The sequence below is a fragment of the Streptomyces sp. NBC_00316 genome (genome assembly GCF_036158715.1).
GTDB lineage: Bacteria > Actinomycetota > Actinomycetes > Streptomycetales > Streptomycetaceae > Streptomyces.
On record NZ_CP108023.1, the window covers coordinates 5,103,912 to 5,159,918 of the forward strand.

Consider the following 56,007-nt stretch of genomic DNA (forward strand, 5'->3'; position numbering starts at 1 on the left):
GGGGGAATTGAGGAACTATGTCGTACATGGAGGTAGCGGGGGCCAAGGTCCCCATCCGCATGTGGGCCGATCCGGCTTCGGTCGAGGGCGGTGCCATGCAGCAGCTGCAGAACGTGGCCACCCTGCCCTGGATCAAGGGGCTGGCCGTCATGCCCGATGTGCACTACGGCAAGGGCGCGACCGTCGGCTCGGTGATCGCGATGCACGGTGCGGTCTGCCCGGCGGCGGTGGGGGTGGACATCGGCTGCGGTATGTCGGCGGTGAAGACCTCCCTGACGGCCAACGACCTGCCCGGAGACCTGTCGCGGCTGCGGTCGAAGATCGAACAGGCCATTCCGGTGGGCCGCGGGATGCACGACGACGTCGTGGACCCGGGCCGGCTGCACGGCATCCCGGCGACGGGCTGGGACGACTTCTGGGGCCGGTTCGACGGGGTGGCCGACGCGGTCAAATTCCGTCAGGAGCGGGCCACCAAGCAGATGGGGACACTGGGGTCCGGGAATCACTTCATCGAGTTCTGCCTCGATGAGTCGGGTTCGGTCTGGCTGATGCTGCACTCCGGATCCCGGAACATCGGCAAGGAGCTCGCCGAGCACCACATCGGGGTGGCGCAGAAGCTGGCGCACAACCAGGGCCTGGTCGACCGTGATCTGGCGGTCTTCATCGCGGACACTCCGCAGATGGCGGCGTATCGGAACGACCTGTTCTGGGCCCAGGAGTATGCGAAGCGCAACCGCGCGATCATGATGGGGCTCTTCCAGGACGTGGTCCGCAAGGAGTTCAAGAAGGCCCGGGTGACCTTCGAGCCGGTCATCTCCTGCCACCACAACTACGTGGCGGAGGAGCGGTACGACGGCATGGACCTGCTGGTCACCCGCAAGGGTGCGATCCGTGCCGGTTCGGGGGACCTCGGCATCATCCCGGGCTCGATGGGCACCGGCTCGTACATCGTGAAGGGTCTGGGGAACGCGGAGTCGTTCAACTCGGCCTCGCACGGCGCCGGCCGGAAGATGAGCCGCAACGCGGCCAAGCGGCGCTTCTCGACGCGGGACCTGGAGGAGCAGACGCGGGGCGTGGAGTGCCGTAAGGACTCCGGCGTCGTGGACGAGATCCCGGCTGCGTACAAGCCGATCGAGCAGGTCATGGAACAGCAGCGTGACCTGGTGGAGGTCGTCGCGAAGCTCAAGCAGGTGGTGTGCGTGAAGGGCTGAGCGCCCTTGCGCCGATGAACGGAGGAGCCCCGGACCCTGTGGTGGTGGTCCGGGGCTCCTCTGCGCGCGTCGGCACGGTCAAAGGGTGCGGTGGACCTTGGAGTTGGAGGCCTGGGCGCGTGGGCGGACCACCAGGAGGTCGATGTTGACGTGGCTGGGGCGGGTGACCGCCCAGGTGATCGTGTCGGCCACGTCGTCGGCGGTGAGCGGGGCGTCGACGCCCGCGTAGACCTTGGCGGCCTTCTCCTTGTCGCCGCGGAAGCGGGTGGTGGCGAACTCCTCCGTCTTGACCATGCCGGGGGCGACCTCGATCACCCGGACCGGGGTGCCGACGATCTCCAGGCGGAGCGTCTCGGCCAGGACGTGTTCGCCGTGCTTGGCGGCCACGTAGCCACCGCCGCCCTCGTACGCGGAGAGGGCCGCCGTCGAGGAGAGGACCACGATGGTGCCGTCGCCGCTCGCGGTGAGGGCGGGGAGCAGGGCCTGGGTGACGTTCAGAGTGCCGATGACGTTCGTCTCGTACATCTGGCGCCAGTCGGCCGGGTCGCCGGTGGCGACGGGGTCGGCGCCGAGGGCGCCGCCTGCGTTGTTGACGAGGACGGCGAGGGTGCGGAAGGCGGTGGCGAACGCGTCGACCGCCTCGCGGTCCGTGACGTCCAGGGCGTACGCCGTGGCCTCGTGGCCCGCTTCGCTGATCTCGGCGGCGAGCGCCTCGATGCGGTCCTTGCGGCGGGCGGTCAGGACGACGCGATAGCCGGCAGCGGCCAGCTGCCGGGCGGTGGCGGCGCCGATGCCGCTGCTCGCTCCGGTGATGACGGCAATGGGGGTGGCGGCCATGCGGACTCGACTCCTCGGACAGCTGATCGGTACGGGGCCAGGATAGGCAGGCGGGAGGGGTGGGCGTTCGGCGGCCGTCCGTGAGCGGCGAATGGGCGGCCGGTGTGCCCGGTGCGGCAGGTGCGGTCAGTGGTTGCGGGGGGCGTACATGATCACGGCCATGCCGGCCAGGCAGATCAGTGCGCCGATCACGTCCCAGCGGTCCGGGCGGTAGCCGTCGGCGACCATGCCCCAGGCGATCGAACCCGCGACGAAGACCCCGCCGTACGCGGCGAGGATGCGGCCGAACTCGGCGTCGGGCTGGAGCGTGGCGACGAAGCCGTACGCGCCGAGGGCGATGACTCCGGCGCCGATCCAGATCCAGCCCCGGTGTTCGCGCACGCCCTGCCAGACGAGCCAGGCGCCGCCGATCTCGAAGAGCGCGGCGACGACGAAGAGTGCGGCTGAGCGGGCGACGACCATGGGAACAGCGTTTCACGCGGGTGTCTGGCGGGAGGGCGAGTGGGCCTGTGAGGCAGGCGGGTGGAGTTGGCGCGTCGAGTCAGTGTGTAAATACGAATGATTCGGGCTGATCGTTATCTTCAGGACATGGTAGTGATGCGTAAGGCTCGGCTGATGCTGTCCGCCGCGGCGGCGACTGTGGTGTGGGGGTTCGGACAGGCGGCCGTGGCGGCCCCGGTGCCCGTACCGGTGGCCGCGGCCGTGCCGGTCCCGGTGTACCGGTCGGTGGCACCGGAGGCGGACGTCTCCCATCACGGGCACGTCTCGCTGTGGGGCGGGGGGCTCGGTGTGTGGCTGTTCAGTGAGAACCACGGCCCGTCGAGCCTCGCCGCCGCTACCGTGCGGCTGCGCTTCTCGGTGAACCTCGTCGGCCGGCAGGAGATGCCGGATGCCTGTCTGCAGGCCGGCGCCCGCACCGTGCTGTGCCGGACGGGTCCGCTGCCTGCGGACGGGTCGGCGGGGCGGCAGCTCGCGCTCGAACTGCAGCTCACAGGGCGGCCGAACGAGGTGGTCGTCCGCATCGACACGCTGTGGAACGGCGGCGCGACCGACCGGAACCCGCAGAACAACGAGCACGAGGTGCTGGCGCCCGCCACCGGGGACGAGTACGTCTTCTGACCGCCGGCCGCGGCGCGGGCGCGCGGCGGTCATCGCGTGAGTGCGGCCCGCACGGCCGCCGGGTCGGGCCGTTCGCCCGCCCAGGCGACATAGCCGTCGGGGCGGACGAGCAGCACGGTGGTGCGGTCGCCCGTCCAGTGCGCGTGCACCAGTGGGGTCGGCGATACCGGCGTGGGCATGTCGGCGGGGGTCACGAGGACGAACTCGCCGTCGCGCAGCATCTCCTGGAGGCGGCCCTCCACCAGTCCCAGGTCGGGGGCGCGCTTTCCGGTGAGGGGATGCGCACCGCGCGGCGCGGCGTAGGCGATGGCGATGCCGGAGATCATGCCCATCGCCTTGTCGGCGGCCGGCTGCACCAGGGACAGGAAGCGGGCGGCGGCCGTGCGGATCGCCCGTTGCCACGGGGTGCGGGCCATGGCGAGGCGGACCAGTGCGCCGCTGCTGCGCAGCACGGCGGCGCCGACCGGGTGCCGTTCGGCGTGGTAGCTGTCGAGGAGCGCTTCCGGATCCGCCGCGTCCCCCCGCAGGACGGCCGCGAGCTTCCAGGAGAGGTTGGCCGCGTCCTGGAGTCCGGTGTTCATGCCCTGCCCGCCCGCGGGGGAGTGGACATGGGCGGCGTCCCCGGCGAGGAAGACCCTGCCGGTGCGGTAGGCGGGCACCTGGCGTTCATCGCTGTGGAAGCGGGAGATCCAGCGCGCGTCATGCATGCCGTGGTCGCTGCCCAGGGCGAGGCGGGTGATCTCGCGGAGCTCGTCGAGCTCGACGGGGTCGGTGTCGTCGGCCTGGTGGTTGCGGTTCCATCCCATGGCCCGGTACCAGCCGTCACCGAACGGGGCGATGAAGGCGAACGCCTCGCCCACGCCGTTGGCCGTGAGGAGGTCCGCGGGTTCTTCGGCGAGCCGGACGTCGGCCAGGATGATCGACCGGATCACCGACTTGCCGGGGAAGGGGAGTCCGAGCGCCTCACGGACGGTGCTGCGCACTCCGTCGGTGCCGACGGCGTAGCGGGCGGAGAGGGTGTCCGGCGTGCCGTCGGTGTCCTGCACCTCGGCGGTGACCGTGTCGGTGGACTGGTGCAGGCCGGTCAGCTTCGTGCCGTAACGGAAATGCACACCCGCGGACAGTGCCCGGCGCTCCAGCAGGCGCTCGACCTCGTACTGCGGGGTGATCAGCAGGAAGGGGAAGCGGGACCGGAGTCCGGACAGGTCGAGCGAGAGGCCGCCGAAGAGTCGCAGACCGGTGAGGCGGGAGCCCGTCTTGAGCAGCTCGTCGGCGAGGCCGCGGGCGTCGAGCACCTCGAGGGTGCGGGCATGGACCGCGAAGGCGCGCGTCATGTTGCTCGTCCGGTGCGGGCGGCGCTCGACGACGGTGACCGAGAGGCCGCGGGCGGCGAGATCGCCTGCGAGCAGCAGTCCGGTGGGTCCCGCTCCCACCACGAGGACGTCGACGGCTTCGTGGGTGTCGCCGGCCTGGTGCAGGGGTTCGGCGTGTGCGCGAGTGCTGGGCTTGCCGGTCATGGCGGCCTCCTGGAGCCGGTTGCCGACGAATGTGGGTCAACAGCTGTAGGTCAACGCTTGTTGGCAAATATAGATCCGGCGGATCTGGCATGTCAACACCTGTTGGCCTACAGTTGTTGGCGTGATGACGCAGACCCCCGGCGCCCCCCGCCGCTCGGACGCCACCAAGGCCGCGATTCTCGAAGCCGCCCGTGAGCGGTTCGCCGCCGACGGCTATGAGCGCGCCACCATCCGGGCCATCGCCCGCGACGCGAACATCGACCCGTCGATGGTGATGCGCTACTACGGCAACAAGGAGGGGCTGTTCGCCGCCGCGTCCGTGATCGATCTGCGCATGCCCGAGCTCGGCGCGCTGCCCGGAAAGCACATCGGGGCCGTACTCGTCACACACTTCCTGGACCGCTGGGAGCAGGACGACGTGCTGACGGGGCTGCTCAGGGTCGGTGTCACCAATGACGCGGGGGCCGAGCGCATCCGGGCCGTCTTCGCCGAGCAGATCGGTCCGATAGCCGCTGCGGTCTGCCCCGACCCGGCCGATGCCCCGCGCCGCGCCGCGCTCGTTGCCTCCCAGATCCTGGGGATGGCGCTCGCGCGGTACGTGCTGTGCCTCGCACCCGCCGTCTCCATGCCGCGCGAGGAAGTGATCGCCTGGCTCGCTCCCACCGTGCAGCGCTATCTGACCGCCGAGCAGCCGTAGCGCACGCGGCGGCCCCGGCGAGGAGTGCCGGCCTGCGGCCCGGCCCCGTGCGCGCCGTGCAGGCCGCAGAAGGCGCGCCTAGTGCTGTGACCGGAAGGGTTTGCGAGCCGGTGAACCTTTCCGGTCACAGCACTAGCGGGGCGGGGCGGCCTGATCGGAGGCGTCGCCGAACTCGTGCACCGCGTTGGCGACGATCTTCTCGAGGTGAGCGTGATGGGCGCCACGCCAGTACACCCGCCCGCACTCCGTGCACTGCGCGAAGACGTCGTACGACCGCTGCGTACCGTGCTCCAGTTGTCCGCTGACGGACTGCTTGTCGGCCTCGGTCAGCTGCCCGTTGCAGGCCGTGCACCGGGTCCACGGGGCCAGCACCGGTGCGAACCGCTCCAGCACGTCCCGCAGCTGGTCGTCCGGCCGGTCGCTGTAGATGTACGCCCCGGCCCAGATCTCCCGCCGCCGCAGCAGCCCCCGGTCGCGGGAGAGCAGCACCCGCTGCTCCGTCGCCGACAGCGTGGCCAGCGCCGGATCCCCGATGTCCTCGCTCCGGTACGCGGCGTCGACCCCCAGCAGCCGCAGCCGCCGGGCGAGCGTGCCGAGGTGGACGTCGAGGAGGAAGCGCAGCGGCGCGCCCTCGATGCGCTGCGGGCGCACCACCGCGCGGACCTCCACGAGCTCGCCCGCGCCCGGGATGTGCGAAACCGGAACGGGCCGGCCGTCGACGAGCAGCTGACCGGCCTCGGTGAGCGGGACTCCGAGCGACTCCACGACATGGCCGAGAGTCGAGGAACCGTCGGTGGTCACGGCCGTACGCCCGTTACGGCGCTCGTGGGCGACGAAGAGCCGCAGTTCGGGGTCGACTACGAGATGGATCTCCGGTCCGTTCACGCCGCCAGGATGCCATTGGGCGGTCCGCGTCAGCCAGGGGATTCGAGGGGGGCGGCACCCCGGGCGCGGAACGCGGCGGCGACGGCCCGCCCGGCACAGGCCTCCGGGGCTCAGGTGGCCCGTCCTACAGTTCCCGCATGAAGATTCTCGATCTTGAACCCGGCGACGCCCGGCTCACCGCCGACCTGCTCCCCGTCCTGCGCGAGCTCCGTCCGCATCTGACGGAGGACCTCTTCCGCGAGGTCTACGAGCGGGGGTACGCGCAGGGGCTCCGCTTCACCGCCGCCTACGACGACGGCGGCGCATGCGTGGGCGCGGCCGGGTGGCGGATCGTCGACAACACCAGCCAGATCCGCAAGCTGTACGTCGACGACCTGGTCACCGCCGGGCACGCCCGCTCCACCGGCGCCGGCCGGCGGCTTCTCGGGCATCTGGAGCAGCGCGCCCGGGAGGCGGGCTGCCGGGCGTTCGCCCTGGACTCGGGGACGCACCGCACGCGGGCCCACCGCTTCTATCTGCGGGAGCGGCTGGACATCGTCGCCTTCCACTTCAGCAAGCGGCTGGTCCCGGAAGCGGACTGAGGCAGGCGTGGGCCGCGGGCCCGACCACGGGCCGGGGCTACGGGACGGGCGCCGGGCCGAGGTCCAGCCGCCAGTCGTTCGTCAGCAGCACACGGCCGGGCGGGTACTCGAAGTCGCACTTGCCGAGCAGGGTGAAGCCCGCCTTGCGGCACACCGCGTTCGACGCGGCGTTGTCGACGGACGGGTACGCGTGCAGATGGCGGTGCCTGCGCTCCGCCCGGGCCTGCTCGGCGACGGCCACGGCCGCGGCAGCCGCGATGCCGCGCCCCTGGTACCCGGTGAGGACGGCCCACCCCGTCTCGTACACCTGCCGGCCCTCCCAGCTCCGCTCCCAGAACCCGATCGTGCCGACGGCCTCGTCCCCGCCGACGTCGGCCAGGGCGATCCGGAACATCCTGCCCCGGCCCGTGCGGTCCGCGCTCAGCTCCACATAGCGGTCATGGCGCGCCATGAGCTGCTCCTCGGACTCGGGGCCGCCCAGATGGTCCATCAGCTCGGGTGCATTGGCGCGGCGGAGCAGCTCCAGGTCGTCGTCCGACCAGGGCACGATCCGTACGACGGGCGCCGGTGATGACGAGGTGCGTTCCATACCAAGACAGTAGGCCGCACCACCGACAACCACCGGTACCGACCGTCAACGGGTGGCGAGTGCCGTCGGCGGGGCGCCGATCGTCGATGTGAAGTCCCTGGTCAGGTGGGCCTGGTCGCTGTACCCGAGGTCCGCGGCCAGCTCCGCCCAGTCCACCTCGGGGTCCGACTCGGCGCGTTCCAGCGCCTCGTGGATGCGGTAGCGGAGGATCACCCACTTGGGACTGACGCCCACGTACGCGGCGAAGAGCCGCTGCAGCGAGCGTGCCGACAGCCCTTCGACGCGGGCGAGTTCGTCGACCCGGCGCATCGTGCGGTCGGTGCGGACGCGCTCGACCAGAGCCATGGCGCGCTCGGCCTGCGGGTCCGGTTCCGGGGCGAGCGCCAGCAGGTACGCGTCCAGCGCCGCGACCCGTGCGTCCTCCTCGGCCGGGTCCAGCACGGCCGCCACCGGAGCGGGTACGGCGAGGACCTCGTGCGCCAGGAGCCGCCGGCCCGTCCACTCCGACACCGGGCGGCCCGGCGCGAACGGCCGGAAGCCGCCCGGCCGGAACTTCACCCCGCACACCCGTCCCCTGCCCTCCAGCTTCTGGGCGAACAGCCCGAGATCGATGCCCGCGACCTCCGCGAAGGCGGCCTCGCCACTGCTCTCGTGGCGCTGGAAGACCAGGTTCACCGAAGGGTGCGGGACCACGTGCGAGGTGTACGGCTCCGGCAGGTCCCAGTCGATCAGCCAGTAGGAGTCCACCTGTGTCCGCAGTCCGGGAGCGGGCTCGCGGCGGCGGAAGTGCACATGCGAGAAGAGTTCGCGGGCGTCGACGATGCCCCGGGTGTCGCGTCGAGGAGCAGACATGGCGCCGATCCTATGGTGAACGTGAGTTCGAATCGATGGTGTCGCGTTTGTTCAAGACACGGGCCGCCGCCGGGCGGACGGTCACAGCATGAAGAAAATCAGTGAACTGCTGAGTGCGGCCGCCGACAGTGCTGCTCCCGTCGTACGCGGGATCGAGGACAGCCGGCTGGGCGACCCCACACCGTGCACGGAGTACGACGTGCGGGCCCTGGTCGACCATCTCTTCCAGGTGGTCGTCAACTTCCAGGCCCTGGCGGCCCGGGAGGAGGCGGACTTCGGCGCGAGGCCGACCGCGGTGGCCGGGGACTGGCGGGGCCGCTTCGACGAGGAGACGGCCAAGCTGGTGGCGGCGTGGGGTGCGCCGGGCGCGGACGAGGGGACCGCGGGTTCCATGGGGTTCCCCGCCCGAACCGTCGCGCGGATGGTGCTGGGCGATCTGACCGTGCATGCGTGGGACCTGGCACGGGCAACCGGACAGGAGTACGTCCCGGACGAGGCCGTGGTGAGCGAACTCGGGCCCGGGCTCGCCGAGATGGCTCCGAATGCGCGGAAGGCGAAGGTGTTCGGTGAGCCCTTCCCCGTGGCGGACGGTGCTAGCCCCTTCGAGCGGATGCTGGCTGTGACCGGCCGTGACCCGGACTGGCAACCGCCCCGGGCGTAAGCCCCGGGGCGGTTGGGGCGCTGGTGGCTCCCATGGCCGGAATGGCGCCTTCCGAGGTGCCGTAGAGCCCCTCCAGCGTCGCGTACGCCCCGACGACGATCTCCTCGGCGGCCGCGACCGTCTCGTGCCCGGCGAGGCGTGCCGCCTGATGGGTGTACGGGGACGGCGGCGCCGGCATCCGGCGCCGCCACCAGGTCTCGCACCCTGCGTGGATCCCGGCGGCGAAGACCAGTACGGGGATGGACAGGGCCAGCAGAGTGTCGCCCATGAGCAGACCTCCTCGACGTCGATGCCTTGCACGCCGACTGACTCCACCGGCTGCGTCACCTGCATCGGCCGCTCCGGCGATATCGGCTGTACGGGGTGCATCGGCAGAGTCGGCAGGTCGGCTGAAGATCCTTCTTCGGCCAATGAATGGCCGAATGCCGTCGTGGGCCGTCCTACGCGTCCAAGGTCCACAGATGCAGGACGTCCCCGGACCCGGACACCGTGTACCAGGTGCCGTCGCCGAGGGCCGTGGGCGTGCCGGAGACCGGGAACGGGTACGCGACCTGCCCGACCGGCCGCATCCCCGCCGTCTCCAGCAGCCAGTGGCGGACCGGCCCGCACTCCTCCTCCACGTCCGTGCTGGAGATGGCCGTGTCCTTGTCCACGAACCCGCACTCGTAGTCCCACATGACCTCGTCGGCGTCGAAGTCGTCCGGATCCGCGCCGGGGTGACGGGGAACGGCGTCCCCGGCCTCCAGTTCGGCCACCACCGCACCGTCCGCGACCCGGTGCAGCGCCAGCGAGTCGAGATCGTGAGCCACCGTCAGGAAGTGCTCACCCGTGGGGCTCACCGAGGTCAGGATCCGCTCCTCCTCGCCGAAGTGCTCCACGGACAGCTCCACCCCGTCCCACCGTCCCCACAGCAGCGGCGCCCCGTCCTGGCCCTCCCCGACGCTCAGCCCCATCTGTGCCGGATCGGGATGCGGTACGTGCTCCGAGCCCGCCGCCACGGTCTGCGCGTCCGCCCGCCCCAGCACCCGCCCGTCGGCCGCATCGATGACCAGCCACTCGTCGAGCGCTTCGGGGTCCGGGGCCGCCGCGGCCACGGGGCCGCGGACATGGGCCCACACGAGCGACCCGTCCGCCGAGAACACCACAGAGCCGCTGTCGGCGTACAGATGCGCCCTGCTGTCCGCGTACTCCTCGAACGACTCGTGCAGGACGCGGCAGCCCCCGTCCCAGCAACCGTGCCGCACCTCCCAGAGCACCGTGCCCGCCGGGTCCACCGCGCGCACCGCGTGCACCCCTGCGAAGACCGCGAGATCCCCGTCCGGCGCCACCGTGAACGTACCGAAACGACGCGGCCAGGGAGCGGGAAAGCGGGTCTGCGGGGCGGACTCGGCGTCCAGATCGACGGCGACCGCCTCGAAGTCGCCGCGCTGTATCAGCAGCCGGCGATCCGGCCACCGCAGGACGGACGGCGCGTACGCGGCGTCGCGTTCGCGGGCCAGGGGCGCAGTGAGCGTGGCGACAAGACGAGCGGATACGGCGCTGGTGGTCATGGGTCCCCTCCCGGACGTGCAGCGTGCACGAGAACAGGGGAGAACCGTAGAGCCCCGGGGTGACAGCCTCGCCACGGGGTGGTGCCGGGACCCGCTCGGGGCCGGTTCGGGGCTGCCTCAGGGCCACACCAGGCAGTACGCCTGGTGCCCCGCGTCATGCAGGCGGTGCGAGAAGTCCTGCCACTCGTGGAGTAGCTGGTAGACGTTGAACGCGTCGCGCGGGCCGCCGCGGTCCGGGACCGTGGACCAGATGAACGCCGCGGCGCCGACCGACTCCTCGCCCACGTCGCGCAGCGGGTCGACGACCGTCATCGGGAGCTTGACCACCGCGTAGTCGGGGTGCAGGACGACCAGTTCCAGCGGGGGGACCTTGTGCAGGGGTATGCCCTGGATGCCGGTGAGGACCATGGCCGCGACGGTCTCGGGCTTGATCTTGGTGAACATGCCGCCCATGCCCAGCTCGTCGCCGCCGAGCTCCTCGGGGCGCATCGAAATGGGCACACGTGCGGCAGTGGCGCCGTCCGGGGCCCCGAAATATTTGTAGGTCACCCCCACCCGGCCACCACTCCCGCTTCCGGCCCGGGCACTGTCGGCCCGTATGCCCTGCTTGCGCTCAGCCTCACGCCGGTGCCGACCGCGCCGGGCAGGCTCGGGCCCCAGGTCGTCGGTCCCTTCGCCCACTTCGCCACCGCGATGCATATCTCATCCACCCGACTACTACTTAGGAGACACAGCCCCCGCCGCGCAACCCGATCATCGTGTCAGTGACCTCCCCCACGGGCGTGGTGTGAAACACCTGTCCGCAAGACCGCCGGTGGCTCTGACACCATGGCTTGTGTGAGCTTTCCCTATGACGCCCCAGTTTCGCAGACGCTTTTCGACCGCGCTTCCCTCGTGACGCCCGGCGGCGTGAACTCTCCCGTCCGTGCCTTCCGGGCCGTGGGCGGTACGCCCCGCTTCATGGTGTCCGGTACCGGTCCGTATCTCACCGATGCCGACGGCCGTGAATACGTCGACCTCGTGTGCTCGTGGGGGCCGATGATCCTCGGCCACTCCCACCCCGAGGTCATCGCTGCAGTCCAGGAGGCTGTCGCCCGCGGCACCTCGTTCGGTACGCCCGGTGAGGGTGAGGTCGCGCTCGCCGAGGAGATCGTGGCCCGGATCGAGCCGGTGGAGCAGGTACGGCTGGTGTCGTCCGGCACCGAGGCGACCATGTCCGCGATCCGGCTGGCCCGTGGATTCACCGGCCGGGCGAAGGTCGTGAAGTTCGCCGGCTGCTACCACGGGCACGTCGATGCGCTGCTCGCCGCCGCCGGGTCCGGGGTCGCGACCTTCGGCCTCCCGGACACCCCGGGGGTCACGGGCGCGCAGGCGGGCGACACGATCGTGCTGCCCTACAACGACCTGGAGGCCGTGCGTACCGCGTTCGCCGCGCACCCCGGCGAGATCGCCTGTGTGATCACCGAGGCGTCGCCCGGCAACATGGGCGTCGTGCCGCCCCTGGACGGCTTCAACGCCGGGCTCAAGGAGATCTGCGCCGCCGACGGTGCGCTGTACATCTCCGACGAGGTCATGACCGGTTTCCGTACCTCGAAGGCCGGCTGGTTCGGTATCGACGGGGTGCGGCCCGACCTGATGACCTTCGGCAAGGTCATGGGCGGTGGCTTCCCGGCCGCGGCCTTCGGCGGGCGCGCCGACGTGATGGCGCACCTCGCCCCCGTCGGCCCCGTCTACCAGGCGGGCACGCTCTCCGGTAACCCGGTCGCCACCGCCGCCGGTCTCGCCCAGCTGCGGCTGCTCGACGACGCGGCGTACGCGAAGGTCGACGCGGTCTCCGCGGAGATCCGGTCCCTGGTGAGCGAGGCGTTCACCAAGGAGGGCGTCGCGCACACGGTGTCCTCGGCCAGCAACATGTTCTCCGTGTTCTTCACCGACCAGCCGGTGCGGAACTACGAGGACGCGAAGAAGCAGGAGGCGTTCCGCTTCACCGCCTTCTTCCACTCGATGCTGGCGCAGGGCGTCTATCTGCCGCCGTCCGCGTTCGAGTCCTGGTTCGTCTCCACCGCCCATGACGCGCGGGCCGTCGAGCGGATCGCCGCCGCCCTGCCCGCCGCCGCCCGCGCCGCATCGGAGGCCACCGCGTGAGCGCCGCCGCCAAGGACATCACCGTTGTTCATCTGATGCGTCACGGGGAGGTGCACAACCCCGACGGCGTGCTCTACGGGCGCCGCCCCGGTTACCACCTGTCCGAGCTCGGCCGGCAGATGGCCGACCGGGTTGCCGAGTACCTGGAAGGCCGTGACATCACCCATGTCGTCGCCTCCCCGCTGGAGCGCGCCCAGGAGACGGCGACGCCGATCGCCAAGTCGCACGGCCTCGACCTGGCCAGCGACGAGCGGCTGATCGAGGCCGCCAATGTCTTCGAGGGCAAGACCTTCGGGGTCGGTGACGGGGCGCTGCGCAAGCCGGACAACTGGAAGCACCTCACCAATCCGTTCCGCCCGTCCTGGGGCGAGCCGTACATCGAGCAGGTCGTACGGATGATGGGCGCCCTCGACGCCGCGCGTGACGCGGCGCGTGGGCACGAGGCGGTCTGTGTCAGCCATCAGCTGCCGATCTGGATCGTGCGGAGCTTCGTCGAACGGCGCCGGCTGTGGCACGACCCGCGCAAGCGGCAGTGCACGCTCGCCTCGCTGACCAGCTTCACGTATCAGGGCGACAAGATCGTCTCCGTCGGCTACAGCGAGCCGGCCCGTGATCTGGTTCCGGTGCATCTGCTCGCCGGCGCCAAGCCGGTGAAGGGGAAGTCCAAGGCGTTCGGCGCCTAGCTAGTGCTGTGACCGGAAAGGTTCACCGGCTCGCGGCGTCCGGTGCGGCACCTCGCCGCGTTGTCGCATCACCCGAGTACATCCCGTACGCGGGCGGTGCTCCGCCTTGCGATGCACCGCACCGGACGCCGCGAGCTTCCCGGCAAACCCTTCCGGTCACAGCACCAGATTTCTTCTCGCCGATGCCGTGGGCCCCGCCGGTTTGCCGGCCGGGGCCCGCGGTGTGTTCGACCGGCGGTCGCTCCGGGCACACAGAAATTGGCGGCCGGCGGAACCCCTGCGTTGTTTCGCTCATCTAAGCCTTCGCCAGTTTGTATGCAGTTGGGCCGGAACGACCGCAGATGGGGACGCCATGCGCGACATCAGCCGAAGGAGTCTGCTCGGAGCCGGACTGGGGGCCGCGGCTGCCGTCGGGATGGCGGGCTGCGGTTCTCCGCAGCCTCCCGAAGGAAGGCGGTTGGACCCCGGCCCGAGCGAGACCGCGGACGGCAAGGCCGAGGGGGACGGCGCCGGAGGTGAGGACGTCCGGCAGATCGGTGACGGTTCCACCGCGGACACCGGGGAGCAGCCGAACCAGCCTTCCGCGCCGGTTCCGCTGGAACCCGGCGAGACCCCGCCGCAGTTCGTGATCTTTTCCTGGGACGGGGCGGGTGAGGTCGGTACCGGTCTGTTCCCGCGTTTTCTCGATCTCGCCAAGGAGCACGACGCGGCGATGACCTTCTTCCTCTCCGGGATCTACCTGCTGCCCGAGTCGAAGAAATCTCTGTACCGGCCGCCGAACAACAGAACGGGCGCCTCCGACATCGGCTATCTCACCGATGCCCACATCAAGGAGACGCTGGGGCACATACGCCGGGCCTGGCTCGACGGCCATGAGATAGGCACGCACTTCAACGGGCATTTCTGCGCCGGTTCCGGATCGGTCGCCCGCTGGACGCCCGCCCAGTGGGAGAACGAAATCGATCAGGCGGTCTCCTTCGTCACCGAATGGCGCACCAATACCGGCTGGACCGATCTCGAGCCACTGCCTTTCGACTACCGCAAGGAACTCGTCGGAGCGCGCACCCCCTGTCTGCTCGGCCAGGACAATCTGCTGCCCGCCGCGCGCAAACTGGGCTGGCGCTACGACGCGAGTTCGCCCGGCGGCACCCAGATCTGGCCGGAGAAGCGCCAGGGCCTGTGGGATCTTCCGCTCCAGGGCATACCGTTCCCCGGGCACACCTTCGAAGTGCTGTCGATGGACTACAACATACTTGCCAACCAGTCGGTGAATTCCACCCAGGGAATACCGTCGCGCTATCCGGCCTGGCGCGCGCAGGCCACCCAGGCGTATCTCGCCGGTTTCGACCGGGCGTACCGATCGAATCGCGCACCGTTCTTCATAGGCAACCACTTCGAGGTGTGGAACGGCGGCATCTACATGGATGCGGTCGAGGAGACCATCAAAAGGATCGCGGGGAAGCCTGATGTGCGGCTCGTCTCGTTCCGGCAGTTCGTCGACTGGCTCGACGTCCAGGACCCGGCCGTGCTCGCGAAGCTCCGTACGCTGGACGTCGGCCAGTCGCCCGACGGTGGCTGGAACGCCTTCTTTAAACAGGCCTGACAACGGGCTTTACGGGCACCGAGGGGGGTGCGCAAGATCCCCGAAACCGCCATGCGAAACTTTTCACATGAGCTTTGGCCGCGCACCCCGACGCCGCTTCACCCTGCTCGCCGCGCCCGCAGCGGCCGCCGCGCTGGCGTTGACCCTGACCGCCTGCGGCGGTGACGGCAACCAGGCCCGTGGTGGCGGCAACTCGCACTTCGTCACCGGCAGTGGCGGGATTTCCACGGTGGCCAGGGCGGACCGTCAGGACGCGCCGAAACTCGACGGGACGACGCTGGACGGCAAGCCGCTGGACATCGGCGACTACAAGGGCAAGGTCGTCGTGCTGAACGTGTGGGGCTCGTGGTGCGGCCCCTGCCGTCTCGAGGCCAAGCACTTCGCGAAGGTGTCGCAGGAGACCGCGAGCCAGGGCGTCCAGTTCATCGGGATCAACACCCGGGACGCCGAGAAGGGCCCGGCGGTGAACTTCGAGAAGGACAACGGCATCACCTACCCGAGTTTCTTCGACCCGATCGGCAAGCTCATCCTGCGCTTCCCGAAGGGCACGCTGAACCCGCAGGCCATCCCGTCGACCGTGGTCATCGACCGGGACGGGAAGATCGCGGCCCGCACCCTCGCGGCTCTCGACGACGTCAGGCTCCACAAGATGATCGACCCGTTGATCGCGGAGAAGTGATCCTGTGCTCACGCTCGCCGCGACCACGGGCATGAACGAGACCGTGTTCAGCGGGGCCCTGCTGGTGGCCCTGCCCATCGCCGTGCTCGGCGGACTCGTCTCGTTCTTCTCGCCGTGCGTGCTGCCGCTGGTGCCCGGCTACCTCTCGTACGTCACCGGGGTCAGCGGGACCGATCTGGCCCAGGCCAGACGCGGGCGCATGGTCGTCGGCGCCTCGCTCTTCGTGCTCGGCTTCTCCGCCGTGTTCGTCTCCGGCGGCGCCCTCTTCGGGTTCTTCGGGGAGCGGCTGCAGGACCACAGCGAGGCGATCTCCAAGATCCTCGGCGTCCTGATGGTCCTGATGGGTCTCTTCTTCATGGGGCTGATGCCCTGGATGACACAGCGCGAATTCCGCATCCACAAGAGGCCGGTGACCGGTCTCGTCGGAGCGCCGTTGCTCGGAGTGCTGTTCGGGGTCGGCTGGACGCCGTGCCTCGGCCCGACGCTCACCTCGGTGCAGGTGCTCGCCATCGACCAGGGGACCGCCGGACGCGGGGCCGTCCTGACCCTCGCGTACTGTCTCGGACTCGGCCTGCCTTTCGTGCTCGCCGCAGTCGCCTTCCGCAAGGCGCTCGGTGCCTTCGGATGGGTCAAGCGCCACTACGCGTGGGTCATGCGGATCGGTGGCGCAATGATGATCGTGACCGGACTGCTCCTGCTGACCGGTGTGTGGGCCAGCATGATGCAGGAACTGCAGGGCTGGTCCAACGGCTTCACGGTGGGGATCTGAGTTCCATGAGCAACACCAGGACCGACGCGGCCGAAGAGCACGCGAACGAGAGCGAGCGCGAGGGCGAGAGCCCGGGCGAGCGCGAGGGCAGGCAGGAGCGGGAGAACGCGGCCGAGCTCGGCGCGGCCGGCTCACAGCTGTCCACCGCCCCGCGCGAGGAGGCCCTGGCCACGCTGCCCGCCATGGGCGTCATCGGCTGGGCCCGCTGGTTCTGGCGCCAGCTCACCTCGATGCGGGTCGCGCTGATCCTGCTCTTCCTGCTGTCGCTCGGCGCCATCCCCGGCTCGCTGATCCCGCAGAACAGCGTGGACGAACTGAAGGTGCAGACCTTCAAGGAAGCCCACACCGCGGTCACGCCGCTCTACGAGAAGCTCCAGTTCTTCGACGTCTACAGCTCGGTGTGGTTCTCCGCGATCTACATCCTGCTGTTCATCTCCCTCATCGGCTGCATCGTGCCGCGCACCGGCCAGTTCATCGGCCAGCTGCGCAGCCGCCCGCCGGGCGCCCCCAGGCGCCTGACCCGGCTGCCCGCGTACACGACGTGGCGCACGGACGCCGCGCCCGAGGAGGTCCGCGAGGCGGCGCTCGCGATGATGCGCAAGCGGCGCTTCCGGGCGCACGCCGTCGGTGACGCGGTCGCCGCCGAGAAGGGGTATCTGCGCGAGGCCGGGAACCTGATGTTCCATGTCGCGCTGATCGTCATGCTGGTGGCCTTCGCCACCGGGCAGCTCTTCAAGTCCGAGGGCGGCAAGCTGATCGTCCAGGGCGACGGCTTCTCCAACACGCTGACCCAGTACGACGACTTCAAGTCCGGATCGCTGTATGACACGGACTCGCTCGTCCCGTTCAGCTTCACCCTCGACAAGTTCATCGGCACGTACGAGCGCAACGGCCCGCAGATCGGCACCCCGCGGAAGTACGAGGCCCACGTCACGTATGCCGAGGGCGCGTACGGCAAGCCGAAGAAGGCCGTGATCAAGGTCAACGAGCCGCTGGTGGTCGACGGCTCCAAGGTCTATCTGATCGGGCACGGGTACGCCCCGGTCGTCTCCGTCAAGGACGGCAGGGGCAAGGAGGTCTACAAGACCGCCGTTCCCCTGCTGCCGATCGACTCCAACGCCACCTCGACCGGCGCGATCAAGGTGATGGACGGCTACCGCGACAAGAACGGCAAGAAGGACCAGCTGGGTTTCCAGGCGTTCTTCGTCCCGACGTTCGCGGGCAACGGCAAGGGGACGATGCTCTCGCAGTTCCCGGCCGCGGACTTCCCGGTGCTCGCCCTCAACGGGTACCACGGCAGCCTCGGCGTCGACTCCGGGCTGCCGCAGAACGTGTACCAGCTGAACACCTCGAAGATGAAGGCGTTCAAGGACAGCAAGGGCGACAAGCTGAAGCAGCGGCTGCTGCCCGGCGAGACGATGAAGCTTCCCGACGGCGCCGGATCGATCACCTTCGAAGGCATCGAGCAGTGGGCCACCTTCCAGATCTCGCAGCAGCCCGCCAGTGGCTGGGCGCTCACCGGCGCCATCGGAGCGATCGCCGGTCTGGCAGGCTCGCTGTTCATCCAGCGGCGCCGGGTCTGGGTCCGGGCCGTCCGGGGAGCGGACGGTGTCACCGTCGTCGAGATGGCGGGACTGGGCCGCAGCGAGTCCGCGAAGCTTCCCGAGGAGCTGGCCGATCTCGCGGTCACGCTCCATGACATGGCGCCCACCGCGCCCGACGACGCATCTGCCGAAGCACATTCCGAAGAACCTGCCGAAGGGGCTGAGAAGTGAATCTCGCCGCCGCAACCAACGAGAATCTGGCACACACCAGCAATGTGCTGATCTATTCGTCGATGGCCGTCTACACCATCGCCTTCTTCGCGCACATCGCGGAATGGGTGTTCGGCAGCCGCAGCAAGGTCGGCCGCACCGCTGCCGCGCTGACCGGGGCCGGCGCCGCCGGCTCCTCCCCGGCGAAGATCCAGGTCCAGGTCGCTCAGCAGGGCGGCGCCACCGCCGTACTGGACCGGCCGAAGATCGTCACGCGCTCCGCGGCCGGTTCGCGTGACGTCCCGGACGGGCCCGGCGCCGCCGGTGGCACGTTCAAGGGCGATCTGTGGGGGCGGATCGCGGTCTCCATGACCGTGCTCGCCTTCCTCGTCCAGGCCGGCGGGGTCGTCGCCCGCGCACTGTCGGTGCAGCGCGCCCCGTGGGGCAACATGTACGAGTTCTCGATCACCTTCTCCACGGTGGCCGTCGCCGCGTACCTGATTCTGCTCGTGCTGAAGAAGAACGTCCGCTGGATGGGCCTGCTGCTGGTCACCACCGTCCTGCTGGATCTCGGCATCGCGACCACCGTGCTCTACACGTCCAGCGACCAGCTGGTGCCCGCCCTGCACTCGTACTGGCTGTGGATCCACGTCTCCACCGCCATCATCTGTGGCGCCGTCTTCTACATCGGCGCGGTCGGCACCCTGCTCTACCTGTTCCGTGACAGCTACGAGAGCAAGCTCGCGAACGGCACCGAGCCGGGATCGTTCGCCCAGTCGGTGCTCTCCCGGCTGCCCGCCGCGGCGACCCTCGACAAGTTCTCGTACCGCGTCAACGCCGCCGTCTTCCCGCTGTGGACGTTCACGATCATCGCGGGCGCGATCTGGGCGGGCGACGCCTGGGGCCGCTACTGGGGCTGGGACCCCAAGGAGGTCTGGTCCTTCATCACCTGGGTCGCGTACGCCTGCTACCTGCACGCCCGGGCCACCGCGGGCTGGAAGGGGCGCAAGGCCGCCTACCTGGCACTGATCGCTTTCGGCTGCTGGCTGTTCAACTACTACGGCGTGAACATCTTCGTCACCGGCAAGCACTCCTACGCCGGCGTCTGAGCCACCGCGCCCGTCACCCGTACGGGTGCCTTCATCCGTACGGGTGCGGAACGCGTCCCACCGGGCCACGCTGGAACCATGAGCGACACGTATCCCGTGATCGAACGTGGCGCCGCGGAGAGCGACGGCGACAGGCGCATCCTGCGGTTCACGCTCCGGCTGCCCCACCCCGTCGAACGGGTGTGGGCAGCCGTTGCCGGTTCCGAGGGGCTGCGGGGGTGGCTCGCCGCCGCCGAACCGTTCGAGCCGCGCATCGGCGGCAGGGTCACGCTGCGCTGGCTCAACACCGACGAGGCCGGGAACGCCACGGTCGCCTCCGGCACCGTCACCGCGTGGGACGTCGAGCGGGTCGCCGAGTACACCCTCGAAGGGGCGCACGGCCGGATCCGCTTCCACCTGGAGCCGCCCCGTGGCGACCACGTGGTGCTCCGCTTCACCAATGAGTTCCGGGGCGACGACGCGTCGCGACTGGACCGCCTGGCGGGCTGGCACCACCACTTCGAATACCTGGTCCAGGCGCTGGACGGGCACCCCGCCGACTGGTCCGCATGGACGTTCACGCGGTGGCAGGAACTGCGGGACGGGTACGCGGCGGAAGACCCCGGGCGCTCCGGCGACGACGTCGGCAGGCAGTTCTGATCCGTCGGCAGGCAGTTCGTTCCGGGACGGCGGCGGGCACCTCGTGAGGGGCGGCGCCGTCAGCCGACCGAGATCGCGTCCAGCTTCGCGCGCAGATACGTGTGCGAGTCCACCGGCTCATACGTGACCCGGCCGGTCGGCGCGGGCACCGACTCGACCGTGGTGCGCGGGTCGCACTCGTAGAAGTAGACGAGCGACATCAGTTCCTCGGCCGGGACGTCGGAGGGCGGCGGCAGCACCCGGTGCCGGCCGGAGCGCCAGCGGTCACCCGTCCAGCGCGCCATGAGGTCGCCGATGTTGATGGTGAAGGCATCGGGGTCGTACGGGGCGTCCTCCCAGCCGCCCGCGTCCGTGAAGACCTGCAGTCCGCCCTTCCCGGCCTGCCGGTCGAGCACCGTGACCGTGCCGAAGTCGGTGTGCGGGCCGATCCGGAACTGGCCCGGCTGCGGCTCCCCGACCACCTCCGTGCCCGGATACCAGTTGATGTTGAAACCCCAGGTCGGGTGCGTGGTGTGCCGGGTGAAGAAGTCCTCGGGCTCGCCGAGCGCCGCGCCGAGCAGCCCCAGCAGCCGGTCCGACAGGGTCCGCATCTGCGCGAGGTACTCCGTCACCAGGGCCTTCAGCCCGGGCACCTCTCCGGGCCAGGTGTTGGGCAGGAACCACTCGGCGTCGACCGCCGGGTCCCCGGTGGGGTCCTCGGCGGCGAAGGAGAGCGACTCCTTGAGGTCCGGGGGCGTCCGTGTGCCCTCCGCAGAGCCGTTGGCCTCGGCGCCGGGGCCGAGCCAGCCGCGGCCGCCGACCCTGACCGCGTACGGCTCCTTCGTGGCGGCGGGCAGCCGGAAGAACGCCCGCGCGGTGTCGCGGATCGCGGTCCGCAGCGCGGGATCCACGCCGTGCCCGGTGACCAGCAGGAAGCCGGCCGTCCGCAGCGCCTCGTCGACGGTGGCCGCGATCGTGCGGCGGGCCCCGCCGTCGCCGGAGAGCCACGGCCGCAGATCGATGGTGGGAATCCTCGGGGCCCTGGGTTCACGCATCGCCGATGTCCTCGTTCCAGACGTCCGGGTGGTCCTGGATGAACGCGCGCATCATGGCGGTGCACTCGGCGTCGTCGAGCAGCACGACCTCGACGCCGTGCCGGGCCAGCCAGTCGTGCCCGCCGTGGAAGGTCGCCGCTTCGCCGATGACCACCCGGGAGATCCCGAACTGGCGCACCAGACCGCTGCAGTACCAGCAGGGCGACAGGGTGGTCACCATGGTCGTGCCGCGGTACGAGCGCTGCCGGCCGGCAGCACGGAAGGCGGCGGTCTCCGCGTGCATGGACGGGTCGCCGTCCTGGACGCGGCGGTTGTGCCCGCTGCCGAGGAGCGTGCCGTCCGCGCCGTACAGTGCGGCGCCGATCGGAATGCCGCCCTCCGCCAGTCCGGCGCGGGCCTCCGCGACGGCGGTCACCAGCCGCGCCCGGTCGGCGTCACGGCCGGTGCTCTTGGCGTCGTCCCTGTCCTTCATGCCGTTCACCTTCCCGGCCGCGCGGTGTCCTCAAGCGCCGGACAGGCCCGAAAATCAAGCCCGTCCGGCGTCCGGCCGAACGGAAAGCGGCTGTACCCGTGAATCCTGCGCGGTCAAGTGGCGGGCGGAGCGGACTCCTCCGGCCCGGCCCCGCTCTCGCGGCGCTTGAGCTCCTCCTCGCGGCGGCGCAGATCCGCCTCCCAGTCCTTGAGGAGCGACTCGTCCTTCTTGTTCTCTTCCTTCAGCGCCTTCAGGAACTCCGGATTGTCGTCCGGCGCCACCCACTCGTGGCGATGGTTGCGGTGCCATTCCGACGGCGTACGGCCTCCGGCGGGCACATGGCGCATCTTTCCCGCGGCCAGCCAGACGATTGGGCCGACGATCCAGAACAGCAGGATGATGAAGACCCAGGCGATCTTCGGCAGGTGCCTGGCCTCGTCCTCCGGCGTGTTCAGACAGTCGATGAACGCATAGATCGTCAGCGCCAGAGGCAGGAGATAGATCAAGGCCCGGAACATGATGGAAGGGTCCCCCCGCGGAGAGATGGCGGGGCGCTGTCCCGCCCCGGTGACGGGGCCAGGGTAGCCCGTGGCCGATACTGGTCCGCATGGCTTACGACGATCTTCGTTCCCTCCTCCGGGCGCTGGAGCGCGAGGGCGAGCTCAAGCGCATCAAGGCCGAGGTCGACCCCTATCTGGAGGTCGGCGAGATCGTCGACCGGGTGAACAAGGCGGGCGGGCCCGCGCTGCTCTTCGAGAACGTCAAGGGGTCGTCGATGCCCCTGGCCATGAACGTGTTCGGGACCGACCGGCGGCTGCTGAAGGCGCTCGGGCTGAAGTCGTACGCCGACATCGGCGAGAAGATCGGCGGTCTGCTGAAGCCGGAACTGCCGCACGGCTTCGTCGGGGTGCGCGAGGCCTTCGGGAAGCTCGGGTCGATGGTGCACGTGCCGCCGAAGAAGGTGAAGTCCGAGAGCGCCCCCGTGCAGGAGGTCGTTCTCACCGGCGACGACGTGGACCTGGACCGGCTGCCCGCGCTCTTCACCTGGCCCGAGGACGGCGGCTCCTTCTTCAACCTGGGGCTCACCCACACCAAGCACCCGGAGACCGGGGTGCGGAACCTGGGTCTGTACCGGCTCCAGCGCCACGACCGGCGCACCATCGGAATGCACTGGCAGATCCACAAGGACAGCCGCAACCACTACCAGGTCGCCGCCAAGCGCGGGGAGCGGCTGCCCGTCGCGATCGCGTTCGGGGCGCCGCCCGCGGTGACGTACGCCTCCACCGCCCCGCTGCCGGGCGACATCGACGAATACCTCTTCGCCGGGTTCATCCAGGGCAAGCGGATCGAGATGGTCGACTGCAAGACCGTGCCGCTGCAGGTCCCGGCGCACGCGGAGGTCGTCATCGAGGGGTGGCTGGAGCCCGGGAAGATGCTGCCCGAGGGGCCGTTCGGCGACCACACCGGCTTCTACACGCCGCAGGAACCGTTTCCCGCGCTGACCATCGACTGCGTGACCATGCGGAAGCGCCCGCTGCTCCAGTCGATCGTGGTGGGCCGGCCGCCGACGGAGGACGGGCCGCTGGGACGGGCCACCGAACGGTTCTTCCTGCCGCTGCTCAAGATCATCGTGCCGGACATCGTGGACTACCACCTGCCGGAGGCGGGCGGCTTCCACAACTGTGCGATCGTCTCGATCGACAAGAAGTACCCGAAGCACGCCCAGAAGGTGATGAGTGCCATCTGGGGCGCGCACATGATGTCGCTGACCAAGCTGATCGTCGTCGTGGACTCCGACTGCGATGTCCACGATCTGCACGAAGTGGCGTGGCGGGCGCTGGGCAACACCGACTACGCCCGGGACCTCACGGTCACCGAAGGCCCGGTCGATCATCTCGACCATGCCTCCTACCAGCAGTTCTGGGGTGGGAAGGCGGGCATCGACGCGACGAAGAAGTGGCCCGAGGAGGGCTACACGCGGGACGGCGGCTGGCCGAACATGGTCGAGTCCGACCCGGAGACGGCGGCGAAGGTCGACCGCCGGTGGAAGGAGTACGGGCTGTGAGTGCGGCCGAAGCGGCGCTGGGCCCCGGGCCCGCGCATCCGACCAGCAGGGTCAGGGCGTTCCTGCGGCTGGTGATGATCGAGCACTCGGTCTTCGCGTTGCCGTTCGCCTACATCGCCGCGCTGACCGCGATGTTCCGGCTCGACGAGAACATCCATTGGGGGCGGCTGCTGCTCGTCACCGTCGCGATGGTCGGGCTGCGGACGTTCGCGATGGCCGCGAACCGGATCATCGACCGGGAGATCGACGCCCGTAACCCGCGTACCGCCAGTCGCGAGCTGGTCACCGGTGCCGTGTCCGTGCGGTCGGCGTGGACGGGGGCGCTCGTCGCCGTCGTCGTCTTCCTCGGGGCCGCCGCCCTGCTGAACCCGCTCTGTCTGGCGCTGGCGCCCATCGCCGTCGTGCCGATGGTCGTCTATCCGTACGGCAAGCGGTTCACCCATTACCCGCACGCGATCCTCGGGATCGCGCAGGCCATGGGGCCCATCGGTGCCTGGCTGGCGGTCACCGGCAGCTGGTCGTGGGACGCGGTGATCCTCGGTCTCGCGGTCGGTGTGTGGATCGGCGGCTTCGACCTGATCTTCGCCTGCCAGGACGTCCAGGCGGACCGCGCGCACGGTGTGCTGTCGGTCCCGGCCCGTTTCGGTGTCCCGGCCGCGCTGTGGGGCGCCCGGGTCTGCCACGCGGTGACGACCGGGCTGCTGGTCTGGTTCGGGGTGGCGACGGATGCGGGGCTCTTCTACTGGGTCGGCATGGTGATCGTCGCGGTGGCGTTCGTGTACGAGCACCGCGTGGTGAGGCCGCACGACCTGTCCCGGCTGAACCGGGCGTTCTTCTCCGTCAACGGGTTCATCGGGATCGCGCTGTTCGCGTGCGCCCTGCTGGACCTGCTGGTGCGCGGCCTCACACCGTAGGAGCAGGGGGTGCCGGACGGGCGGTGCGGCGCGGGCGGCGGAACGCGAACGCCGCGCCCACCCCTCCGATCAGCCCGAACAGATGCGCCTGCCAGCTGATCCCGGAGTCGGTCGGCAGGACGCCCCACAGCAGCGATCCGTAGATCGCCGCGATCACGAACCCCACCACGATGTCGAGCGCTCTGCGGTCGACGAAGCCGCGGACCAGCAGATAGCCGAAGAGGCCGAAGACGACGCCGGAAGCGCCGAGCGTGACCGTGTACGGCGGCGCGGTCAGCCAGACGCCGAGGCCGCTGACCACGATCACGGTGAGGGCGACGGCGGCGAACCGGCGTATCCCGCCGAGGGCGGCGACGAAGCCGAGGACCAGCAGCGGAAGCGTGTTGGAGGCGACATGCTCCCAGCCGCTGTGCAGGAACGCGGAGGGCACGATGTCGAGCAGCTCGCCCGGCTCGCGCGGGGTGATGCCGTAGGTGTCGAGCGCCTGGCCGGTCGCCATGTCGATGGATTCGAGCACCCACAGCAGCGCGATCCATCCCAGCATCAGCGCACCGGCCGTCATCGCCCGTGCGGACGCGCCTGTACGGGTACCGGTCATGGCCGCCCCCCTGTCCGTGGCTGGTCCACCCCTGTATGCGGGCTGTTGCGGCCCGTCCTTCATCTGTCGGAACGCCTGGAGCCCCTCACTCGGTTCCGCAGGCCCCGTGCCGGATAGGCTCGGGTGTGTGGAATCCGGGACTTCAGTGAGTCAGCAGCAACGGCGGCCTTGGATTGTCGGGGTTTCCGGTGCTTCGGGCACCCCATTCGCCGCTGCCGTGCTGCGCGGTCTGCTGGCCGCGGGGGAGAGCGTCGACCTGGTGGTGAGCCGGGCGTCGCGGCTGACGCTGCTGGACGAGACCGGGATCGCCTTCCGCGACGCGCACTGGCAGGAGGACCTGCGCAGTTGGCTGGCGCGCGGCGCCGACGGGAAACCGCACACCTTCGATGTGGACATCGACGGGGTACGGCACTGGGCGGCCGGTGATCTCGCGGCCGGGCCGTCGTCGGGGTCGTATCCGGCGAAGGGGATGCTGATCGTGCCGGCCTCGACGGCCTGTGTGGCCGGTGTGGCGCTGGGGCTTTCGAAGGATCTGCTGCAGCGGGCGGCGAGCGTGACGCTCAAGGAGCGGCGGAAGCTGGTCGTCGCGGTGCGCGAGACCCCGCTGAGCGGGCAGACGCTGCGGCAACTGGTGGCCCTGGACGAGGCGGGCGCCGTGGTGCTGCCCGCCTCTCCGGCGTTCTATGCGGGCGCGACGCACATCCAGGATCTGGTGGACTTCGTCGCGGGGCGGGTGCTGGATGCGGCAGGGGTGCCGCATCAGCTGTACCGCCGGTGGGAGGGGGAGCTCGGTGGCTCCCGCCACTGAGGCCGGGCCGGTGGGGCCGGGGCTCAGCGCTTCTTCGGGACGCGCGGGGTGCGGGTCTTGTCGACCCGGTGCGCGGCGTCGGGGTGGTGGGCACGCGAGCGGTTGGCCAGGTCCTGCAGCTCGCGCATCCGGGCGTAGGCCATCTCGATCGTGTACACGGTTTCTTCACTCCTGAGGATTCGAAAGAACTTCTTTGAAAATCTGAAAGATCTGCAGGGTGTGGACCCTGCATGCCTTAGATTCTATACGTAAACTCGCGGTACTGCTGAACAATGGAAGGTTTCAGTCATATGGACGCGGTGGACAGGCAGCTCATCCAGGCCCTCAGGGAGAACGGCAGGGCCTCGTACGCCGAGCTCGGGCGGCTCGTGGGGCTTTCCGGGCCCAGCGTCACCGACCGCATCAACCGGCTGGAAACCGCCGGTGTCATCACCGGGTACCGCGCCACCGTCGACGCCGCCTCCCTCGGGCTCGGGGTCACGGCCCTGATCGGCATCTCGCTCTCCGACGCCGCCGACCACGAGGACGTCGCGCGCCGGCTCAGGGACCTCGCCGAGATCGAGGACTGCTGGTTCATCGCGGGCGACGACTCGTACATGCTCAAGGTGCGCGTCGGCGACGTCGACGGCCTGGAGAAGACCATCCGCCGGCTCAGCGGGACGAAGGGCGTCTCCCGGACCCGCACCACGATCGTGCTCTCCACCAAATGGGAGAACCGGGTCGGGGAACTCCCCGAGGAGTCGTAGGCGTAACGTGGTGGAGCCTCCGGGTGACCGGGGGTTCCACCCGGTTTTTCCGGGAGGAACGCACGCATCGCACAGCACGTCAGAGACTTCTGGGAGGCAGCCGCATGGACGTCGGGCTCAAGCGCGAGCTGGAGGAGAAGGTCCGCGCAGGGGAGCGGCTGACCCGTGAGGACGGTATCGCCCTCTACGCGTCGGACGATCTGGCCTGGCTCGGCGGCCTCGCCCACGAGGTGCGCACGCGCAAGAACGGCGACGTCGTGCACTTCAACGTCAACCGGCACCTCAACATGACGAACGTGTGCACCGCGTCCTGCGCGTACTGCTCGTTCCAGCGCAAGCCGGGCGAGAAGGACGCGTACACGATGCGCATCGAGGAGGCCGTCCGCCTCGCGAAGGCGATGGAGGGCGAGAACCTCACCGAGCTGCACATCGTCAACGGGCTTCACCCCACGCTGCCGTGGCGCTACTACCCGCGCTCGCTCAGTGCGCTCAAGGAAGCCCTCCCGCAGGTCTCCCTCAAGGCGTTCACCGCCACCGAGATCCACCACTTCGAGACCATCTCCGGGCTCTCCGCCTCCGAGATCCTCGACGAGCTGATCGAGGCCGGCCTGGAGTCGCTGACCGGCGGCGGCGCGGAGATCTTCGACTGGGAGGTCCGCCAGCACATCGTGGACCACAACACCCACTGGGAAGACTGGTCGCGCATCCACCGGCTGGCACACGAGAAGGGTCTGAAGACCCCGGCGACGATGCTGTACGGGCACATCGAGGAGCCGCGTCACCGCGTCGACCACGTCATGCGGCTGCGCGAGCTGCAGGACGAGACCGGCGGTTTCCAGGTCTTCATCCCGCTGCGCTACCAGCACGACTTCGTGGACATGAAGGACGGCAAGGTCCGCAACAAGCTGCAGGCGCGGACGACGATGGCGACTGGTGCCGAGGCGCTGAAGACATTCGCGGTCTCGCGTCTCCTCTTCGACAACGTCCCGCACGTCAAGGTGTTCTGGGTGATGCACGGGGTGCAGACCGCCCAGCTCGCGCTGCAGCACGGTGCGGACGACATGGACGGTTCGGTCGTCGAGTACAAGATCACGCATGACGCGGACAACTACGGCACGCCGAACAAGCTCGGCCGTGACGATCTGCTGGAGCTGATCCGGGACGCGGGCTTCCGCCCCGTCGAGCGCAACACCCGGTACGAGATCATCCGTGAGTACCCCGGTCCGGACGCGGAGCGCCGCGAGGCGCCGCAGCCGATGCGGGTCTGACGACCGGCGGGTTCCGCGCAGCCCGTTCTGCCGAGAGTTGCGCTCTGTACGAAAGCCCCGGCCGCCGTCCCCGGCCGGGGCTTTCTCGCGTGCTGGACGGCATTTGAGGCGGTCGGGCGGTAATGGCTAGCCTGCCGCTATGGCACTTACGTTTGAGCTCGATCCCAAGATCGACCGCACCCTGCGGGACGGTATCTGCGCGCTGTGGGCCGATGTCTCCAACGCGGGCGGCGCCGTGGGCTTCGTGCCGCCCGTGACCGGCGAGGACATACGGCCCGCGCTGGTGAAGCACCTCGTCGCGATGGCGGAGGGGCGTACCCGCCTGCTGGTCGGCCACGACGGGGAGGGCGCCGTCGCCGCGTCCGCCTTCCTCACCCACAACACCCACCGGCTGATGACCCACTGGCTCTGGGTGTACACGGTGATGGTCCACCCCCGCCACCAGGGCAACGGCTACGGCCGCGAACTGATGTCCGCCGTGGCGGACGCCGCCCGCGGGATCGAGGGCATCGAGGCCGTCCGGCTCACCTGCCGGGGCGGCACCGGAGCCGACCGCTTCTACGCGTCGTGCGGCTACAAGGAGGTCGGCCGGGTGCCCGGCGCGATCCGGGTCGCCGAAGGGGACGACCGCGACGACATCATCATGCTGCTCCCGCTGGGCTGAATGCCGCTCCCGGCGTTCCGGGCCGCCGCCCGCCGAAGTGATCGATTCCGGGGCATGCTTCACTGGTCGGGCAGGGTTTGTCGTACGTAGAGAGAAGGCCAGCCGTGTCCGCTGCCAAGCCGAGCGCAACGATCCGGTACACGCTGATGCGCCTGAGCATCTTCGTCGGCTGTCTCGCCGTCGTCGCCGTGGCCGTCTCGTACGGCCTGCTGCCCTCCGGACTCGGCGGGTCCAACGTCATGTGGGTCGTCCTGCTCGCGCTGCTCATCTCCGCACCCCTCAGCTATGTCCTGCTGCGCAAGCAGCGTGACGAGATGTCCGCCCAGATCGCCCCGAAGATCGACCGCGCCAAGGCCAAGCTGGCGGCGAACCAGGGCCAGGAGGACGGCGTCGCCCCGTAGGCGGTGCAGGCCGGGTGAGGGCCGAGTGAAGGTCACGTAAGGTTCCTCACACCCCACCCGTTTCCGTTCGAAACCCCAGTGCCGGAGCGTGCGCTCCTGTACTGGGGTTTTTGTGTTCCGTTGTGCTGCGCGGGGCGGGCTGCCGTCGGAGTCCCCCAAAGAAGACCTTTGAGGTTCTCAAAGTTCAGGTGTTAACGTGTTCGACATGAAGACAGCTGTGCGCCCACGCCACCGAGCGAGCATTCCGCTCGTGGTGCGCCTGCATGTCGATCTCTGCCGCTGTATGTCCGCGGTCTGTTGCCGCAACGTCTGAACCGGCACCATGCAGCGGCGCCGCCCCTGACGCGGGCGCCGCACCCCCGTCCCCCTTTCGTCTCCGTGCGCCCCGATGCGTCACATCTGGAGTGTGTCCGTGTCCGCGAATCCCGCGTCCACCACCGCCGGTACCGGCCAGCCGTCCGGCTCCGGTTTCCGCATACCCAAGGTCCCGTTCTGGGCCCAGATCGTCGCCGGTCTCGTCCTCGGTGTACTGCTCGGCTGGCTCACCCGCAGCTATGACATCGACTGGCTCTACACCACGCTCGACAAGGTCGGCCACATCTTCGTCCAGCTGCTGAAGCTGGCCGTCGCGCCCCTCGTCTTCTTCGCGATCCTGGTGTCCATCACCAACCTGCGCAAGGTCAACAACGCCGCCCGGCTGGCCGGCCGCACCGTGCTCTGGTTCATGATCACCTCGCTGATCGCGGTCGCCATCGGCCTCGCGATCGGTCTGATCACCAACCCGGGCTCGGGCACCGGCCTGACCCCGAAGGACGGCAAGCTGCCGGAGCACGCAGGCTCCTGGCTCGACTTCCTGACCGGCATCATCCCGGAGAACGTGATCACTCCGTTCACCGAGCTGAACGTCCTGCAGATCGTCTTCATGGCCGCCGTCGCCGGTATCGCCGCCCTGCAGCTCGGTGAGAAGGCCCAGCCGATCCTCACCCTCAGCGAGTCGATCCTGGAGCTCCTCCAGAAGGCCCTGTGGTGGGTCATCCGCCTCGCCCCCCTCGGCACCGTCGGCCTCATCGGCTACGCGATCGCCGACTACGGCTGGGACCTGATCGGCAAGTACGCGACGTTCACCGCCGACGTCTACATCGGCTGCGCCCTGGTGCTGTTCGGCGTGTACCCGCTGCTGCTCGCCACGGTCGCCAAGGTGAACCCCCTCCAGTTCTTCAAGGGCGCGTGGCCCGCGATCCAGCTGGCCTTCGTCTCCCGCTCCTCGGTCGGCACGATGCCGGTCACCCAGAAGGTCACCGAGCGTCTCGGCGTCCCGAAGGAGTACGCGTCGTTCTCGGTCCCGTTCGGGGCGACGACGAAGATGGACGGCTGCGCCGCGATCTACCCGGCGCTGGCGGCGATCTTCATCGCGCAGATCTTCGACGTCCAGCTGGGTGTCGGTGACTACATCCTGATCGCGTTCGTCTCGGTGATCGGCTCGGCGGCCACCGCCGGTCTCACCGGTGCGACGGTCATGCTGACCCTCACACTGTCGACGCTGGGTCTGCCGCTGGAGGGCGTGGGTCTGCTGATGGCCATCGACCCGATCCTGGACATGATGCGCACGGCGACGAACGTGGCCGGCCAGGCGCTCGTCCCGGTGATCGTCTCGGCCCGCGAGAAGATCCTCGACCTCGACGCGTACAACTCGGCCTCGTCCTCCCCGGTCGACGACGAGGTTCGCGACGCGGATCCGGTGAGGGTGCCGGTCGCCGCGTAACGGACACCTCTTCGGTGAGCGCCCCCGGTCCGCAACGGACCGGGGGCGCTCACTCGTGTGTGCGTACGCACGCGACGGACCGGGGCCGGCCGGGGGTGAGACCGGCCACGGTGCGGGCCCGGAGGCGCTCTCCGTACGACGCGCGCGGAGGCGGCGCCGTAGTCTTGCCGAGGAGTGGCGCAGTGGGGTGGGGAGGAAGTCGGACGTGGGTGCTGTGAAGAGCAAACGGATGCCGCGTGCCGTGCGCGAGCAGCAGATGATGGACGCCGCGGTGCAGACATTCGGGCAGCTGGGATACCGGGCGGCCTCGATGGACGAGATCGCGGAGCTGGCCGGGGTGTCCAAGCCGTTGGTCTATCTGTACCTGAATTCCAAGGAGGAGCTCTTCACCGCCTGTATTCAGCGCGAGGCAAAGGCGCTGGTCACGGCGGTGCGGTCGGGGGTGGAGCCCGGGCTGCCGGCGGACCGGCAACTGTGGGCCGGGCTGCGGGCGTTCTTCACGCACACCGCGCAGCACCCGGACGGCTGGGCGGTGCTGCATCGGCAGGCGCGTACGCACGGGGAGCCGTTCGCCGCCGAGGTCATGGCGATGCGGGACGAGATCGTTGCGTTCGTGACGGGTCTGATCGGCGCCGCGGCCCGCGAGGCGCACCATGATCCGGCGCTCGCGGACCGCGATGTGGCGGGCCTGGCTCAGGCGCTCGTGGGGGCCGCGGAGTCGCTGGCCGGCTGGGCGAACGACACCCCGGGCGTCTCGGCGAAGGAGGCCGCGGCCACACTTATGAACTTCGCGTGGGCGGGCCTGGGGAACCTCATGCACGACCGTCCGTGGGCGCCGTCGAACCGGTGAGGTGGACACGGTCGCCGCTGCGGAGCTGGAAGGCGGTGCCCGCGCCGTCCGCCGCATAGGTCACGGTCGCCGGGAGCAGCACAGGAGCCCTGAAGTCGGCCCGCACGCAACGGATCGTGCCCGGGTCGGCGGACTCGGCCAGGCAGCGGGCGACCGTCCACATGCCGTGCGCGATCGCCCTCGGGAAGCCGAACAGCCGGGCGGTGAGCGGATACAGGTGGATGGGGTTCCGGTCGCCCGAGGCGGCGCCGTAACGACGGCCCAGATCGCCGGGGAGCCGCCACTCGGCGACGGCGGGGAGCTCGGGTGCGGCAGGCGCGACGGCGGCAAGGGGCGGGGCCCCGTGCGCCGCGTGCCGGGAGAGATAGCCGCTGCGCGACTCCCACACCAGCACGCCGCCCGTGCGCGCCTCGGTCACCACCGTGACCTCGGTCCCCCTCCGGTGCGGCGTCAACTTCTGTGCGTACACCGTCAGTTCGAGTACGTCGGTGGGGTGCAGCTCCCGGTGCCGGGTGATCTCTATCCAGGTGTGGACCAGCCCGACGACGGGCAGCGGGAAGGTCCGCCCGGTCATCAGCCGCATGGCCGGCGGGAAGCCCAGCACATGCGGGTACGTGAGCGGCAGCGCGCCCGACTCGGGGAAGCCGCAGATCCTGCGGTACGAGGCGAGCGGGCCGGGGGCGATGCGTACGTCCCGGGCGACGAGGCGGTCGGCCGGCAGTACGGCGTCGGGCCGGTCCGCCCGCTTGAACGGGGACGTGAGCGCGCCGCGTACGAGCGACGCCGTCAGGATCCGGGAGGGGGTGGCGGCCGGCATCGGCGTCACGCGCCCAGCAGGCTCTGGCCGCAGACCCGCACGATCTGGCCGTTCACGGCCGTCGATGCGGGCTGGGCGAACCATGCGGTCGTCTCGGCGACATCCACCGGAAGGCCGCCCTGGGAGAGGGAGTTCATGCGACGGCCCGCCTCCCGGATGAAGAAGGGGACCGAGGCGGTCATCCTGGTCTCGATGAAGCCGGGGGCGACCGCGTTGACGGTGACGCCGTGGTCGGCGGCGGCGCGCGGGGCCAGGGAGCGGACCAGTCCGATGATGCCCGCCTTGCTGGCCGCGTAGTTCGTCTGGCCGTTGTTGCCGGCGATGCCGGCGATGGACGCGGTGGCGACGATCCGGCCGCCGCGGTTGACGGTGCCCGCCTTGAGCAGCGCGTCGGTGGTGCGCAGCACGCTGTCGAGGTTGACCTCGACGACCTGGGCCCAGCGGTCGGCGGGCATGTTGGCGAGCCGTCGGTCGCGGGTGATGCCCGCGTTGTGGACGAGGACGTCCAGGCCGCCGGGGGCCGCGGCGGCGATCTGCTCGGCGGCGTCGTCCGCGGTGATGTCCAGCGGCAGTGCCGAGCCGCCGAGCCGGTCGGCCGTACGGGTCAACTCGTCCTGGGACTGCGGGATGTCGACGCAGATGACCTGTGCGCCGTCCCGGGCGAGGACCGACGCGACCGAGGCGCCGATGCCGCGCGCGGCACCGGTGACCAGCGCGGTGCGGCCGGTGAGCGGCGCGGCCCAGTCGGCGACCGGGTCGGGTGCGGCGCCGGTGAGTTCGACGACCTGGCCGCTGATGTACGCCGACCGGGGCGAGAGCAGGAACCGGAGGGTGGACTCGGCCGAGGCGACCGCGTCGGGCACGATCCGCAGGAGCTGGACGGTGATGCCCCTGCCGATCTCCTTGCCGAGCGAGCGCACGAACCCTTCGAGGGCCTGCTGGGCGGCCGCCTGATGATGGTCGTCGGCCGAGGGCCGCACCCCGAGGACTACGATCCGGCCGCCCGGCGCCGCCGAGCGGATCACGGGGTGCAGTGCGGCGTGCACGTCGCCGAGTCCGGCGGCGGTGGCAACGGCCGTCGCGTCCACGACGACCGCCGCGGGGCGGGGTGCCTGTCCGGTGCTGCGGGCGACCGTGAGGCCGGTCGCGGCGAGCGCCGGGGCGAGTTCGTCCGTCACGGTGGATTCCCCGGCTGTCAGATGCAGCAGTGGGCCGTCCAGCGACTGCGTCTCCAGCGACCAGCGGCGCAGCCGTGCCGGCTGTGGCAGGCCGAGCCTACGGGTCAGAAATCGGCCAGGTGCTGTGCCGGTGACGTGCAGATAGCGGTCGGCCATTGTCCAGACTCCCTGCTCGGTCATAGATTTACTGTGGAGTAAGGTTACTTAAGAGTCAGGAGCAGGTCGAGATGAGCTGGTCGAGATGATCCCTCTCGCTCTCCCGCAGCCACGCCGGGTCGCGGTGATCGGCGGCAGTCGTATCCCGTTCGCGCGCTCCGACGGCCCGTACGCGCACTCCTCCAACCAGGAGATGCTCACCGCCGCACTGAACGGTCTGGTCGAGCGGTTCGGGCTCCAGGGGCAGCAGGTCGGCGAGTTCGTCGCAGGCGCCGTCCTCAAGCACAGCCGCGACTTCAACCTGGCCCGCGAGACCGTCCTCGGCTCGGCGCTCGACCCGCGCACCCCCGCGTACGACATCCAGCAGGCCTGCGGCACCGGTCTCCAGGCCGTCATCGCCGCCGCGAACAAGATCATGCTCGGCGCGGTCGACTCCGCGATCGCGGGCGGCACGGACACCGCGAGCGACGCGCCCCTCGGCGTCAACGACCAGCTGCGCAGGCTGCTGCTGGCGGCCCGGCGGGCAAAAACGGCCGGCGGACGGATCAGGGCACTGGCAGGGATACGGCCCCGGCATCTCGTCCCGGACATCCCGCGCAACGCCGAGCCCCGCACCGGGCTCTCGATGGGCGAACATGCGGCGATCACCGCCCGCCGCTGGGACATCGGCCGCGCCGAGCAGGACCTGCTGGCCGCCACCAGCCACCGGCGTCTCGCCGCCGCGTACGAACGGGGCTTCCTGCACGACCTCGTCGTCCCCCACCTCGGCCTGGCCCGCGACCAGAACCTCCGCCCCGGCTCCACGGTGGAGAAACTCGCCACGCTCCAGCCGGTGTTCGGCGCCGGCCACCCCGACGCGACGATGACCGCAGGCAACTCGACCCCGCTCACCGACGGCGCCGCCGCCGTGCTGCTGGCGAGCGACGAGTGGGCCGAGGCGCACGGCCTGGAGCCGCTCGCGTACCTCTCGCTGTACGAGACCGCCGCCGTCGACCACGTGGGCGGCGAGGACGGGCTGCTGATGGCCCCCGCGTACGCCGTACCGCGGATGCTGGAGCGCGCCGGGCTGGGTATCGAGGACTTCGACCTCTTCGAGATCCACGAGGCCTTCGCCTCCCAGGTCCTCGCCACACTGGCCGCGTGGGAAAAGCAGGGGCTCGCCCCGGTCGACCGCGCGAAGCTGAACGTGGCCGGATCGTCCCTCGCGACCGGGCATCCGTTCGCCGCGACCGGGGCGCGGATCGTCGCCACCCTGGCCGGACTGCTCGCGGAGCGGGAGGCTCCGGGCCGTGGGCTGATCTCGATCTGCGCCGCAGGCGGCCAGGGGGTCACCGCGATCCTCGAACGCCCCTGATATCCACGTCCGTTCGGCCATCGAGGACATCCCGCAGCGAGGACGTTCTCCCGACGGTCCGGCCATCGAGGAAGAACGGCCGCCGGACGGACCCTGCGTACTGCCCGACCCACGTTGAGGAGCCGCTCGTGTCCACGCCAGCCTCTGCCGCCGCACCCGCCGCGACGCCCGCCGTACCCGCTCTGGTCGAGCCGACGAAGGTCCGGGCGGCCGACGGTTCCGTGCAGCAGGTCTCGGTGCCGCTGCTCGCGCCGCCCGTCCGGCGCGGATCGCTCGCCGAGATCCCGTTCGACAACGCCCGCGAGGCCCCGGCCGAAGCCGTCCTCAGCCGCAAGCAGCCGGACGGCAGCTGGCAGGACGTGACGGCCGAAGAGTTCGCCCTTGAGGTGCTGGCGGTCGCCAAGGGGCTGATCGCGGAGGGCCTGCAGACCGGTGACCGGATCGCGATCATGTCCCGTACGACGTACGAATGGACGCTGCTCGACTTCGCCGGCTGGGCCGCCGGACTCGTCACCGTCCCCATCTACCCCACGTCCTCCGCCTTCCAGGCCCGCTGGATACTCCAGGACTCGGGGGCCGTCGCGTGCGCCGTCGAGACGTCGGAGGAGGGCCGGCTGATCAGCCAGGAACGCAAGCAGCTCGGTGACCTCACCCACCTGTGGCAGTTCGACACCGGTGCGCTCGGCCGGCTGAAGGCGCTCGGCAAGGACGTGCCCGACGCCGCCGTCGCCGCCCGCCGGGCCACCCTGGGGCCGGAGACGACCGCCACCCTCATCTACACCTCGGGCACCACCGGGCGCCCCAAGGGCTGCGTCCTGACCCACGGCAACTTCTTCGCCGAGGTCGACAACGCCGTCGAACTCCTCCACCCCGTCTTCAAATCGGTGAGCAAGGAGCCGGCCTCGACCCTTCTCTTCCTGCCGCTGTCGCACGTCTTCGGCCGGATGGTCGCGGTCGGCTGTCTGCGCGCCCGGGTGCGGCTCGGCCACGCCCCGTCCATCAGGACCGAGGACCTGCTCGCCGACCTGGCGGGCTTCGGGCCGACGTTCCTGCTGGCCATCCCGTACGTGCTGGAGAAGGTCTACAACACCGGCCGGGCCACCGCCGAGAAGATGGGGCGGGCCTCGTCGTTCGACCGCGCCGCGAGGATCGCCCAGCGGTACGGGCAGGCCGTCGAGGCCGCCGAACACGGCACCGGCCCAGGCCCGGGCTGGGGCCTGCGCGCCGCCAGGGCCCTGTACGACCCGCTGGTCTACCGCCGAATCCGGTCGGCCCTCGGCGGACACGTCCGGTACGCGATCTGCGGTGGTTCCCCGCTGGGCCGCCGGCTCGCCGCCTTCTACGCGGGCGCGGGCATCGAGATCTTCGAGGGGTACGGGCTGACGGAGACCACGGCCGCCGCCACCGTCACCCCACCGCTCAAGCCACGCCTCGGTACGGTCGGCTGGCCGCTGCCGGGCACCGCCGTACGGATCGCGGACGACGGCGAGGTGCTGCTCAGCGGTGGCCAGGTGTTCAGCGGCTACTGGGACACCGAACGCGGCACACCGGTCCCGGCACTGGACGGCGGCTGGTTCGCCACCGGCGACCTGGGCGCCCTCGACGAGGACGGCTACCTCACCATCACCGGCCGCAAGAAGGACATCATCATCACGTCGGGCGGCAAGAACGTCGCCCCGGCCCCGCTGGAGGACTGGCTGCGCGCGCACCCGCTGGTCAGCCAGTGCATGGTGGTCGGCGACAACCGCCCGTTCGTCACCGCCCTGATCACGCTGGAGCCGGACGGGCTGCTGCACTGGCGGCAGATGCGCAAGAAGCAGGACGTGCCGATCAGGGACCTGGTGGTGGACGAGGAGCTGCGCGGTGCGCTCCGGCGCGCGGTCGACGAGGCCAACCGCCTGGTCTCGCGCGCCGAGTCGATCCGCGCGTTCGCCGTCCTGCCGGTGGACTTCACGGAGGAGGGCGGACATCTGACGCCGTCGCTGAAGCTGAAGCGGGACGCGATCGCGCGGGACTTCGCGGCGGAGATCGAGGCGCTGTACCGGAGGTAGGGACCCGGACCCGGGCGCGACCGCGCAGGGCGGGCCTACCCGGGTCCGCCCCGGGTCCGTCCCGGCCCTCACGGGGTCCACCGGGTCTACTGGGGACGGCGAAACTCCGGCACTCTTGAGTCCGTTCAACCCGGATTGATGCCCCGCACCGCACTCCACGCCCGGATCCGACTCGGAGGACGCATGCGCTCCCTACGTATCGCCTTACTGGCCCTCGTGGCTCTGCTCGCAGGACTTCTCACCGCAACCCCCGCCGCTGCCGCGCCGAATTTCAAGGCGCCGTTCCCCTGCGGCCAGACCTGGACCTACAGCCACCATTCGGCGGAGGTCAGATCGGCGCTCGACTTCGTCCGCACGGACGGCGGGACGACCACCGGGACCCCGGTCCTCGCCTCGTCCGGCGGGACCGCACACCGCTACTCCCAGCCCAGCGGCGCGGGCAACTACATCGTGATCGACCACGGTGGCGGCTGGCAGACCTACTACTTCCACCTCTCCTCGTACTCCGTCGCCGACGGCGCCTCGGTCTCCCAGGGCCGGCAGATCGGCGTGACGGGCTCGACCGGCAACAGTTCCGGCGCCCACATCCACTACGAGCAGCTGTACAACGGGGTCGGCCAGACCATCGCGATCAATGGTCAGTCGCTGGCCCCGTACCCGGGGTCGTACTACAGCAAGTACCTGACCAGCGACAACGGGTGCGGTAGTGGCAGCACCAAGTACTGGGTGGACACCTTCGCCGACGCGACGGGCTACGCCGCGCCCAGCACCGCCGATGCCCAGGGCGTACTGAACGCGGGCACGAACTACGTGTACTGCAAGGTCTGGGGCGCCCAGGTCGGTTCGGGCAGTGCCTACAACCACTGGTGGCTGAGGACCGACCTGGACACGGTGTACACAGGCAAGAACGGCTACGGCGCGTATGTCTCGGCCTACTACCTCTCCCGCTGGGGCAATGACGAGGCCCGCGACAACAACGGCACGGTCATTCCGGACTGCTGACGCGGATCCGCCGGGCGGTCCCGCCCGTATCCCGTGAGGGCCGGCGGGCGGGACCATCCCTCGGCCGTGGGGCAGGCGCAAGGCGCTCTGCGTGCCCAGGAGTTGGTGCGCGCCGAAAGCCGGCCTCGTCCTGTGCGGGCTCGCGCAGACACTGCCCGGCGGTTCACCCGCGGTGTGACGGAGCCGGAGTCGGAGCACGCAGAACTCGTTGCCCTCCGGGTCGGCCATCTCCACGTGGTCGGGGCGGCCGTCCACCTCGTGCTCGCGCACCGCGGTCGCGCCGGCGGCGGTCAGGCGTGCGACCGCCTCGGTCACGCGCGGCCACCGCACCTCCCACGTCGTCGCGCGGCCGCCGCCGGCCTGTACGTCCAGGTGCACGCGGTTCTTCGCCACCTTCGGCTCCGGCACCTTCAGGAAGGACAGCGTCGGCCCCACCCCGTCCGGATCGCACAGGTACGCACCGTCGTCCCAGTCCTCCTCCGGGATGCCGTGGTGGGCGAACCACTCCTCCCAGCTCCCGAACCGGCGGGCGGAGGCTTCGGCACGTAACCGAGGGCGAGGGCCCAGAACTCCGCCAGTCCGGCCGGGTGTGCACAGTCGAGCGTCACGGTCCACCTGGTCGACATGGCTGCTCCCCGGTCCGGATCGAGTGACGTCGAGTGATGCGGACGACCGTACCGAGTGCCTCCGGCACCCATGCGGTCGTGGAGCCGGCCGCCGTCCGCGGCTGTCCGGCGCCCGCCCGGGGCGATGGATCCGCCGTTCTCCCCACCCTCTTGTCTGATGCATCGTCAGGTACGACGATGGCACCCGCCTTAAAAAATGACGGAGCGTCAGATCTGATCGGGGCGGACACGGAGGAAGGGAGGCGACCCGGTGCCGATACTGCCCACCGGGCGGCTGTCGTACGGGATGCAGCTCCCGGTCCAGTCGCAGAGCACCATCTACACGGAAGCCTGGGAGGCCGCGGCCGGTCCCGGTGACCTCGCCGAGATCGCGCGGACCGCCGACCGCACCGGCTTCGCCTATCTCGCGAGCTGCGACCATGTCGCGATACCGCGGCGGCTCGCCGATGTCATGAGCACCGTCTGGTACGACCCCGTGGCCACCCTCGCCTTTCTCGCGGGGATCACCGAACGCGTCCTGCTGATGAGTCATGTCGCCGTCGTCGGGCTGCGCCATCCGCTCGCCACCGCCAAGCAGTACGCCACCCTCGACCACCTGTCCGGCGGCCGGCTGATCCTCGGGGTCGGGGCCGGGCACGTGCGGGAGGAGTTCGAGGTGCTCGGGGCGGACTTCGACGGGCGCGGCGGCGTGCTCGACGAGACCATCGACGCGCTGAAGGCCGCGCTCGGGCCGGAGGAGTACCCGGAGTTCGCCGGGGAACGGTTCTCGTTCAGCGGGCTGGGGCAGCGGCCGCGGCCCGCGCAGGAGCGGGTGCCCGTCTGGGTGGGCGGTTCCTCGCCCGCCGCCGTGCGACGGGCCGCGCTGCGCGGGGACGGCTGGCTGCCGCAGGGGGATCCCAGGGGCCGGCTGCCGCAGCAGATCGCCACGGTGCGGGCGTTGCGGGAGGGGGCCGGTATCGAGGAGCCGTTGGTCGTCGGTGCCATCACCGAGCCGCTGTACGTCGGGGAGCCCGGCTGGGCCGTGGGGCGGCGCACGCTCAGCGGGAAGGCGGAGTCCCTCGCCGAGTCGCTGCGCGCGTACGGGGCGATGGGTGTGCACCAGATCCAGGTGCGGTTCCGCAGCCGGAGCCGTAGCGAGCTGACCGATCAGATGGCGGCGTTCGCCGCCGATGTCGCTCCACATCTCGAACAGCAGTGAGGGAGTAGGGACATGGGCAAGCTGGACGGGCGCACCGTGCTGATCAGTGGTGCGGCGCGCGGGCAGGGCGAGCAGGAGGCACGGCTCTTCGCCGCGGAGGGCGCGCAGGTGGTGATCGCCGATGTGCTCGACGACCAGGGGGAGGCCCTGGCGAAGGAGCTGGGGGAGGGGGTCGCCCGGTTCGTGCATCTCGATGTGGGCCAGGAGGAGGAGTGGCAGGGCGCGGTGGCCGTCGCCAAGGAGGCCTTCGGGAAGATCGACGGGCTGGTCAACAACGCCGGGATCCTTCGGTTCAACGAGCTGGTGTCCACGCCTCTGGACGAGTTCCAGCAGGTCGTGCAGGTCAACCAGGTCGGCGCCTTCCTGGGCATCAAGAACGTCGCTCCCGAGATCGAGGCCGCCGGTGGCGGGACCATCGTCAACACCGCGTCGTACACCGGGCTCACGGGGATGGCCTTCGTGGGGGCCTACGCGGCGACGAAGCATGCCGTGCTGGGGCTCACCAGGGTCGCCGCGGTCGAGCTCGCGGGAAAGGGGATACGGGTCAATGCCGTGTGCCCGGGGGCCGTGGACACCGCGATGACCAACCCGGCCACGCTGGATCCGGCGGCGGACCCGGAGGAGTCGAGGGAGGCCGTGGCCGGGCTCTACAGGAAGCTCGTACCGCTCGGGCGGATCGGCCGGCCGGAGGAGGTGGCGGCCCTGGCGCTCTTCCTGACCTCGGAGGACTCCTCGTACATCACCGGGCAGCCATTCGTCATCGACGGCGGGTGGCTGGCGGGTGTCAGCCTGTTCTGAGTGCCGGATCGCCTGACGGGGCGTCAGCTATTGACGGGTCGGACCGTCGGTGGAACAGTCGGTCGCATCACGATCTGACGATGTGTCAGAAATGATTGAGGACGGTGAACCTCCTTGGAATTCGGGCTGTTTGTACAGGGGTACGTACCCGCCGCGCGCGCTGCGGTCGACCCCGAGGCGGAGCACAAGGCGCTGATCGAGGAGACCGAGTACGTCATCGAGGCGGACAAGTCCGGCTTCAAGTACGCCTGGGCCTCCGAGCACCACTTCCTGGAGGAGTACTCGCATCTCTCCGCCAACGACGTGTACCTGGGCTACCTCGCGCACGCCACGGAGCGGATCCACCTGGGGTCCGGCATCTTCAATCCCCTCGCCCCCGTGAACCATCCGGTGAAGGTGGCCGAGAAGGTCGCCATGCTCGACCATCTGTCGGAAGGACGGTTCGAGTTCGGCACCGGGCGCGGGGCCGGCAGCCACGAGATTCTCGGGTTCATGCCGGGCATCACCGACATGAACCACACCAAGGAGCTCTGGGAGGAGACCATCGCCGAGTTCCCCAAGATGTGGCTCCAGGACGAGTACGTCGGCTTCCAGGGCAAGCACTGGTCGCTGCCGCCCCGCAAGATCCTGCCGAAGCCGTACGGGAAGTCGCACCCGGCGATGTGGTACGCGGCCGGGTCGCCGTCCTCCTACGCCATGGCCGCCAGGAAGGGACTCGGCGTGCTGGGGTTCAGCGTGCAGAAGGTCTCCGACATGGAGTGGGTCGTCGACTCGTACAAGACGGCCGTCAAGGACGCGGAGCCGGTCGGCGGCTTCGTCAACGACAACGTCATGGTGACGTCGACGGCCATATGCGCCGAGACGCATGCGAAGGCCGTCGAGATCGCGGTGGACGGCGGGCTGAACTACCTGCAGTCGCTGCTGTTCCGCTACCACGACACGTTCCCGAGGCCCGAGGGCATTCCCGAGTGGCCGGAGCTGCTGCCGGAGTACAGCGAGGAGATCATCGAGCTGCTGATCGCCGAGGAGCTGATGATCTGCGGTGACCCGGACGAGGTGCTGCGGCAGTGCCGGCGATGGGAGCAGGCGGGTGCGGACCAGCTGAGCTTCGGGCTGCCGATCGGGATCAGCCGTGAGGACACGCTGAACTCCATCCGGCTGATCGGTGAGCACGTGATTCCGGAGATCGACACGGATCCGGTGCACCGGACCTCGCGGTTCCGCGCGGCGTCGTAGGCGGGGGGCTGCCCCCGGATCCCCGCTCCTCGATCGCCGGAGGGGCTCGAGCCGGAGCGGCGTCTTCCCGGGCCGCCGCTCCGCGAGCCGGGGTGCGTACCGCGGTCGTACGCACCCCGGCCGCATCCCGTACAGGACAGAAGGGAACCCGACATGCTCGACCACCTCATTCGCGGAGCGACCGTCGTGGACGGCACCGGCGCTCCCTCGTACCCCGCCGACCTCGGCATCCGCGACGGCCGCATCGCCGTCGTCGCCGAGCCGGGCACCCTCACCGAGGAGGCCGTGACCTCGGAGGACGCCGCCGGGCTCGTGCTCGCCCCCGGCTTCGTGGATCCCCACACGCACTACGACGCCCAGCTCTTCTGGGACCCGTACGCCACCCCCTCCATGAACCACGGCGTCACCACCGTCGCCGGCGGCAATTGCGGTTTCACCCTCGCACCGCTCCACCCCGGCCGGCCCGACGACGCCGACTACACCCGCCGCATGATGTCCAAGGTCGAAGGCATGGCCCTCGCGGCCCTGGAGGAAGGCGTCGACTGGTCCTGGTCGACCTTCGGCGAGTACCTCGACGCCCTCGAGGGACGGATCGCCGTCAACGCCGGGTTCATGGTCGGCCACTGCGCCCTGCGCCGCCACGTCATGGGCGCCGAGGCGGTCGGCGGACAGCCCACGCCCGCCCAGCTCGACGCGATGCTGCGGCTCCTCCACGGCGCCATGGACGCGGGGGCGTGGGGGCTGTCCACCACCCAGTCGTCCACCCACTCCGACGGTGACGGGAAGCCCGTCGCATCCCGGCACGCGCTCCCCGAGGAGCTCCTCGCCCTCTCCCGGGCCGTCGGCGAGCACGAAGGCACCCAGCTCGAAGCCATCGTCGCGGGCTGCCTCGACCGGTTCTCCGACGAGGAGATCGACCTTCTCGTCGACATGTCCGCCGCCGCCGGCCGCCCCCTCAACTGGAACGTCCTCACCGTCGACGCCGCCGTCCCCGACCGCGTACCGCGCCAGCTGATACCCAGCGAACGCGCCCGTCGGGCGGGCGGCCGGATCGTCGCCCTCACCATGCCGATCCTCACCCCCATGAACATGTCGCTCGGCACCTTCTGCGCGCTCAACCTCATCCCCGGCTGGGGCGAGATCCTCTCCCTGCCCGTCCCCGAACGGATCGAGCGGCTCCGCGACGCCGCTACCCGCACCGAGATGCTCCGCCGTGCCGGGAGCAAGGAGGCGGGTGTCTTCCGACGCCTCGCCGACTTCGGCCGGTACGTCATCGGCGACACGTACAGCGCGGCGAACGAGGGCCTCGGCGGGCGCGTCGTGCGCGACATCGCCGCCGAGCGCGGACAGGACCCGTTCCACTGCCTCGTCGAGATCTGCGCCGCCGACGAGCTCCGTACGGTGCTGTGGCCCATGCCCACCGACAACGACCCGGACTCCTGGGCGCTGCGGCAGCAGACCTGGCAGCACGAGGACGTCATGCTCGGCGGCTCCGACGCGGGCGCCCATCTGGACCGGATGTGCGGCGCCCCGTACACCACCCGCTTCCTCGGCGACTGCCTGCGCGGCCGCCGACTCGTCCCCCTCGAACATGCCGTCAGGATGCTCACCGACGACCCCGCCCGGCTCTTCGGGCTGCGTGACCGGGGCCGCATCCAGGAAGGCTTCCACGCCGACCTCGTCCTCTTCGACCCCGAGCGGATCGACGCCGGGCCCGCCACCCTCGTACACGACCTGCCCGGCGACAGCCCGCGGCTGGACTCCAAGGCCATCGGCATCGTGTCGGTCCGCGTCAACGGCGTCGAGACGCTGCGCGAGGACAAGGTGACCGGTGCGGTCCCCGGCACGGTGCTCCGCTCCGGCCGCGACACCCGGACGGTGAGCACGCAATGACCCCCGCACCCCAGCGACTCTTCATCGGCGGTGAGTGGACCGAACCCGCCCATGGCCACTACGAGGTGATCAACCCTGCCACCGAGGAGGTCGTCGGTCTCGCCCCCGAGGCGAGCCGCACGCAGGTGTACGCGGCGGCCGCCGCGGCCCGCGAGGCCTTCCCTGCCTGGTCGCGCACCCGCCCCGAGGAGCGGGCCGCGATCCTCGACCGGGCCGCCGCTTTGATGCAGCGCGACGTCGCAGCGCACGCGGCACTCGCGCAGGCGGAGAGCGGTGCGACGACCGGAACGGCCCGGTCCATGCAGGTCGCGGTCGGCGCGGCCCGCTTCCGGCGGTATGCGCGGGGCGCCCTGGAGCCGGTCGAGGAGGCGATCGCGCCGCAGATCAACGAGGCCGGACCGATGGGCGGGGCCGGGGTGTTCGGCGCGGTCGCCGTACGCCAGCCGGTCGGCGTCGTCACCTGCATCACCTCGTACAACAACCCGTGGGCCAACCCGGCCGGCAAGATCGCCCCCGCGCTCGCCATGGGCAACACGGTCGTCGTGAAACCCGCGCCGCAGGACCCGCTCTCGGTCTACCGGATGGCCGGGGCCCTCGCGGAAGCGGGCGTGCCGGCGGGCGTCGTCAACGTCGTCACGGGTTCGGGCCCCGAGGCGGGCGAGGCGGCCGTCGATTCACCGGACGTCGACATGGTCAGCTTCACCGGCTCCACGGCCGTCGGACAGCGCATCGCCGAGGTGTGCGGGCGGGGAATGAAGCGGCAGTTGATGGAGCTGGGCGGCAAGGGCGCCGCGGTCGTTCTCGACGACGCCGACCTGGATGCGGCGGTGGCGGGCATCGGTACGACGTTCTCCTTCTACAGCGGACAGATCTGTACGGCCCCGACCCGCGTCCTCGTCCAGCGGGGCAGCCACGACGCGCTGATCGGGAAGCTCGCCGCATACGCGGGCCGTCTGACGGTCGGCGACCCGGCGGCGCAGGGAACGATCGTCGGTCCGGTCATCTCCGCCGCCCATCGCGACCGCATCGAGTCGTACGTCGAACTCGGCCGGAAGGAGGGCGTCCGGGTCGTCGCGGGCGGCGAACGGCCCGCCCACGTCGGCCGCGGCTTCTACGTCGCGCCGACGCTCCTCGCCGACTGCACCAACGACATGCGGGTCGTCCGCGAGGAGATCTTCGGCCCGGTGGTCGTGGTCGTCCCCTTCGACGACGAGGAGGAGGGCATCGCACTCGCCAACGACAGCGACTACGGGCTGATCGACTACGTGTGGTCCGGGGACGTGGCGCGGGCCTTCCGGGTGGCGCGGCAGCTGCGCGCCGGCGGGGTCGGGGTGAACACGATCGGGCGGAACATGGAGGCCCCGTTCGGCGGGTTCAAGAGGAGCGGGGTGGGACGCGACGTGGGTTCGTACGCGCTGCACGCGTACAGCGAACTGCAGGCGATCGTCTGGCCGGGCTGAGCCACGCCACCGGGGGTGGGACGGGCGCCGCGCTCAGGCGGTCGCGCGCCAGTACCCCAGCGCGTTCACCCGCTCCCTGGGAACGGCCAGTTCCTTGCGTATGTACGTGGCCAGCGAGCGCGTCGTCGCCGTGTCGCACGCGATCCAGACGTATGCCTCCGAGGGGTCGCCCAGCAGCGCGGGCAGTGCGGACTTCACCTGGTCGACCAGGTGGGTCCCCGCGTCGCGGCGCGGGACCCGGTGCAGGGTGTGACGGTCCGGGTCCAGGCGGAACGGCAGTTCCTCGTCGGAGGCGTGCGCGGTCTCGAACCAGATCGTCGCCGGGGTCTGCGGGACCGCGTCCAGCAGGGAGTTGATCGCGGGCAGGGAGGCCGGGTCGCCGATCACGAAGAGCCGGGCGGGCCGTGGCGCGGGCAGGGCGAAGCCGGTGCCCTGGAGCGTCGCCTCGATCGTGTCGCCGGGTTGCGCCTTGCGCGCCCAGTCGCTCGCGGCCCCGTCGTGCAGGGCGAATTCGAGACTGAACGTTCCGGCGGCCGGGTCGGGGTCGACCAGGGTGTAGGCGCGCTGGTGCGGCCTGCCCGCCTGCTCGAACCAGATCCTGACCCACATCGTGGGATGCGCACCGCCGGTCGCGGCGAGCAGCCCGCCATCGGTCAGATGCACCCGGCGGAAGTCGTCGGTGACCTGTTCGGCCCCGGTCACGGTGAACTCGAAGTCCCTCCCGCGCATCAGCTTGAGGACGACGCCCTCCCAGCCGTGCCCCACAGCTGTCTCCTTCCCCGGAAAACCATCCGTGATCGCTTTTAGGTTAGGCTAACCTAAATTTTTGAGGGCTGGGGAGTCGAGCGAGGGCGGGAACGGCATGCGCAACGAGGTCTACCGGGACGACTGGGGCATACCCCACCTACGGGCGGCCGGCGCCCTCGAACTCGCCCACGCCCAGGGCCGTAACGCCGCCCTGGACCGCGCCTGGCAGATCGAGGTCGAACGGCACCGGGCGCAGGGCAGCACGGCCGCCTTCCTCGGTGCGGAGGCGGTCGAGTGGGACCGGTTCACCCGCCGGAGCCGGCTGGACGACACCGCCCGTCGCTGCTTCGAGCGCCTGTCACCCGGGACCGCCGCGTGGGTGAGCTCGTACGTCGACGGCATCAACGCGGCGCTTCGTGAAGGCGCCGCACAGGCACCTGAGTTCGCCGCTGCCGGACTCGCCCCGGGTACATGGCGGCCCTGGACGCCGCTGGGCGTCTGGCTCTCCACCCACATCCTGTTCGCGGGCTTCCCCACCAAGCTCTGGCGCGAGGAGGTCGCCCGCAGGCTGGGCGACGACGCGACCGAACTGTTCGCCACCGACGGCCCCGGCACCTCCGGCAGCAACGGCTGGCTCGTCGCCTCCGAGCGCACCGCCACCGGGTCCCCGATCATCGCGGGTGACCCGCACCGGTTCATCGAGGACCCGGGCGTCTACCAGCAGATCCGGCTCGCCTGCCCCGAGTTCGACGTGGTGGGCCTGGCCGTCCCCGGTGTTCCCGGCATCGCGCACTTCGGCCACACCGGCCACGTCGCCTGGGCGATCACCAATGCCATGGCCGACTACCAGGACCTCTACCGGGAACGGCTGCGGCGCACACCGGCCGGCGGGGTGGAGGCGCTCGGTCCGGACGGCTGGGAGCCGGCCGCCTCCCACACCGAGACCATCGACGTGGCGGGCGCCGACCCCGTGCCGGTCGAGATCGTCGAGACCGCCCGGGGTCCGGTGATCATCGGCGGTCCGGGCGACGGCGGGGAAGCCGTCAGTCTGCGCCACCCGCCGCGCGTCACCGGCGACCTCGGCTTCGACGTGCTGCCCGCCCTGCTCCGTGCCCGCACGACCGCCGACCTCGATGCGGTCCTGGACCGCTGGGTGGAGCCCGTCAACGTGGTGCTGGCCGCGGACACGGCAGGGGCGACGCTTCACCGGGTCGCCGGACACGTGCCCGTCCGCCCGCGTGCGAACCGGCTGCGCACCGTGCCCGCCTGGGACCCCGCGTACGCCTGGCAGGGCCGCCACGCACCGATGGAACGCGCAGACGTCCACGGCACGGCGGTGATGGCCAACCAGCGGGGGATCGCCGCCCCGTTCGGCATCGAGTTCGCGCCCCCGCACCGCGCCGACCGGATACAGGAACTGCTCGACGAGTCCGCCCACTGGACCGCCGAGGACATGGCGGCCATCCACATGGACACCCATCTCGCCTCCGCCCGGCCCCTGTTGGGGCTGCTGGAGGAGGCGGCAGGGGTGACCGGTCCGGAGGCCGTGCGGCTGAGTGACCGACTGCTGCGCTGGGACCGGCGGATGGACGCCGACAGCACGGACGCCACGCTGTACGCGGCGCTGCGTGCCGAGGTCGTCCACCGGCTGGCCGCGCACCCGACGTTCGGCCCGCTGGGCAGGACGGTGCACCGGGACCCGTATCCGGAGCTGTTCCGGCCGTGGCTGGCGACGGTGCCGAGGGTTGCGTACGCGCTGGAGGGCCTGCTGACGGGCAAGGGCGGGCCGCTGTCGCACGCGGACCGGCTGGCCGTCGTCACTGCGGCGCTCGAACACGTGGCGCTGGAGCAGGTCACCGGTGGGCGACCGACCGCCCCCTGGGGCGAGTCGCACCGGCTCGCCCCCTGGCAGGCGCTGCCCGCCGACCCGGGCGAGACCTGGCCCGGGCTGGCGGGCGACCACGACTGCGTCCTGTCCACCTCCAGCGTCCCGGGCATCACCGACCACAGTGCGCGCGGCCCCGCCGCCCGGTACGTGTGGGACCTGGCGCGGCGCGAGAACAGTCTCTGGGTGGTGCCGCTCGGGGCGTCCGGGGTGCCGACGGCCGCCCATCACCGCGATCAACTCCCGCTGTGGGTGCGGGGCGAACTCGTCCCCGTGGTCACGGACTGGAATCTGCTGCACCGAGAAGGGGAGAGACCTGACATGAGTGCCGGTACGAGCGCCGAGTCCGCCGTGTTCGAGCGGGAGGTCGACGGTTTCGGCACCGTGCGCCTCGTCCCCGTCGACCCGGCCCGCGACATCGACCTGCTCCACTCCTGGGTCACCGAGGACCGCGCCCGCTTCTGGGGCATGGGTGGGTACAGCCGTGAACAAGTCCTGGAAACCTATGAGTTCCTGGACTCGCTCACCACGCACCACGCCTATCTCGCCCACCGCGACGGTGTACCGGCCGCCCTTTTCCAGACGTACGAGCCGGAGGCCGACCCGGTCGGCGAGTGCTACGACGTCCGGCCCGGCGACCACGGCGTGCACCTGCTGATCGGCCCCACGGGTGGCACCGGACCGGAACCCGGCTACACCGGCGCGCTGCTCTCCGTGTTCGTCGACTACGTCTTCAGCGACCCCGCCCATCTGCGGGTCGTCGTCGAACCCGACGCCCGCAACACGAAGGCGATCGCCCGGATGGTCCGGGCCGGGTTCGAGCTGGGACCGGAGATCGAGAAGCCGGAGAAGCGGGCCCGGCTCGCGTTCCTGAGCCGGGCCGTCGTTCATCGTGACTGATCGATGTCCAGGAACACCGGATTGGTGAGGGCCGCGAGCGCCCCCGGCAGCCCCGGCACGGCCGCCGGGTGGCGGACCTCGGCGCGGACATAGGCGGCGTACGCGGGAGTCGTGCGCCACTCCACCGTGCCCGCGCCCGACTCCGGCAGCGCCGACGTGAACAACGTGCCCTGGTCCGTGACGAAATGAGCGGTGCAGCCAGGCGCCCCGGCGACCTCCAGCCGTACCGTCACCGGGCTGTCCGCGGCCGCCCGCAACCGCTCACCGATCCCCGCGTGCCCGCCCCGCCCACCCGAGGCGCCGAAGGAGAGGGTGACGGCGGACGATTCGGCGATGTACGAGTGCCCGGCCCGGATGCCCGCCACGATCGCCTCGCGCGAGAGTTCCCCGGCGAGGACGACGGTCTGCGGCAGGCCCACCTGGTCCGGCTCGCGGTGCGCGTCGCTGTTGCCCATGGCCGGAATCCAGGGCCTCGACGCGCGCACGGCGGCGACGAGGGAGTTGTCCCACTCGGCGAGCGCGACCTCGTCGTCCGGGGTGTACGGCCCGTTCCACACCTCCACCGCGTCCGCCTCGCCGAAGCCGAACTTCCAGTTGCAGCCGATGCAGGTGGCGTGCGGATGGGCCGGCACGACCAGCCCGCCCGCGCGGCGCACAGCCTTGGCGTAGTGCCCGAAACGGTTGTCGCGGGCCCGGTAGCGCCAGTCGACGAAGGTGCCGGGGTCGGTGGCGAGCGCGACCACATGGCCGTTGCGGGTGGTGATCTCCTCGCCGGTCAGGATGAGCAGGTCGTCGCCCCACAGCCCCTGCCACGCACCGTGCGCGGTGTGGGTGTTGTGGTCACTGCTGTTGATGAAGTCGAGCCCGGCGGCGCGCGCGGCGGTGGCGATCTCGGCGGGGGTGCGCCTGCCGTCCGAGTGGACGGAGTGCAGATGGCAGTCGCCGCGGTACCAGGCGCGGCCGCGCCCCTTCGCGCGTTCCGGCGGGTACACGGGCGCCGGGGTGGTGCCGGGCGCGCCGAAGCGCAGGGTGATCGTCACCTCGTACGGAAGCCCTTCGGGGGCGACGGTGTACGGGCCCAGCGCGATGTGCCAGATCCCGGCCCGCACCGGACCCGCGACATAGCCGGGCGTCGCCTCGTCCGCCCGGATGAAGAAGCCGGTACGCGCCCCGCCGGACCATCCGCGGAAGCCGCTCCCGCCCAGCTCCGTGCCGCGCTCGTCGAAGATGCCGATGTCGAGGGCGTTGCCCTGGGTGCCGGGCGGGACGGGCGTCCTCTCGTACGTGTACGAGACGGCGATCTCCCGTACGCCGTGCGGCACTTCGACCGGAAGATAGACGAAATCGGGCGACCCGGCCGGCAGGGTGCCGCGGACGGTCTCCGTCCGGTCGGCCCGGCCCGTACCGCTGCCCTTGCCGCCGTCCTCACCGGGCGCGGCGCTCGCGAAGCTCACGGTGGACAACGTTAGGGCGGTGGCGGCGGTCCCGACGAGAAGGCCGCGCCTGCCGAGCGGGCTGTTCTGCGGGGTGTGCGATCCGGTCATACGAGTGGCTCCCCAGAGTGTCGTGAGTGACGAGGGCGACGGACCCGAACCCTCCTATGGGGCCATGAACTGACGGCAAACGGAAGGCGAGTCACGGCAGGAAGCGCGACGCGCGAGACCCTGGGCGGTCCTGACCGGCACCGCATAGGTTGGCGCCTTACGACGACGGAGGTGTCCTCGCATGCGGATCGCAACCACGATCTTCCTCACCGACGAGACGATCACGCCGGTACGGCTTGCGCGCGGACTCGAACAGCGCGGATTCGCCGGGCTCTATCTGCCGGAACACACCCACATCCCGGTGAGCAGGGACACCCCGTACCCGGCGGGCGGCGACCTCCCGCCCGAGTACGGCCGTACCCTCGACCCGTTCGTGGCGCTCGGTCAGGCCGCCGCGGTGACGGAGCGCCTCGCACTCGGCACCGGCATCACACTGATCGCCCAGCACGACCCGATCGTCCTGGCGAAGCAGATCGCCACGCTCGACCATCTCTCGGGCGGCCGGTACACGCTCGGCCTCGGTTTCGGGTGGAACGTCGAGGAGGCCGCGGACCACGGGGTGACCTGGTCGACGCGGCGGGAGCTGGGCCGCGACCGGATGGCGCTCATGCGCGCCCTGTGGACGGAGGAACCCACCGAGCACGAAGGCGAGTTCGGTTCGGTACGGGCCAGCCACGCCTATCCGAAGCCGGTCCAGAAGCCGCGCGGACCGGTGACCGGCCCTCGCACCCTGATCGGCGGCGCGGCCGGCCCCAGGCTGTTCGCGCACATCGCGGAGTACGCGGACGGCTGGCTCCCGATCGGCGGCCGGGGCCTCACGGAGTCGGTGCCCGTGCTGCGCACGGCCTGGGAGGCGGCGGGCCGCGACCCGGAGCAGCTCCAGGTGGTGCCGTACGCCGTCCTGCCGAGCGCGGGGAAGCTGGCGCACTACGCGGAGCTGGGCGTCCAGGAGGTCGTCCTGCAGCTGCCCCCGGCCGGTGAGGCGGAGGTGCTGCGCACGCTGGACGACTACGCGCAGTATCTGTGACCTCGGCAGGCCTTCGCGGACGATCTGCACCTCGACGCCCGTGCCCGGGAGGAAGTTGCCGATGCCCTCGGGGGGCTGCAGCCCCGACTGCCGTCGGCAGCCGTCCGCCTGGGCCTCGAATCGGCCGTGTGGTGCGGTGCGAGACGAACACCGGGCCGGTGGCTCGGGGGCGACTTCACCGCGACGAGCCCCGCGGCCCGGTTCTCGACCGGCGGCGGTGTCTTCTCGCGCTGTCTGAGCATCCCGGCCGACGACCACAGCGCGCGGGAGAACCTGCAGTTCCAGGCAGCGCCCAACACCACGTCCACCGCCGAGTTCTCCGTACTGGACGACCACGGCAAGCAGGTCTGCTCGATCTACCCGTCCCTCTCCACCTGGACGACCTGCGATCTGGCTCCCGGCGTCGCCCACACCGTGCTGGTCACCGGCCATGACAGCACCGCCGAATACACCCTGAGCCGCCGCGACGTCACCGCGACTGCAAGGGGCTGCACGGCGAATCCGGCGACCGAGGTCGGCGGCCCGTCCACCGGCGGCGCACTGGGCGCCCCCGGCGAGCTGCTCTGCCGTCAGGTCACTACCGGCGACGCCAAGGACACCCTGCACCTCGACGTCCGTGACGCACTGGGCACCGCGAACATCGTGGTCACCGTGAAGCCCACGATCTCCGGCACGGCGAAGGTGGGCCGGACCCTCACGGCGGGTCACGGCACTTGGACGCCGGCCCCGACCTCGTACGCCTACCAGTGGTACGCGAACGGCAAGGCGATCGCGGGAGCGACCAAGTCCTCGCTGACGCTCAAATCCGCCCAGAGCGGTCAGAAGGTCACGGTGAAGGTCACCGCCCGCCGTACGGGCCACGCGAGCGGCTCGGCCACCAGCAGCGCGACCAAGGCGGTCGCCCGCTGACCGGGCAGGGGAAGCGGTAGCGGTACGTATGCAGAGGGGGCGCCCCACCGGTGGTGGGGGCGCCCCCTCACGTCAGGTCGGCGGGACCGGACCCACCGCCGGCCCCCCACTCGGTCAGGGCAGCACCAGGATTGCGTCGCCGACCGGGCGCTCGCCCGCCGCGTCGGACGGCTGATTGATCAGCTTGCCGTCTACGACCATCGTCGTCGAGCCGCCGCCGTCCAGGTTGACGGCGCTCTCCATGCCGAGGGAGTCGGCCACCGCGGCGCTCTCCGGGATGGACAGACCGAGGTTGTCTACCGCGCGGCCGTCGACCGTGGCCAGCATGATCCGGCCGTGCGCGTCCACGCCGGCGATCGTGCGCGGGTTCCGCTTGGCCGCCCAGCCGTAGTAGAAGCTCGGGTCGCCGGGCCGGACCATGCCGTCGGCCTGCACCGTCACATGGGGGCGGCCGTCGCGGACGAGTTCCGGGCCGCCGTTGACCGCCATCTGCGGAGTGCGGGCCGGTCGTCCCCGCTCGTCGGTCAGCTGCCCGCTGACGGTCAGACGGGCGCCCGGCTCGGCGATCGCGCGCAGGGCGGCGGCCTCGGTGCCGGTGCCCTGGATCGAGCGGGCGCCGGCCGGGAGCGCGCCGCCGCGGGGCTCGCGGACCTCGGTCACCCGCCCCTGCCGGTCGAGGACGGCCTCCACGCCGGGGCCGGCCGGCGTGGAGGCGCCGTAGTCCGCGGTGAAGGCGACGAGCTCGTCGGGGTCCTTGCAGGTCGTGTCGTGGAGCGGGTGGCTGGTGGGCTGGTCGTCGTGGGTGCCGCCGCAGTTGCGGATGAGGCCGGGGACGCGGTTGATGCCGTCGAGGGCCAGTGCGGTGCGGCCACTGCGGACCCGGCCGGTCCAGCTGTACCGGTCGACGCCCGCGTGCTGTGCGTCGGTGCCGAACGTGAACACCGGGCGGCCGTCGGTGGCCTCGCTCAGCAGCTTCCCGTCGTAGACACCCAGGCCGGCGGGGTCGCCGGGAGCGCCGGCGGCGGGGTCGAGCACGAAGAACCCGGCGTTGACCGCCGCAGTCGCGTTCCGGGCCCGGGCGAGCACGCTGGTGGTCTCACGCCGCTCGATGTCCGGCCCGAAGTCGCCGACGAGGTCGCCGCGGAACTTCCTGGGGTCGATGGTGAGCAACTGGACACGCCACGGGCCGCGGTCGGTCGAGGCGCCGTCCCACCCGGTGAAGACGGCGGAGGCGGTGAAGCCTGCGCCCCGCACCCGCGCGAGGAGGGTGTTGGCGGCCGCCTTGTCGGCGTCGAGCCCGATCCGTACCCGGAAGCCGAGCGTCCCGCCGGCGAAATCGGCCACGGCAGGGGTTGTGACCTCCTCGACGCGAGCAGTGAAGCCCTTGCCGGACAAGGCGTCGACGAGCGCGTCGGCATGCGCCCGGTCGCCGACGGCGGTGGGCGGCGCATCGGGGTCGGGGTCGTTGCCACCACCGGGGACGGCGATCTCGACGGTCCAGCCGTCGGCCGGATCGGACTCGCCGCGCACGATCGTGGTCAGGGTGACGCCGGGCTGGAGCGTCTCGACGGTGCGGGTCTCGGGAAGACCGCGCGGGCCGAGCGGCAGCCCGTGGTCGCGCTCGGCCGCCGCGGTCGGCCCGGCGACCGTCCCGGCCACGAGGGCTATCGCTGCCATGACGGCAAACTTCCTGGCTCTGACCGGCATATGACACCTCGTCGTTGGTCCGGTGATGGTGGCCCTCACCTAAACACGGGAGCCCGTTGCGTGTAAGCCCTTTCCAAGATCGGATGCGCTTCGGACCGCGCCCGGTCCACGACGCCACCGGCCGCGGTTCTGTCCCGGCCGCCGGCCGCGCCGGACGGGTGCCTGTGCCACGCCGGGGTGGGGCCCCGGCCTCCCCTGCGGGCGTTCCGCCCGCCCGCTCGCCTCGCTCGTATGCTCGGTTCATGACCGATCCTCAGCGCGGACGTCCCACCACCAGTTCCATGCGGCGTGCCCTCAAGCGGGCCCGTGACGGAGTCGCCCTCGATGGGGCCGAGGCAGCCGTCCTGCTCCAGGCGCGCGGCGACGACCTGCGCGACCTCGCCGCGTCGGCCGCCAGGGTGCGGGACGCGGGCCTCGAAGCCGCGGGCCGGCCGGGCGTCATCACGTACTCCCGCAAGGTCTTCATCCCGCTGACCCGGCTCTGCCGCGACAAGTGCCACTACTGCACCTTCGTCACCGTCCCCGGCAAGCTCCGCAAGGCCGGCCACGGCATGTTCCTGTCGCCCGACGAGGTGCTGGACATCGCCCGCAAGGGCGCCGCGACGGGCTGCAAAGAAGCGTTGCTCACGCTCGGCGACCGGCCCGAGGACCGCTGGCCCGAGGCGCGGGAGTGGCTGGAGGCCGAAGGGTACGACGACACCCTCGCGTACGTACGGGCCATGGCGATCCGGGTGCTCGAGGAGACCGGACTCCTTCCGCACCTCAACCCCGGCGTGCTGACCTGGACCGATCTTCAGCGGCTCAAGCCCGTCGCCCCGTCCATGGGCATGATGCTGGAGACGACGGCGACCCGCCTGTGGTCCGAGCCGGGCGGCCCGCACCACGGCTCCCCGGACAAGGAGCCGGCCGTCCGGCTGCGGGTGCTCGAGGACGCGGGCCGGTCCAACGTCCCGTTCACCACCGGGATCCTGATCGGGATCGGCGAGTCGTACGAGGAGCGCGCCGACTCCCTCTTCGAGCTGCGCAGGACGGCCCGTGCCTACCACGGCATCCAGGAGGTCATCGTCCAGAACTTCCGCGCCAAGCCCGACACGGCGATGCGCGGGATGCCGGACGCCGAGCTGGAGGAGCTGGCCGCCGCCGTCGCCGTCGCCCGCCACATCCTCGGCCCGTCCGCCCGCATCCAGGCTCCGCCGAACCTCGTCGACGCCGAGTACGCACTGCTCATCGGCGCCGGGATCGACGACTGGGGCGGTGTCTCGCCGCTCACCCCGGACCATGTGAACCCCGAGCGGCCTTGGCCGCACATCGACGAACTCGCCGCCAGGACCGCCGAGTCCGGCTTCGCGCTCCGTGAACGGCTCACCATCTACCCGGAGTTCATCCAGCGCGGCGAGCCGTGGCTCGACCCCCGCCTCCTCCCGCACGTCCGGGCGCTCGCCGACCCGGAGACCGGGCTGGCGAAGGAAGGGGCGATCCCGGCCGGTCTGCCCTGGCAGGAGCCCGACGAGGGGTTCAACGCCTCCGGCCGCACCGATCTGCACCGCACCATCGACACCGAGGGCCGCACCGCCGACCGCCGTGACGACTTCGACGAGGTGTACGGCGACTGGGAGGCGCTGCGCGAAGCCGCCGCCCCCGGCATGGTGCCGTCCCGCATCGAAACCGATGTGAAGTCCGCCCTCGCCGTCGCCGCGGACGACCCGACCAGGCTCACCGACGACGAGGCGCTCGCCCTGCTCCACGCCGACGGGCCCGCCCTCGACGCGCTCTGCCGGATCGCGGACGAGCTGCGCCGTGACGTGGTCGGCGACGACGTCACGTACATCGTCACCAGGAACATCAACTTCACCAATGTCTGCTACACCGGCTGCCGGTTCTGCGCGTTCGCCCAGCGGCGCACCGACGCCGACGCGTACACCCTCTCGCTGGACCAGGTCGCCGACCGGGCCGCACAGGCGTGGGACGTCGGCGCCGTCGAGGTGTGCATGCAGGGCGGCATCCACCCGGACCTGCCCGGGACCGCGTACTTCGACATCGCGCGGGCGGTGAAGGAG

52 protein-coding genes and 2 pseudogenes (1 of these 54 cut by a window edge) are annotated in these 56,007 nt (G+C 70.8%); 34 read left to right on the forward strand and 20 right to left on the reverse strand.

What is annotated here, in order from left to right; all coding sequences use genetic code 11:
• The first annotated feature begins 17 nt into the window (after positions 1 to 17).
• Positions 18 to 1,211: an RtcB family protein gene (locus OG878_RS22725; protein ID WP_328888482.1), complete on the forward strand. Its 1,194-nt coding sequence runs from the start codon at positions 18 to 20 to the stop codon at positions 1,209 to 1,211.
• Between the two features lie 78 nt (positions 1,212 to 1,289).
• On the opposite strand, the gene OG878_RS22730 is transcribed toward OG878_RS22725, so the two are convergent.
• Both OG878_RS22730 and OG878_RS22735 read right to left on the reverse strand, forming a co-directional pair.
• Positions 1,290 to 2,048 carry an SDR family NAD(P)-dependent oxidoreductase gene (locus tag OG878_RS22730; RefSeq protein WP_328888483.1) on the reverse strand — a complete coding sequence of 253 codons (759 nt, stop codon included), beginning with the start codon at positions 2,046 to 2,048 and terminating at the stop codon, positions 1,290 to 1,292.
• Positions 2,049 to 2,174: 126 nt separating this feature from the next.
• Positions 2,175 to 2,510 (reverse strand): YnfA family protein, encoded by a 336-nt coding sequence (locus OG878_RS22735; RefSeq protein ID WP_328888484.1) that lies wholly within the window; start codon positions 2,508 to 2,510, stop codon positions 2,175 to 2,177.
• Positions 2,511 to 2,636: 126 nt separating this feature from the next.
• Here OG878_RS22735 and OG878_RS22740 point away from each other — a divergent pair, with 126 nt between their 5' ends.
• The gene (locus tag OG878_RS22740; protein WP_328888485.1) at positions 2,637 to 3,167 is read left to right on the forward strand and encodes a hypothetical protein; all 531 of its coding nucleotides are present in this window, start codon (positions 2,637 to 2,639) and stop codon (positions 3,165 to 3,167) included.
• 29 nt (positions 3,168 to 3,196) lie between these two features.
• Here the strand turns inward: OG878_RS22740 and OG878_RS22745 are convergent, their stop codons facing one another.
• Positions 3,197 to 4,684 (reverse strand): FAD-dependent oxidoreductase, encoded by a 1,488-nt coding sequence (locus tag OG878_RS22745; protein WP_328888486.1) that lies wholly within the window; start codon positions 4,682 to 4,684, stop codon positions 3,197 to 3,199.
• Positions 4,685 to 4,808: 124 nt separating this feature from the next.
• Between OG878_RS22745 and OG878_RS22750 the strand changes: the two genes are divergently transcribed.
• Complete coding sequence (locus OG878_RS22750) at positions 4,809 to 5,381, forward strand: TetR/AcrR family transcriptional regulator (protein ID WP_328888487.1); 573 nt, start codon at positions 4,809 to 4,811, stop codon at positions 5,379 to 5,381.
• 132 nt (positions 5,382 to 5,513) lie between these two features.
• On the opposite strand, the gene OG878_RS22755 is transcribed toward OG878_RS22750, so the two are convergent.
• Positions 5,514 to 6,266: a Mut7-C RNAse domain-containing protein gene (locus OG878_RS22755; RefSeq protein WP_328888488.1), complete on the reverse strand. Its 753-nt coding sequence runs from the start codon at positions 6,264 to 6,266 to the stop codon at positions 5,514 to 5,516.
• A 137-nt stretch (positions 6,267 to 6,403) separates the two neighbouring features.
• Here OG878_RS22755 and OG878_RS22760 point away from each other — a divergent pair, with 137 nt between their 5' ends.
• A complete protein-coding gene (locus tag OG878_RS22760; RefSeq protein WP_328888489.1) occupies positions 6,404 to 6,847 on the forward strand; it encodes a GNAT family N-acetyltransferase in 444 nt (147 codons plus the stop codon).
• Positions 6,848 to 6,884: 37 nt separating this feature from the next.
• On the opposite strand, the gene OG878_RS22765 is transcribed toward OG878_RS22760, so the two are convergent.
• Positions 6,885 to 7,436 carry a GNAT family N-acetyltransferase gene (locus OG878_RS22765; protein WP_328888490.1) on the reverse strand — a complete coding sequence of 184 codons (552 nt, stop codon included), beginning with the start codon at positions 7,434 to 7,436 and terminating at the stop codon, positions 6,885 to 6,887.
• A gap of 45 nt (positions 7,437 to 7,481) precedes the next feature.
• The gene (locus tag OG878_RS22770; protein ID WP_328888491.1) at positions 7,482 to 8,288 is read right to left on the reverse strand and encodes a helix-turn-helix domain-containing protein; all 807 of its coding nucleotides are present in this window, start codon (positions 8,286 to 8,288) and stop codon (positions 7,482 to 7,484) included.
• A gap of 88 nt (positions 8,289 to 8,376) precedes the next feature.
• On the opposite strand from OG878_RS22770, the gene OG878_RS22775 reads away from it, so the two are divergent.
• Positions 8,377 to 8,949 (forward strand): TIGR03086 family metal-binding protein, encoded by a 573-nt coding sequence (locus tag OG878_RS22775; RefSeq protein WP_328888492.1) that lies wholly within the window; start codon positions 8,377 to 8,379, stop codon positions 8,947 to 8,949.
• Here OG878_RS22775 and OG878_RS22780 read toward each other — a convergent pair.
• The 3 genes from OG878_RS22780 to OG878_RS22790 all read right to left on the reverse strand — a co-directional run bounded on the left by OG878_RS22780 (position 8,882) and on the right by OG878_RS22790 (position 11,198).
• A complete protein-coding gene (locus OG878_RS22780) occupies positions 8,882 to 9,217 on the reverse strand; it encodes a hypothetical protein (protein ID WP_328888493.1) in 336 nt (111 codons plus the stop codon). The genes OG878_RS22775 and OG878_RS22780 overlap by 68 nt on opposite strands.
• A 172-nt stretch (positions 9,218 to 9,389) precedes the next feature.
• On the reverse strand, positions 9,390 to 10,499 hold the full coding sequence (locus OG878_RS22785) for a hypothetical protein (protein WP_328888494.1): 1,110 nt from the start codon (positions 10,497 to 10,499) through the stop codon (positions 9,390 to 9,392).
• 117 nt (positions 10,500 to 10,616) lie between these two features.
• Positions 10,617 to 11,198: a hypothetical protein gene (locus OG878_RS22790; protein WP_328888495.1), complete on the reverse strand. Its 582-nt coding sequence runs from the start codon at positions 11,196 to 11,198 to the stop codon at positions 10,617 to 10,619.
• A gap of 129 nt (positions 11,199 to 11,327) precedes the next feature.
• On the opposite strand from OG878_RS22790, the gene hemL reads away from it, so the two are divergent.
• From hemL to OG878_RS22830, 8 genes are all read left to right on the forward strand, one after another.
• Positions 11,328 to 12,644, forward strand: coding sequence for a glutamate-1-semialdehyde 2,1-aminomutase (gene hemL, locus OG878_RS22795; protein ID WP_443049149.1), 1,317 nt, complete (start codon positions 11,328 to 11,330; stop codon positions 12,642 to 12,644).
• Positions 12,645 to 12,679: 35 nt separating this feature from the next.
• Positions 12,680 to 13,327, forward strand: coding sequence for a histidine phosphatase family protein (locus OG878_RS22800; RefSeq protein ID WP_328891334.1), 648 nt, complete (start codon positions 12,680 to 12,682; stop codon positions 13,325 to 13,327).
• A gap of 352 nt (positions 13,328 to 13,679) precedes the next feature.
• Positions 13,680 to 14,930, forward strand: coding sequence for a hypothetical protein (locus OG878_RS22805; RefSeq protein ID WP_328888497.1), 1,251 nt, complete (start codon positions 13,680 to 13,682; stop codon positions 14,928 to 14,930).
• A gap of 67 nt (positions 14,931 to 14,997) precedes the next feature.
• The gene (locus OG878_RS22810) at positions 14,998 to 15,609 is read left to right on the forward strand and encodes a TlpA family protein disulfide reductase (protein WP_328888498.1); all 612 of its coding nucleotides are present in this window, start codon (positions 14,998 to 15,000) and stop codon (positions 15,607 to 15,609) included.
• A gap of 31 nt (positions 15,610 to 15,640) precedes the next feature.
• Entirely contained in the window at positions 15,641 to 16,378 is a 738-nt protein-coding gene (locus OG878_RS22815; RefSeq protein ID WP_443049265.1) for a cytochrome c biogenesis CcdA family protein, read from the forward strand.
• A gap of 5 nt (positions 16,379 to 16,383) precedes the next feature.
• Positions 16,384 to 18,153, forward strand: coding sequence for a cytochrome c biogenesis protein ResB (gene resB / locus OG878_RS22820; protein ID WP_328888499.1), 1,770 nt, complete (start codon positions 16,384 to 16,386; stop codon positions 18,151 to 18,153).
• Entirely contained in the window at positions 18,150 to 19,241 is a 1,092-nt protein-coding gene (gene ccsB, locus OG878_RS22825) for a c-type cytochrome biogenesis protein CcsB (protein WP_328888500.1), read from the forward strand. Before resB ends, ccsB begins: the two co-directional genes overlap by 4 nt.
• Positions 19,242 to 19,319: 78 nt before the next feature.
• Complete coding sequence (locus OG878_RS22830; protein WP_328888501.1) at positions 19,320 to 19,880, forward strand: SRPBCC domain-containing protein; 561 nt, start codon at positions 19,320 to 19,322, stop codon at positions 19,878 to 19,880.
• Positions 19,881 to 19,939: 59 nt separating this feature from the next.
• Here the strand turns inward: OG878_RS22830 and OG878_RS22835 are convergent, their stop codons facing one another.
• The 3 genes from OG878_RS22835 to OG878_RS22845 all read right to left on the reverse strand — a co-directional run bounded on the left by OG878_RS22835 (position 19,940) and on the right by OG878_RS22845 (position 21,904).
• The gene (locus OG878_RS22835; protein ID WP_328888502.1) at positions 19,940 to 20,914 is read right to left on the reverse strand and encodes an isopenicillin N synthase family dioxygenase; all 975 of its coding nucleotides are present in this window, start codon (positions 20,912 to 20,914) and stop codon (positions 19,940 to 19,942) included.
• Entirely contained in the window at positions 20,907 to 21,386 is a 480-nt protein-coding gene (locus OG878_RS22840; protein WP_328888503.1) for a nucleoside deaminase, read from the reverse strand. Before OG878_RS22840 ends, OG878_RS22835 begins: the two co-directional genes overlap by 8 nt.
• A gap of 113 nt (positions 21,387 to 21,499) precedes the next feature.
• Positions 21,500 to 21,904 (reverse strand): PLD nuclease N-terminal domain-containing protein, encoded by a 405-nt coding sequence (locus tag OG878_RS22845; protein ID WP_277326749.1) that lies wholly within the window; start codon positions 21,902 to 21,904, stop codon positions 21,500 to 21,502.
• Positions 21,905 to 21,993: 89 nt separating this feature from the next.
• Between OG878_RS22845 and OG878_RS22850 the strand changes: the two genes are divergently transcribed.
• Both OG878_RS22850 and mqnP read left to right on the forward strand, forming a co-directional pair.
• Entirely contained in the window at positions 21,994 to 23,451 is a 1,458-nt protein-coding gene (locus OG878_RS22850) for a menaquinone biosynthesis decarboxylase (RefSeq protein ID WP_277326748.1), read from the forward strand.
• Positions 23,448 to 24,365, forward strand: coding sequence for a menaquinone biosynthesis prenyltransferase MqnP (gene mqnP / locus OG878_RS22855; RefSeq protein ID WP_328888504.1), 918 nt, complete (start codon positions 23,448 to 23,450; stop codon positions 24,363 to 24,365). The genes OG878_RS22850 and mqnP overlap by 4 nt, the downstream gene beginning before the upstream one ends.
• Here the strand turns inward: mqnP and OG878_RS22860 are convergent.
• Positions 24,355 to 24,963, reverse strand: a complete 609-nt coding sequence (locus tag OG878_RS22860; RefSeq protein ID WP_328888505.1) for a rhomboid family intramembrane serine protease — start codon at positions 24,961 to 24,963, stop codon at positions 24,355 to 24,357. The genes mqnP and OG878_RS22860 overlap by 11 nt on opposite strands.
• Positions 24,964 to 25,108: 145 nt before the next feature.
• On the opposite strand from OG878_RS22860, the gene OG878_RS22865 reads away from it, so the two are divergent.
• Positions 25,109 to 25,771, forward strand: coding sequence for a UbiX family flavin prenyltransferase (locus OG878_RS22865; protein ID WP_328888506.1), 663 nt, complete (start codon positions 25,109 to 25,111; stop codon positions 25,769 to 25,771).
• A 23-nt stretch (positions 25,772 to 25,794) separates the two neighbouring features.
• On the opposite strand, the gene OG878_RS22870 is transcribed toward OG878_RS22865, so the two are convergent.
• Complete coding sequence (locus tag OG878_RS22870) at positions 25,795 to 25,929, reverse strand: hypothetical protein (protein ID WP_328888507.1); 135 nt, start codon at positions 25,927 to 25,929, stop codon at positions 25,795 to 25,797.
• Positions 25,930 to 26,061: 132 nt separating this feature from the next.
• On the opposite strand from OG878_RS22870, the gene OG878_RS22875 reads away from it, so the two are divergent.
• From OG878_RS22875 to OG878_RS22900, 6 genes are all read left to right on the forward strand, one after another.
• Positions 26,062 to 26,517: an Lrp/AsnC family transcriptional regulator gene (locus OG878_RS22875; protein ID WP_277326743.1), complete on the forward strand. Its 456-nt coding sequence runs from the start codon at positions 26,062 to 26,064 to the stop codon at positions 26,515 to 26,517.
• A 104-nt stretch (positions 26,518 to 26,621) separates the two neighbouring features.
• Complete coding sequence (gene mqnE, locus OG878_RS22880) at positions 26,622 to 27,785, forward strand: aminofutalosine synthase MqnE (RefSeq protein WP_328888508.1); 1,164 nt, start codon at positions 26,622 to 26,624, stop codon at positions 27,783 to 27,785.
• 139 nt (positions 27,786 to 27,924) lie between these two features.
• Positions 27,925 to 28,449, forward strand: coding sequence for a GNAT family N-acetyltransferase (locus OG878_RS22885; protein WP_328888509.1), 525 nt, complete (start codon positions 27,925 to 27,927; stop codon positions 28,447 to 28,449).
• Positions 28,450 to 28,553: 104 nt separating this feature from the next.
• Positions 28,554 to 28,850 carry a DUF4229 domain-containing protein gene (locus OG878_RS22890; protein WP_328888510.1) on the forward strand — a complete coding sequence of 99 codons (297 nt, stop codon included), beginning with the start codon at positions 28,554 to 28,556 and terminating at the stop codon, positions 28,848 to 28,850.
• Positions 28,851 to 29,262: 412 nt separating this feature from the next.
• On the forward strand, positions 29,263 to 30,612 hold the full coding sequence (locus OG878_RS22895; protein WP_328888511.1) for a dicarboxylate/amino acid:cation symporter: 1,350 nt from the start codon (positions 29,263 to 29,265) through the stop codon (positions 30,610 to 30,612).
• A gap of 229 nt (positions 30,613 to 30,841) precedes the next feature.
• Positions 30,842 to 31,462 (forward strand): TetR/AcrR family transcriptional regulator, encoded by a 621-nt coding sequence (locus tag OG878_RS22900; RefSeq protein ID WP_328891335.1) that lies wholly within the window; start codon positions 30,842 to 30,844, stop codon positions 31,460 to 31,462.
• Here the strand turns inward: OG878_RS22900 and OG878_RS22905 are convergent.
• Positions 31,425 to 32,279, reverse strand: a complete 855-nt coding sequence (locus OG878_RS22905; RefSeq protein WP_328891336.1) for a MaoC family dehydratase — start codon at positions 32,277 to 32,279, stop codon at positions 31,425 to 31,427. The genes OG878_RS22900 and OG878_RS22905 overlap by 38 nt on opposite strands.
• 5 nt (positions 32,280 to 32,284) lie before the next feature.
• Positions 32,285 to 33,613, reverse strand: a complete 1,329-nt coding sequence (locus OG878_RS22910) for a 3-oxoacyl-ACP reductase (protein WP_328891337.1) — start codon at positions 33,611 to 33,613, stop codon at positions 32,285 to 32,287.
• A gap of 85 nt (positions 33,614 to 33,698) precedes the next feature.
• Between OG878_RS22910 and OG878_RS22915 the strand changes: the two genes are divergently transcribed.
• The 3 genes from OG878_RS22915 (at position 33,699) to OG878_RS22925 (ending at position 38,020) form a co-directional block, all read left to right on the forward strand.
• Positions 33,699 to 34,967, forward strand: coding sequence for an acetyl-CoA C-acetyltransferase (locus tag OG878_RS22915; protein WP_328888512.1), 1,269 nt, complete (start codon positions 33,699 to 33,701; stop codon positions 34,965 to 34,967).
• 128 nt (positions 34,968 to 35,095) lie between these two features.
• Positions 35,096 to 37,018, forward strand: coding sequence for an AMP-dependent synthetase/ligase (locus OG878_RS22920; RefSeq protein WP_328888513.1), 1,923 nt, complete (start codon positions 35,096 to 35,098; stop codon positions 37,016 to 37,018).
• 183 nt (positions 37,019 to 37,201) lie between these two features.
• Positions 37,202 to 38,020 (forward strand): M23 family metallopeptidase, encoded by an 819-nt coding sequence (locus tag OG878_RS22925; protein ID WP_328888514.1) that lies wholly within the window; start codon positions 37,202 to 37,204, stop codon positions 38,018 to 38,020.
• 192 nt (positions 38,021 to 38,212) lie between these two features.
• Here OG878_RS22925 and OG878_RS22930 read toward each other — a convergent pair.
• A pseudogene (locus tag OG878_RS22930) lies at positions 38,213 to 38,646 on the reverse strand (VOC family protein); the annotation flags it as partial.
• 250 nt (positions 38,647 to 38,896) lie between these two features.
• Here OG878_RS22930 and OG878_RS22935 point away from each other — a divergent pair.
• The 5 genes from OG878_RS22935 to OG878_RS22955 all read left to right on the forward strand — a co-directional run bounded on the left by OG878_RS22935 (position 38,897) and on the right by OG878_RS22955 (position 45,231).
• A complete protein-coding gene (locus OG878_RS22935; protein WP_328888515.1) occupies positions 38,897 to 39,844 on the forward strand; it encodes a TIGR03619 family F420-dependent LLM class oxidoreductase in 948 nt (315 codons plus the stop codon).
• A gap of 12 nt (positions 39,845 to 39,856) precedes the next feature.
• A complete protein-coding gene (locus OG878_RS22940; protein ID WP_328888516.1) occupies positions 39,857 to 40,642 on the forward strand; it encodes an SDR family NAD(P)-dependent oxidoreductase in 786 nt (261 codons plus the stop codon).
• Positions 40,643 to 40,756: 114 nt separating this feature from the next.
• The gene (locus tag OG878_RS22945) at positions 40,757 to 41,878 is read left to right on the forward strand and encodes an LLM class flavin-dependent oxidoreductase (protein ID WP_328888517.1); all 1,122 of its coding nucleotides are present in this window, start codon (positions 40,757 to 40,759) and stop codon (positions 41,876 to 41,878) included.
• Between the two features lie 153 nt (positions 41,879 to 42,031).
• Positions 42,032 to 43,771 carry an N-acyl-D-amino-acid deacylase family protein gene (locus OG878_RS22950; RefSeq protein WP_328888518.1) on the forward strand — a complete coding sequence of 580 codons (1,740 nt, stop codon included), beginning with the start codon at positions 42,032 to 42,034 and terminating at the stop codon, positions 43,769 to 43,771.
• Positions 43,768 to 45,231: an aldehyde dehydrogenase family protein gene (locus OG878_RS22955; protein WP_328888519.1), complete on the forward strand. Its 1,464-nt coding sequence runs from the start codon at positions 43,768 to 43,770 to the stop codon at positions 45,229 to 45,231. The genes OG878_RS22950 and OG878_RS22955 overlap by 4 nt, the downstream gene beginning before the upstream one ends.
• Positions 45,232 to 45,264: 33 nt before the next feature.
• Here the strand turns inward: OG878_RS22955 and OG878_RS22960 are convergent, their stop codons facing one another.
• A complete protein-coding gene (locus OG878_RS22960; RefSeq protein ID WP_328888520.1) occupies positions 45,265 to 45,996 on the reverse strand; it encodes a siderophore-interacting protein in 732 nt (243 codons plus the stop codon).
• A gap of 97 nt (positions 45,997 to 46,093) precedes the next feature.
• Here OG878_RS22960 and OG878_RS22965 point away from each other — a divergent pair, with 97 nt between their 5' ends.
• Positions 46,094 to 48,763, forward strand: a complete 2,670-nt coding sequence (locus OG878_RS22965; protein WP_328891338.1) for a GNAT family N-acetyltransferase — start codon at positions 46,094 to 46,096, stop codon at positions 48,761 to 48,763.
• Here OG878_RS22965 and OG878_RS22970 read toward each other — a convergent pair.
• On the reverse strand, positions 48,751 to 50,307 hold the full coding sequence (locus OG878_RS22970; protein WP_328888521.1) for a CehA/McbA family metallohydrolase: 1,557 nt from the start codon (positions 50,305 to 50,307) through the stop codon (positions 48,751 to 48,753). The two genes, OG878_RS22965 and OG878_RS22970, sit on opposite strands and share 13 nt — an antisense overlap.
• Before the next feature lie 181 nt (positions 50,308 to 50,488).
• Here OG878_RS22970 and OG878_RS22975 point away from each other — a divergent pair, with 181 nt between their 5' ends.
• Together OG878_RS22975 and OG878_RS22980 are read left to right on the forward strand one after the other, a co-directional pair.
• Positions 50,489 to 51,334, forward strand: a complete 846-nt coding sequence (locus OG878_RS22975) for an LLM class F420-dependent oxidoreductase (RefSeq protein WP_328888522.1) — start codon at positions 50,489 to 50,491, stop codon at positions 51,332 to 51,334.
• Positions 51,335 to 51,502: 168 nt separating this feature from the next.
• A pseudogene (locus OG878_RS22980) lies at positions 51,503 to 51,979 on the forward strand (hypothetical protein); the annotation flags it as partial.
• Between the two features lie 378 nt (positions 51,980 to 52,357).
• Here OG878_RS22980 and OG878_RS22985 read toward each other — a convergent pair.
• Positions 52,358 to 53,920 (reverse strand): phosphodiester glycosidase family protein, encoded by a 1,563-nt coding sequence (locus OG878_RS22985; RefSeq protein ID WP_328888523.1) that lies wholly within the window; start codon positions 53,918 to 53,920, stop codon positions 52,358 to 52,360.
• A 272-nt stretch (positions 53,921 to 54,192) separates the two neighbouring features.
• On the opposite strand from OG878_RS22985, the gene OG878_RS22990 reads away from it, so the two are divergent.
• Positions 54,193 to 56,007, forward strand: the 5' portion of a protein-coding gene (locus tag OG878_RS22990) for a bifunctional FO biosynthesis protein CofGH (RefSeq protein ID WP_328888524.1). It continues 768 nt past the right edge of the window; only the first 1,815 of its 2,583 coding nucleotides appear in the window; the start codon lies at positions 54,193 to 54,195; its stop codon lies off the right edge, out of view.

Bases quoted from the DNA above. Each gene is read 5' to 3' on its own strand.
- OG878_RS22725 (WP_328888482.1), top strand. From the start codon at position 18: ATGTCGTACATGGAGGTAGCGGGGGCCAAGGTCCCCATCCGCATGTGG.
- OG878_RS22730 (WP_328888483.1), bottom strand. From the start codon at position 2,048: ATGGCCGCCACCCCCATTGCCGTCATCACCGGAGCGAGCAGCGGCATC.
- OG878_RS22735 (WP_328888484.1), bottom strand. From the start codon at position 2,510: ATGGTCGTCGCCCGCTCAGCCGCACTCTTCGTCGTCGCCGCGCTCTTC.
- OG878_RS22740 (WP_328888485.1), top strand. From the start codon at position 2,637: ATGGTAGTGATGCGTAAGGCTCGGCTGATGCTGTCCGCCGCGGCGGCG.
- OG878_RS22745 (WP_328888486.1), bottom strand. From the start codon at position 4,684: ATGACCGGCAAGCCCAGCACTCGCGCACACGCCGAACCCCTGCACCAG.
- OG878_RS22750 (WP_328888487.1), top strand. From the start codon at position 4,809: ATGACGCAGACCCCCGGCGCCCCCCGCCGCTCGGACGCCACCAAGGCC.
- OG878_RS22760 (WP_328888489.1), top strand. From the start codon at position 6,404: ATGAAGATTCTCGATCTTGAACCCGGCGACGCCCGGCTCACCGCCGAC.
- OG878_RS22765 (WP_328888490.1), bottom strand. From the start codon at position 7,436: ATGGAACGCACCTCGTCATCACCGGCGCCCGTCGTACGGATCGTGCCC.
- OG878_RS22770 (WP_328888491.1), bottom strand. From the start codon at position 8,288: ATGTCTGCTCCTCGACGCGACACCCGGGGCATCGTCGACGCCCGCGAA.
- OG878_RS22775 (WP_328888492.1), top strand. From the start codon at position 8,377: ATGAAGAAAATCAGTGAACTGCTGAGTGCGGCCGCCGACAGTGCTGCT.
- OG878_RS22780 (WP_328888493.1), bottom strand. From the start codon at position 9,217: ATGGGCGACACTCTGCTGGCCCTGTCCATCCCCGTACTGGTCTTCGCC.
- OG878_RS22785 (WP_328888494.1), bottom strand. From the start codon at position 10,499: ATGACCACCAGCGCCGTATCCGCTCGTCTTGTCGCCACGCTCACTGCG.
- OG878_RS22790 (WP_328888495.1), bottom strand. From the start codon at position 11,198: ATGCATCGCGGTGGCGAAGTGGGCGAAGGGACCGACGACCTGGGGCCC.
- hemL (WP_443049149.1), top strand. From the start codon at position 11,328: ATGGCTTGTGTGAGCTTTCCCTATGACGCCCCAGTTTCGCAGACGCTT.
- OG878_RS22800 (WP_328891334.1), top strand. From the start codon at position 12,680: ATGCGTCACGGGGAGGTGCACAACCCCGACGGCGTGCTCTACGGGCGC.
- OG878_RS22805 (WP_328888497.1), top strand. From the start codon at position 13,680: ATGCGCGACATCAGCCGAAGGAGTCTGCTCGGAGCCGGACTGGGGGCC.
- OG878_RS22810 (WP_328888498.1), top strand. From the start codon at position 14,998: ATGAGCTTTGGCCGCGCACCCCGACGCCGCTTCACCCTGCTCGCCGCG.
- OG878_RS22815 (WP_443049265.1), top strand. From the start codon at position 15,641: ATGAACGAGACCGTGTTCAGCGGGGCCCTGCTGGTGGCCCTGCCCATC.
- resB (WP_328888499.1), top strand. From the start codon at position 16,384: ATGAGCAACACCAGGACCGACGCGGCCGAAGAGCACGCGAACGAGAGC.
- OG878_RS22830 (WP_328888501.1), top strand. From the start codon at position 19,320: ATGAGCGACACGTATCCCGTGATCGAACGTGGCGCCGCGGAGAGCGAC.
- OG878_RS22835 (WP_328888502.1), bottom strand. From the start codon at position 20,914: ATGCGTGAACCCAGGGCCCCGAGGATTCCCACCATCGATCTGCGGCCG.
- OG878_RS22840 (WP_328888503.1), bottom strand. From the start codon at position 21,386: ATGAAGGACAGGGACGACGCCAAGAGCACCGGCCGTGACGCCGACCGG.
- OG878_RS22845 (WP_277326749.1), bottom strand. From the start codon at position 21,904: ATGTTCCGGGCCTTGATCTATCTCCTGCCTCTGGCGCTGACGATCTAT.
- OG878_RS22850 (WP_277326748.1), top strand. From the start codon at position 21,994: ATGGCTTACGACGATCTTCGTTCCCTCCTCCGGGCGCTGGAGCGCGAG.
- OG878_RS22860 (WP_328888505.1), bottom strand. From the start codon at position 24,963: ATGACCGGTACCCGTACAGGCGCGTCCGCACGGGCGATGACGGCCGGT.
- OG878_RS22875 (WP_277326743.1), top strand. From the start codon at position 26,062: ATGGACGCGGTGGACAGGCAGCTCATCCAGGCCCTCAGGGAGAACGGC.
- mqnE (WP_328888508.1), top strand. From the start codon at position 26,622: ATGGACGTCGGGCTCAAGCGCGAGCTGGAGGAGAAGGTCCGCGCAGGG.
- OG878_RS22885 (WP_328888509.1), top strand. From the start codon at position 27,925: ATGGCACTTACGTTTGAGCTCGATCCCAAGATCGACCGCACCCTGCGG.
- OG878_RS22900 (WP_328891335.1), top strand. From the start codon at position 30,842: ATGCCGCGTGCCGTGCGCGAGCAGCAGATGATGGACGCCGCGGTGCAG.
- OG878_RS22905 (WP_328891336.1), bottom strand. From the start codon at position 32,279: ATGCCGGCCGCCACCCCCTCCCGGATCCTGACGGCGTCGCTCGTACGC.
- OG878_RS22910 (WP_328891337.1), bottom strand. From the start codon at position 33,613: ATGGCCGACCGCTATCTGCACGTCACCGGCACAGCACCTGGCCGATTT.
- OG878_RS22915 (WP_328888512.1), top strand. From the start codon at position 33,699: ATGATCCCTCTCGCTCTCCCGCAGCCACGCCGGGTCGCGGTGATCGGC.
- OG878_RS22925 (WP_328888514.1), top strand. From the start codon at position 37,202: ATGCGCTCCCTACGTATCGCCTTACTGGCCCTCGTGGCTCTGCTCGCA.
- OG878_RS22940 (WP_328888516.1), top strand. From the start codon at position 39,857: ATGGGCAAGCTGGACGGGCGCACCGTGCTGATCAGTGGTGCGGCGCGC.
- OG878_RS22950 (WP_328888518.1), top strand. From the start codon at position 42,032: ATGCTCGACCACCTCATTCGCGGAGCGACCGTCGTGGACGGCACCGGC.
- OG878_RS22955 (WP_328888519.1), top strand. From the start codon at position 43,768: ATGACCCCCGCACCCCAGCGACTCTTCATCGGCGGTGAGTGGACCGAA.
- OG878_RS22965 (WP_328891338.1), top strand. From the start codon at position 46,094: ATGCGCAACGAGGTCTACCGGGACGACTGGGGCATACCCCACCTACGG.
- OG878_RS22970 (WP_328888521.1), bottom strand. From the start codon at position 50,307: ATGACCGGATCGCACACCCCGCAGAACAGCCCGCTCGGCAGGCGCGGC.
- OG878_RS22975 (WP_328888522.1), top strand. From the start codon at position 50,489: ATGCGGATCGCAACCACGATCTTCCTCACCGACGAGACGATCACGCCG.
- OG878_RS22985 (WP_328888523.1), bottom strand. From the start codon at position 53,920: ATGGCAGCGATAGCCCTCGTGGCCGGGACGGTCGCCGGGCCGACCGCG.